General features: G+C 64.0%; 54 protein-coding genes and 1 pseudogene (2 of these 55 cut by a window edge). 24 read left to right on the forward strand and 31 right to left on the reverse strand.

All coding sequences use genetic code 11. The features are described 5' to 3' along the window. A protein-coding gene (ycaC, locus tag NTD82_RS18650; protein ID WP_175652878.1) for an isochorismate family cysteine hydrolase YcaC crosses the window boundary here: on the reverse strand, positions 1-37 show its 5' portion. Its footprint begins 593 nt before the window's first position; the window shows 37 of its 630 coding nt (coding positions 1-37); it begins with the start codon at positions 35-37; its stop codon lies beyond the left edge, outside the window. A 312-nt stretch (positions 38-349) separates the two neighbouring features. Here ycaC and ssuE point away from each other — a divergent pair, with 312 nt between their 5' ends. From ssuE to NTD82_RS18680, 6 genes are all read left to right on the forward strand, one after another. Beyond that, positions 350-943: an NADPH-dependent FMN reductase gene (gene ssuE, locus NTD82_RS18655; RefSeq protein ID WP_095159466.1), complete on the forward strand. Its 594-nt coding sequence runs from the start codon at positions 350-352 to the stop codon at positions 941-943. A 100-nt stretch (positions 944-1,043) separates the two neighbouring features. Next, complete coding sequence (locus tag NTD82_RS18660) at positions 1,044-2,009, forward strand: sulfonate ABC transporter substrate-binding protein (protein ID WP_095159467.1); 966 nt, start codon at positions 1,044-1,046, stop codon at positions 2,007-2,009. Between the two features lie 58 nt (positions 2,010-2,067). Beyond that, positions 2,068-3,216, forward strand: a complete 1,149-nt coding sequence (gene ssuD, locus NTD82_RS18665) for an FMNH2-dependent alkanesulfonate monooxygenase (protein WP_095159468.1) — start codon at positions 2,068-2,070, stop codon at positions 3,214-3,216. 10 nt (positions 3,217-3,226) lie between these two features. After that, positions 3,227-4,024 carry an aliphatic sulfonate ABC transporter permease SsuC gene (ssuC, locus tag NTD82_RS18670; RefSeq protein ID WP_095159469.1) on the forward strand — a complete coding sequence of 266 codons (798 nt, stop codon included), beginning with the start codon at positions 3,227-3,229 and terminating at the stop codon, positions 4,022-4,024. Continuing rightward, entirely contained in the window at positions 4,021-4,833 is an 813-nt protein-coding gene (gene ssuB / locus NTD82_RS18675; RefSeq protein WP_177454491.1) for an aliphatic sulfonates ABC transporter ATP-binding protein, read from the forward strand. The genes ssuC and ssuB overlap by 4 nt, the downstream gene beginning before the upstream one ends. Positions 4,834-4,861: 28 nt before the next feature. After that, positions 4,862-5,077 carry a molybdopterin-binding protein gene (locus NTD82_RS18680; RefSeq protein ID WP_009400132.1) on the forward strand — a complete coding sequence of 72 codons (216 nt, stop codon included), beginning with the start codon at positions 4,862-4,864 and terminating at the stop codon, positions 5,075-5,077. An 85-nt stretch (positions 5,078-5,162) separates the two neighbouring features. Here the strand turns inward: NTD82_RS18680 and NTD82_RS18685 are convergent, their stop codons facing one another. The 4 genes from NTD82_RS18685 to NTD82_RS18700 all read right to left on the reverse strand — a co-directional run bounded on the left by NTD82_RS18685 (position 5,163) and on the right by NTD82_RS18700 (position 10,273). Beyond that, entirely contained in the window at positions 5,163-5,789 is a 627-nt protein-coding gene (locus tag NTD82_RS18685; protein ID WP_095159470.1) for a TetR/AcrR family transcriptional regulator, read from the reverse strand. Between the two features lies 1 nt (position 5,790). Beyond that, a complete protein-coding gene (gshA, locus tag NTD82_RS18690) occupies positions 5,791-7,374 on the reverse strand; it encodes a glutamate--cysteine ligase (RefSeq protein WP_262129758.1) in 1,584 nt (527 codons plus the stop codon). A 197-nt stretch (positions 7,375-7,571) separates the two neighbouring features. Beyond that, positions 7,572-7,955: a PaaI family thioesterase gene (locus NTD82_RS18695; protein ID WP_262129759.1), complete on the reverse strand. Its 384-nt coding sequence runs from the start codon at positions 7,953-7,955 to the stop codon at positions 7,572-7,574. Beyond that, entirely contained in the window at positions 7,955-10,273 is a 2,319-nt protein-coding gene (locus NTD82_RS18700) for a Tex family protein (RefSeq protein ID WP_262129760.1), read from the reverse strand. Before NTD82_RS18700 ends, NTD82_RS18695 begins: the two co-directional genes overlap by 1 nt. 243 nt (positions 10,274-10,516) lie before the next feature. Between NTD82_RS18700 and ompR the strand changes: the two genes are divergently transcribed. Together ompR and NTD82_RS18710 are read left to right on the forward strand one after the other, a co-directional pair. Then, positions 10,517-11,257, forward strand: coding sequence for a two-component system response regulator OmpR (gene ompR / locus NTD82_RS18705; protein ID WP_095159473.1), 741 nt, complete (start codon positions 10,517-10,519; stop codon positions 11,255-11,257). Positions 11,258-11,383: 126 nt separating this feature from the next. Further along, positions 11,384-12,697 carry an ATP-binding protein gene (locus tag NTD82_RS18710; protein WP_095159474.1) on the forward strand — a complete coding sequence of 438 codons (1,314 nt, stop codon included), beginning with the start codon at positions 11,384-11,386 and terminating at the stop codon, positions 12,695-12,697. On the opposite strand, the gene rimK is transcribed toward NTD82_RS18710, so the two are convergent. Together rimK and NTD82_RS18720 are read right to left on the reverse strand one after the other, a co-directional pair. After that, positions 12,694-13,599: a 30S ribosomal protein S6--L-glutamate ligase gene (rimK, locus tag NTD82_RS18715; RefSeq protein WP_095159475.1), complete on the reverse strand. Its 906-nt coding sequence runs from the start codon at positions 13,597-13,599 to the stop codon at positions 12,694-12,696. The two genes, NTD82_RS18710 and rimK, sit on opposite strands and share 4 nt — an antisense overlap. Next, entirely contained in the window at positions 13,596-14,078 is a 483-nt protein-coding gene (locus NTD82_RS18720; protein ID WP_175652931.1) for an ATP-dependent zinc protease, read from the reverse strand. The genes rimK and NTD82_RS18720 overlap by 4 nt, the downstream gene beginning before the upstream one ends. A gap of 108 nt (positions 14,079-14,186) precedes the next feature. Here NTD82_RS18720 and NTD82_RS18725 point away from each other — a divergent pair, with 108 nt between their 5' ends. From NTD82_RS18725 to NTD82_RS18740, 4 genes are all read left to right on the forward strand, one after another. After that, positions 14,187-14,585 carry an RNA-binding S4 domain-containing protein gene (locus NTD82_RS18725; protein ID WP_095159476.1) on the forward strand — a complete coding sequence of 133 codons (399 nt, stop codon included), beginning with the start codon at positions 14,187-14,189 and terminating at the stop codon, positions 14,583-14,585. Positions 14,586-14,791: 206 nt separating this feature from the next. Then, positions 14,792-15,694: an Hsp33 family molecular chaperone HslO gene (gene hslO, locus NTD82_RS18730; RefSeq protein WP_095159477.1), complete on the forward strand. Its 903-nt coding sequence runs from the start codon at positions 14,792-14,794 to the stop codon at positions 15,692-15,694. Positions 15,695-15,873: 179 nt separating this feature from the next. After that, on the forward strand, positions 15,874-17,415 hold the full coding sequence (locus NTD82_RS18735) for a phosphoenolpyruvate carboxykinase (RefSeq protein ID WP_095159478.1): 1,542 nt from the start codon (positions 15,874-15,876) through the stop codon (positions 17,413-17,415). Positions 17,416-17,622: 207 nt separating this feature from the next. Further along, positions 17,623-18,048, forward strand: a complete 426-nt coding sequence (locus NTD82_RS18740; protein WP_095159479.1) for an acyl-CoA thioesterase — start codon at positions 17,623-17,625, stop codon at positions 18,046-18,048. Between the two features lie 12 nt (positions 18,049-18,060). Here NTD82_RS18740 and NTD82_RS18745 read toward each other — a convergent pair whose 3' ends face one another. From NTD82_RS18745 to NTD82_RS18805, 14 genes and pseudogenes are all read right to left on the reverse strand, one after another. Beyond that, entirely contained in the window at positions 18,061-18,717 is a 657-nt protein-coding gene (locus NTD82_RS18745) for a response regulator (RefSeq protein ID WP_095159480.1), read from the reverse strand. Between the two features lie 154 nt (positions 18,718-18,871). Next, positions 18,872-19,939: a chemotaxis response regulator protein-glutamate methylesterase gene (locus tag NTD82_RS18750; protein WP_095159481.1), complete on the reverse strand. Its 1,068-nt coding sequence runs from the start codon at positions 19,937-19,939 to the stop codon at positions 18,872-18,874. Beyond that, positions 19,936-20,748 carry a CheR family methyltransferase gene (locus NTD82_RS18755; RefSeq protein ID WP_095159482.1) on the reverse strand — a complete coding sequence of 271 codons (813 nt, stop codon included), beginning with the start codon at positions 20,746-20,748 and terminating at the stop codon, positions 19,936-19,938. The genes NTD82_RS18750 and NTD82_RS18755 overlap by 4 nt, the downstream gene beginning before the upstream one ends. 1 nt (position 20,749) lies before the next feature. Then, positions 20,750-21,253, reverse strand: coding sequence for a chemotaxis protein CheW (locus NTD82_RS18760; RefSeq protein ID WP_095159483.1), 504 nt, complete (start codon positions 21,251-21,253; stop codon positions 20,750-20,752). An 11-nt stretch (positions 21,254-21,264) separates the two neighbouring features. Then, entirely contained in the window at positions 21,265-22,335 is a 1,071-nt protein-coding gene (locus NTD82_RS18765; protein WP_410017069.1) for a methyl-accepting chemotaxis protein, read from the reverse strand. Positions 22,336-22,347: 12 nt separating this feature from the next. After that, positions 22,348-22,887, reverse strand: a pseudogene (locus NTD82_RS29415) (MCP four helix bundle domain-containing protein); the annotation flags it as partial. Then, the gene (locus NTD82_RS18770) at positions 22,878-24,923 is read right to left on the reverse strand and encodes a chemotaxis protein CheA (RefSeq protein ID WP_262129762.1); all 2,046 of its coding nucleotides are present in this window, start codon (positions 24,921-24,923) and stop codon (positions 22,878-22,880) included. The pseudogene NTD82_RS29415 and the gene NTD82_RS18770, both read right to left, overlap by 10 nt. A 3-nt stretch (positions 24,924-24,926) precedes the next feature. Continuing rightward, entirely contained in the window at positions 24,927-25,235 is a 309-nt protein-coding gene (locus NTD82_RS18775) for an STAS domain-containing protein (protein WP_262129763.1), read from the reverse strand. Further along, on the reverse strand, positions 25,235-25,600 hold the full coding sequence (locus NTD82_RS18780; RefSeq protein WP_095159487.1) for a response regulator: 366 nt from the start codon (positions 25,598-25,600) through the stop codon (positions 25,235-25,237). The genes NTD82_RS18775 and NTD82_RS18780 overlap by 1 nt, the downstream gene beginning before the upstream one ends. A 17-nt stretch (positions 25,601-25,617) precedes the next feature. Further along, positions 25,618-26,703, reverse strand: coding sequence for a methyl-accepting chemotaxis protein (locus NTD82_RS18785; RefSeq protein WP_095159488.1), 1,086 nt, complete (start codon positions 26,701-26,703; stop codon positions 25,618-25,620). A 335-nt stretch (positions 26,704-27,038) separates the two neighbouring features. Then, a complete protein-coding gene (locus NTD82_RS18790; protein WP_095159489.1) occupies positions 27,039-27,512 on the reverse strand; it encodes a YMGG-like glycine zipper-containing protein in 474 nt (157 codons plus the stop codon). A 227-nt stretch (positions 27,513-27,739) separates the two neighbouring features. After that, positions 27,740-30,076, reverse strand: a complete 2,337-nt coding sequence (locus NTD82_RS18795) for an FdhF/YdeP family oxidoreductase (protein WP_262129764.1) — start codon at positions 30,074-30,076, stop codon at positions 27,740-27,742. Continuing rightward, a complete protein-coding gene (gene fdhD, locus NTD82_RS18800) occupies positions 30,073-30,909 on the reverse strand; it encodes a formate dehydrogenase accessory sulfurtransferase FdhD (RefSeq protein WP_262129765.1) in 837 nt (278 codons plus the stop codon). Before fdhD ends, NTD82_RS18795 begins: the two co-directional genes overlap by 4 nt. Before the next feature lie 94 nt (positions 30,910-31,003). Continuing rightward, on the reverse strand, positions 31,004-31,891 hold the full coding sequence (locus NTD82_RS18805; RefSeq protein WP_262129766.1) for a LysR family transcriptional regulator: 888 nt from the start codon (positions 31,889-31,891) through the stop codon (positions 31,004-31,006). A gap of 80 nt (positions 31,892-31,971) precedes the next feature. Between NTD82_RS18805 and lysM the strand changes: the two genes are divergently transcribed. Then, positions 31,972-32,412: a peptidoglycan-binding protein LysM gene (gene lysM, locus NTD82_RS18810; RefSeq protein WP_095159493.1), complete on the forward strand. Its 441-nt coding sequence runs from the start codon at positions 31,972-31,974 to the stop codon at positions 32,410-32,412. A 10-nt stretch (positions 32,413-32,422) separates the two neighbouring features. On the opposite strand, the gene yrfG is transcribed toward lysM, so the two are convergent. Next, positions 32,423-33,085, reverse strand: a complete 663-nt coding sequence (gene yrfG / locus NTD82_RS18815) for a GMP/IMP nucleotidase (RefSeq protein ID WP_095159494.1) — start codon at positions 33,083-33,085, stop codon at positions 32,423-32,425. 73 nt (positions 33,086-33,158) lie between these two features. Between yrfG and nudE the strand changes: the two genes are divergently transcribed. Beyond that, a complete protein-coding gene (gene nudE / locus NTD82_RS18820; RefSeq protein ID WP_110972036.1) occupies positions 33,159-33,725 on the forward strand; it encodes an ADP compounds hydrolase NudE in 567 nt (188 codons plus the stop codon). Continuing rightward, on the forward strand, positions 33,722-34,549 hold the full coding sequence (gene cysQ / locus NTD82_RS18825; RefSeq protein WP_095159496.1) for a 3'(2'),5'-bisphosphate nucleotidase CysQ: 828 nt from the start codon (positions 33,722-33,724) through the stop codon (positions 34,547-34,549). Before nudE ends, cysQ begins: the two co-directional genes overlap by 4 nt. Here cysQ and NTD82_RS18830 read toward each other — a convergent pair. From NTD82_RS18830 to rfbB, 7 genes are read right to left on the reverse strand one after another with little or no spacing between them, the layout of a single operon-like run. Then, a complete protein-coding gene (locus tag NTD82_RS18830) occupies positions 34,538-34,993 on the reverse strand; it encodes a thioesterase domain-containing protein (protein WP_262129769.1) in 456 nt (151 codons plus the stop codon). The two genes, cysQ and NTD82_RS18830, sit on opposite strands and share 12 nt — an antisense overlap. After that, positions 34,993-36,405 carry a sigma-54-dependent transcriptional regulator gene (locus tag NTD82_RS18835; protein ID WP_095159498.1) on the reverse strand — a complete coding sequence of 471 codons (1,413 nt, stop codon included), beginning with the start codon at positions 36,403-36,405 and terminating at the stop codon, positions 34,993-34,995. The genes NTD82_RS18830 and NTD82_RS18835 overlap by 1 nt, the downstream gene beginning before the upstream one ends. Beyond that, positions 36,402-38,216 carry an ATP-binding protein gene (locus tag NTD82_RS18840; RefSeq protein ID WP_262129770.1) on the reverse strand — a complete coding sequence of 605 codons (1,815 nt, stop codon included), beginning with the start codon at positions 38,214-38,216 and terminating at the stop codon, positions 36,402-36,404. Before NTD82_RS18840 ends, NTD82_RS18835 begins: the two co-directional genes overlap by 4 nt. Before the next feature lie 37 nt (positions 38,217-38,253). Beyond that, positions 38,254-39,114 carry a dTDP-4-dehydrorhamnose reductase gene (rfbD, locus tag NTD82_RS18845; RefSeq protein ID WP_262129771.1) on the reverse strand — a complete coding sequence of 287 codons (861 nt, stop codon included), beginning with the start codon at positions 39,112-39,114 and terminating at the stop codon, positions 38,254-38,256. Next, a complete protein-coding gene (gene rfbC / locus NTD82_RS18850; protein ID WP_262129772.1) occupies positions 39,111-39,656 on the reverse strand; it encodes a dTDP-4-dehydrorhamnose 3,5-epimerase in 546 nt (181 codons plus the stop codon). The genes rfbD and rfbC overlap by 4 nt, the downstream gene beginning before the upstream one ends. Beyond that, positions 39,653-40,528: a glucose-1-phosphate thymidylyltransferase RfbA gene (gene rfbA, locus NTD82_RS18855; protein WP_262129773.1), complete on the reverse strand. Its 876-nt coding sequence runs from the start codon at positions 40,526-40,528 to the stop codon at positions 39,653-39,655. The genes rfbC and rfbA overlap by 4 nt, the downstream gene beginning before the upstream one ends. After that, positions 40,525-41,607, reverse strand: a complete 1,083-nt coding sequence (rfbB, locus tag NTD82_RS18860) for a dTDP-glucose 4,6-dehydratase (protein WP_262129774.1) — start codon at positions 41,605-41,607, stop codon at positions 40,525-40,527. The genes rfbA and rfbB overlap by 4 nt, the downstream gene beginning before the upstream one ends. 211 nt (positions 41,608-41,818) lie before the next feature. Here rfbB and NTD82_RS18865 point away from each other — a divergent pair, with 211 nt between their 5' ends. From NTD82_RS18865 to NTD82_RS18875, 3 genes are all read left to right on the forward strand, one after another. Next, positions 41,819-44,719, forward strand: coding sequence for an aminotransferase (locus NTD82_RS18865; protein WP_262129775.1), 2,901 nt, complete (start codon positions 41,819-41,821; stop codon positions 44,717-44,719). Positions 44,720-44,899: 180 nt separating this feature from the next. Further along, positions 44,900-46,009, forward strand: coding sequence for an agmatine deiminase (gene aguA / locus NTD82_RS18870; RefSeq protein ID WP_095159505.1), 1,110 nt, complete (start codon positions 44,900-44,902; stop codon positions 46,007-46,009). 192 nt (positions 46,010-46,201) lie between these two features. Beyond that, a complete protein-coding gene (locus tag NTD82_RS18875) occupies positions 46,202-46,402 on the forward strand; it encodes a hypothetical protein (RefSeq protein ID WP_095159506.1) in 201 nt (66 codons plus the stop codon). A 63-nt stretch (positions 46,403-46,465) separates the two neighbouring features. Here NTD82_RS18875 and NTD82_RS18880 read toward each other — a convergent pair whose 3' ends face one another. Next, a complete protein-coding gene (locus tag NTD82_RS18880) occupies positions 46,466-48,574 on the reverse strand; it encodes a TonB-dependent receptor (RefSeq protein ID WP_262129776.1) in 2,109 nt (702 codons plus the stop codon). Positions 48,575-49,041: 467 nt separating this feature from the next. On the opposite strand from NTD82_RS18880, the gene NTD82_RS18885 reads away from it, so the two are divergent. From NTD82_RS18885 to NTD82_RS18895, 3 genes are all read left to right on the forward strand, one after another. Next, a complete protein-coding gene (locus tag NTD82_RS18885) occupies positions 49,042-50,325 on the forward strand; it encodes an OprD family porin (RefSeq protein WP_262129777.1) in 1,284 nt (427 codons plus the stop codon). 178 nt (positions 50,326-50,503) lie between these two features. Further along, the gene (locus NTD82_RS18890) at positions 50,504-50,686 is read left to right on the forward strand and encodes a type II toxin-antitoxin system HicA family toxin (protein WP_262129778.1); all 183 of its coding nucleotides are present in this window, start codon (positions 50,504-50,506) and stop codon (positions 50,684-50,686) included. A 39-nt stretch (positions 50,687-50,725) separates the two neighbouring features. Then, the gene (locus tag NTD82_RS18895; RefSeq protein ID WP_110972061.1) at positions 50,726-51,130 is read left to right on the forward strand and encodes a type II toxin-antitoxin system HicB family antitoxin; all 405 of its coding nucleotides are present in this window, start codon (positions 50,726-50,728) and stop codon (positions 51,128-51,130) included. A gap of 37 nt (positions 51,131-51,167) precedes the next feature. On the opposite strand, the gene feaR is transcribed toward NTD82_RS18895, so the two are convergent. Beyond that, complete coding sequence (gene feaR / locus NTD82_RS18900) at positions 51,168-52,109, reverse strand: transcriptional regulator FeaR (RefSeq protein ID WP_262129779.1); 942 nt, start codon at positions 52,107-52,109, stop codon at positions 51,168-51,170. Positions 52,110-52,330: 221 nt separating this feature from the next. Between feaR and NTD82_RS18905 the strand changes: the two genes are divergently transcribed. The 3 genes from NTD82_RS18905 to NTD82_RS18915 all read left to right on the forward strand — a co-directional run. After that, complete coding sequence (locus tag NTD82_RS18905; protein WP_262129780.1) at positions 52,331-53,746, forward strand: APC family permease; 1,416 nt, start codon at positions 52,331-52,333, stop codon at positions 53,744-53,746. Between the two features lie 33 nt (positions 53,747-53,779). Next, entirely contained in the window at positions 53,780-55,081 is a 1,302-nt protein-coding gene (locus tag NTD82_RS18910) for an NAD(P)/FAD-dependent oxidoreductase (protein ID WP_262129781.1), read from the forward strand. Positions 55,082-55,144: 63 nt separating this feature from the next. Continuing rightward, positions 55,145-55,318, forward strand: the 5' end (the start) of a protein-coding gene (locus NTD82_RS18915; RefSeq protein ID WP_262129782.1) for a nuclear transport factor 2 family protein. The gene runs 216 nt beyond the window's last position; 174 of the gene's 390 nt are visible here — the first part of the coding sequence; the start codon lies at positions 55,145-55,147; the stop codon falls past the right edge of the window.

Here is a 55,318-nt window from a genome sequence, read left to right on the forward strand (position 1 = left end):
CGTCTTTGTTCAGGCGGTTGTATTTGAATGCGGTCATGGTCGTTGCTCCTAAAGGTTCTGATCTTCGTAAGGGGTGGTGTTTCGCGTTGATGGGAGAAGATTAAATTCAGAACCTTTGGCGCGGTAGCTAGTGAAAAATGGCTTTAGCGTTCCTTATTCAGAACGATAGAGTTTGTACAGGTACAGCAGTGACAATCCGCGGTCTGGCATAAAGCCCATATCTCTAAATCACATAAACAAATGAAAAAATATGATTTATAGATATATATACCCACCTGTTAAGGTCACTCCATTCCAGCGAGCACACTAACTCGCGGCCCTTCAGAACAGTTCTAAGGAAGCGCTTTCCATGTTGGTCGTTTCTATTGGTGGTAGCCCCAGCCTGCGGTCACGTTCCGGTGTGCTGCTCGATCGCTCCCGGGACTGGCTGCAAGGCCAGGGTGTGGAAGTGGTGACGTTCCAGGTACGGGACTTCCCGGCCGAGGACCTGCTTCACGCTCGCTTCGACAGTCCGCACGTGCAGCACTTCCAGCAGTTGGTGGAACAGGCTGACGGCCTGATCGTCGCTACCCCGGTGTACAAGGCGTCCTATTCCGGCGCGCTGAAAACCCTGCTCGACCTGCTGCCCGAGCGCGCACTGCACCACAAGGTTGTTCTGCCCATCGCCACCGGCGGCAGCATCGCCCACATGCTGGCGGTGGACTACGCACTCAAGCCGGTGCTCTCGGCCCTCAAGGCGCAGGAGACCCTGCAAGGGATCTTCGCCGACGACAGCCAGATCGCCTACGGCCAGGGCAACAGCCCGGCCCACCTGGCGCCTGCCCTGGAGCAGCGCCTGCACGAATCGCTCGACACGTTTCACAGCGCCCTGGCCCGCCGGCCACGGCCGGTGGCTCCTGGCGTCCTGAACGAACGCCTGCTCAGCGCCCGCTGGAGCATCTGAGCCGCGACACCCGTTTCATCGCGTCACCCTTCACCTTACTCGCCCGATAACGAGGCAAGCAGGTGCAGCCTGAACCCAACAGCAAAATAAGGAGAGCGCAATGCGCACTGTCATTTTGCGTCGTGGCCTGGTCGCTCTGTTTGCTGCGGCTGTGTCCTTCGGCGCCATTACTCAAGCTCAAGCCGAAACCCTGCGTATCGGTTATCAGAAATACGGCACCCTGGTGCTGCTCAAGGCCAAGGGCACGCTGGAAAAGCGTCTCGCCGCCCAGGGCGTGCAGGTGCAATGGACTGAATTCCCCGGCGGCCCGCAACTGCTGGAAGGCCTCAACGTCGGTTCGATCGACTTCGGCGTGACCGGCGAAACCCCGCCGGTGTTCGCCCAGGCCGCCGGCGCCGACCTGCTCTACGTCGCCTATGAGCCGCCAGCGCCGCACAGCGAAGCGATCCTTGTGCCGAAGGGTTCGGCCATCCAGTCGGTCAAAGACCTCAAGGGCAAGAAAGTCGCCCTGAACAAAGGCTCCAACGTGCATTACCTGCTGGTCCGCGCCCTGGAAGACGCCGGCCTGAAATACACCGATATCCAGCCGGTATTCCTGCCGCCCGCTGACGCCCGTGCCGCCTTCGAGCGTGGCAGTGTCGACGCCTGGGTCATCTGGGATCCGTACCAGGCTGCCGCCGAACAGCAACTGCAGGCCCGCACCCTGCGCGACGGCCAGGGCATCGTCGACAACCACCAGTTCTATCTGGCGACCAAGCCTTACGCACAACAGCATCCTGAAGTGATCAGCGCGCTGGTGGACGAGGTTCGTGCCGTTGGCGAGTGGTCCAAGGCCAACCCGCAGGAAGTGACCGATCAGGTTGCGCCGCTGCTCGGCCTGCCGGCCGACATCACCCTGACCTCGGTCAAGCGCCAGGGCTACGGCGCGCAGTTCCTGACCCCGGAAGTGGTCGCCGCGCAGCAGAAGATCGCCGACACCTTCAAGACCCTCAAGCTGATTCCAAAGCCGCTGAGCATCAAGGACGTGATCTGGACGCCACCGGCCAAGGTCGCCACGGCGCCTTGACGTTTTGCCCGAGCCGGGGCGCCGCCCCGGTCTGAGCCACCCTTAGGAGACAACTCCAATGAGCCTCAACGTTTTCTGGTTTCTACCGACCCATGGCGACGGCCATTACCTTGGCACCGCCGAAGGCGCTCGCGCCGTCGATCACGGTTATCTGCAGCAGGTCGCCCAGGCAGCGGATCGCCTGGGTTTCGGCGGCGTGCTGATCCCCACCGGGCGTTCCTGCGAGGACTCCTGGCTGGTGGCGGCATCGCTGATCCCGGTGACCCAGCGGCTGAAATTCCTCGTGGCCCTGCGCCCGGGGATCATTTCGCCGACCGTGGCGGCGCGTCAGGCGGCGACCCTCGACCGGCTGTCCGGCGGGCGTGCGCTGTTCAACCTGGTGACCGGTGGCGACCCTGAAGAACTGTCCGGCGACGGCCTGTTCCTCAGCCATGAAGAGCGTTATCAGGCCTCTGTGGAGTTCACCCGTATCTGGCGTCGGGTGCTGGAAGGCGAGACGGTCGATTACGACGGCAAGCACATCCAGGTCAAAGGCGCCAAGCTGCTCTATCCACCGATTCAACAACCGCGTCCGCCACTGTATTTCGGCGGCTCGTCGGAAGCTGCCCAGGACCTGGCCGCCGAGCAGGTCGAGCTGTACCTGACCTGGGGCGAACCGCCGGCCGCGGTCGCCGAGAAAATCGCGGAAGTCCGGGCCAAGGCCGCCAAGCTGGGCCGCACCGTCCGCTTCGGCATCCGCCTGCACGTGATCGTGCGGGAAACCAACGATGAGGCATGGAAAGCCGCCGAGCGCCTGATCTCGCACCTGGACGACGACACCATCACCCGCGCCCAGGCCTCCCTGGCGCGTTTCGACTCCGTAGGCCAGCAACGCATGGCTGCGCTGCATGGCGGCAACCGCGACAACCTCGAAGTCAGCCCGAACCTGTGGGCTGGCGTCGGCCTGGTGCGTGGCGGTGCCGGCACTGCACTGGTCGGCGACGGTCCGACCGTGGCGGCACGGGTCAAGGAATACGCTGACCTGGGCATCGACACTTTCATCTTCTCCGGCTACCCGCACCTGGAAGAGTCGTACCGCGTCGCCGAACTGCTGTTCCCGCACCTGGATATCGCGCGTCCGTCGCTGCCGCAAGAGCGGGGCTATGTCAGCCCGTTCGGCGAGATGGTCGCCAACGACATCCTGCCCAAAGCCGCGGCACAGGGTTGAGGAGCGCAGCATGAGTCGTTCTTCCTCAACCCCGTGGACGCAGCGCCTGGCCCCGTGGGCCCTGCCGATCGCGCTGCTGGCGATCTGGCAACTGGCGGTCAGCGCCGGTTGGCTGTCGACGCGCATCCTGCCGGCACCGAGCGCGGTAATCACCGCCGGTGTCGAACTGGTGCGCAGCGGCGAGATCTGGACCCACCTGGCGATCAGCGGCTGGCGTGCCGGCCTGGGCTTCGTCATCGGCGGCAGCATCGGCCTGGCGCTGGGCTTCATCACCGGCTTGTCCCGTTGGGGCGAGCGCCTGCTCGACAGCTCGGTGCAGATGATCCGCAACGTGCCGCACCTGGCGCTGATCCCGCTGGTGATCCTGTGGTTCGGCATCGATGAGTCGGCGAAGATTTTCCTGGTAGCCCTCGGCACGCTGTTCCCGATTTACCTGAACACTTATCACGGCATTCGCAACGTCGATCCGGCGCTGGTGGAAATGGCCCGCAGCTACGGCCTCAGCGGTTTCTCCCTGTTCCGTCAGGTGATCCTGCCGGGTGCGCTGCCGTCGATTCTGGTCGGTGTGCGCTTCGCCCTGGGCTTCATGTGGCTGACCCTGATCGTGGCCGAAACCATCTCGGCCAACGCCGGCATCGGCTACCTGGCGATGAATGCCCGTGAATTCCTGCAAACCGATGTGGTGGTCCTGGCCATCGTTCTCTACGCGGTGCTCGGCAAGCTCGCCGACCTCGCTGCCCGTGGCCTGGAGCGCGTCTGGTTGCGCTGGCACCCGGCCTATCAACCGAGCAAGGGAGACGGCGCATGACCATTCTCAAGGAGCAACCGCCACGGCTGCTGCGCGGTATTCCGCTGGCCGTGCGCAACGTCGAAAAGACTTTTGGTCAGCGCAAGGTGCTGCGTGACATCGACCTGCACATTCCGGCCGGACAATTCGTCGCCATCGTCGGTCGCAGCGGCTGCGGCAAAAGTACCTTGCTGCGCCTGCTCGCCGGCCTCGACCAGCCTTCCGCCGGGCAACTGCTGGCCGGCAGCGCGCCGCTCGCCGAGGCCCGCGAAGACACCCGCCTGATGTTCCAGGAAGCGCGCCTGCTGCCCTGGAAACGGGTGATCGACAACGTTGGCCTGGGCCTTCAAGGCAACTGGCAGGAACAGGCACGCAAGGCACTGGAGGCGGTCGGCCTGGCCGACCGTGCCAATGAATGGCCGGCGGCGTTGTCCGGTGGACAGAAACAACGTGTGGCCCTGGCCCGCGCCCTGATCCACCAGCCACGCCTGCTGCTGCTGGACGAACCGCTGGGGGCGCTGGATGCCCTGACCCGGATCGAAATGCAGCAACTGATCGAAGACCTCTGGCGCAAGCATGGCTTCACCGTGCTGCTGGTGACCCACGACGTCGCCGAAGCCGTCGCGGTCGCCGACCGGGTGATCCTGATCGAGGACGGTGAAATCGGCCTCGACCTGCACGTGGACCTGCCACGGCCGCGGGTGCGTGGATCGCACCGCCTGGCCGCGCTGGAAACCGAAGTATTGAACCGTGTTCTTTCGGTCCCGGGCATCCCGCCCGAGCCCGAACCCGTAGCACCCTTGCCTACGCAACTGCGCTGGGCTCATTGACCTCAGAACCTACAAAGGAAGCAAGCAGATGACTATCAAAGCGATCAACGTGCGTAACCAGTTCAAGGGCACCGTTAAAGAAATCCTGGAAGGTCCGGTCCTGTCGGAAATCGACGTACAGACCGCCTCGGGCATCGTCACTTCGGTGATCACCACCCGTTCGGTAAAAGAACTGGAACTGACCATCGGCAGCGAAGTGATTGCCTTTGTGAAATCCACCGAGGTTTCCATCGCCAAGCTGTGATTTGTGTGGCATATCGCGAGCAAGCTCGCTCCTACAGAGACTGGGAACACCGATCCCCTGTAGGAGCGAGCTTGCTCGCGATTGCCTAACGCTTTGGCAAAAACGGCGGCAGATAAAGCCCCAGGTACGCCTCGAACACCCGCATCCCTTCCTCCGCCATCCGCGGCGTGATTTGCCCGTGCAACTGCATCGACCGGGCATACACCCGATCCCCCAGTTCCATCGCCAGGGCGAACACGTCCACGTCACGCGGCAGCTCCGGTAAACGGAAATGCTGCTCGAACAGCTTGTGCATCAGATCGCCCAGCTCGATATCGTGCTGACGATCCGCCTGGGTCACTTCGCTCAAACCATGCTGGGCCAGGATCAACTGCCGCGCCGCGGCGTCCTCGTGGTAGATCTCCAGCATGCGCATTTCCACCAGCCGCGACAGGTCCCGCCAACTGTGCAGGGTCTGTGGGTCGATGGGCGCTTGCAGGCAGGCGCGGAAGGCGCTGTGCACGTCCGCGGTGAGGGCTTCGAGCAGCGCCGGGACGCTGGCGAAGAAGTGATACACGGACGAAGGCGGGATCTGCGCCCGCTCCGCCACGCTGTAGATCGACAGGCTGGCCACACCTTCGCTGGCCAGCAGGGTGCGGGCCGCGTCGAGGATCGAGTCGATCCGCGCCTGGCTGCGGGCGCGGGGTTTGCGAGGTGTGGTACCGCGACTCATATCAGTTGCTGATCGCCAGGATGCTGGCCTGGTAGGCGCCGACAAACAGGTCGAAGTCGCCGACTTCCTGTTTCTCCAGCTCGGCCTGTTCTTCCAGCGACTTGCGCGCCAGCGCTTCGAAACGCGCTTGCTCGTCCGCCGGCAGCGGCTCGCTACGCAAGAACTCGGCGTGGAGCTGGCTCTGGCGCAGGGAGAAGCGGGCGAAGCTTTCCTGATGCTCGGTCATGCTCGCCAGCACCTGCGCCGACGGCGTCAGCGACGGATCGTCGACCTTGGCGGCCTGTATTTGCAGGGCACGGGCGTGCTCGTCGCCGCCATGGGCACGATCAAGCAATTCGGCCAACGGCGCGATGCGTTCCAGCAACTCGCTGGCCCACGCCTTCAGCGTCACCGGCTGGCCGTCGCGTTGCAGTTCCAGGCCAGGGCGGCGGCCCTGCTTGACCACATTGAGGAAGTTGTCGGTGCACTGGCCGCACTCGCCATTGCCCAGCAGCGGGCTTTCTTCCAGCGCGCAGAACAGCAGGAATGCATCGAGGAAACGCGCCTGCGGCAGTTCGACGCCGGTCGGCAGGAACGGGTTGATGTCCAGGCAGCGCACTTCGATGTACTGGATGCCGCGGGACACCAATGCCTGGATCGGCCGCTCGCCGGTGTAGGTCACGCGCTTGGGGCGGATGTTGGAGTAGTACTCGTTTTCGATCTGCAGGATGTTGGTGTTGAGCTGCACCCACTCACCATCCTGGTGCGTGCCGATCTCGACATACGGCGGATACGGCGTGGCCACGGCACGGCGCAGGCTGTCGGTGTAGCTGCTCAGATCGTTGTAGCAAGGGGTGAGGCCGGCCTGGGCGTTGCTCTGGTAACCGAGGTCGCTCATGCGCAGGCTGGTGGCCCAGGGCAGGTACAGGGTGTCGGCGTCGAAGGCTTCCAGTTGATGCGGGCGACCGCGCAGGAAACCCGCGTCCAGCGCTGGCGACGCACCGAACAGGTACATCAGCAGCCAGCTATAGCGACGGAAATTGCGGATAAGGGCGATGTAGGCCGACGACTGGAACTCGCGGTCGTCGCCGTCGCGGCCTTCGGCTTCACGCAGCAGCGGCCAGAGTTTTTCCGGCAGCGAGAAGTTGTAATGGATACCGGCGATGCACTGCATGGTGCGGCCGTAGCGCAGGGCCAGGCCCTTGCGGTAGACGTACTTGAGCTGACCGATGTTGGAGGTGCCGTACCAGGCGATCGGGATGTCTTCCTCGGCCGGCAACGGGCACGGCATCGACGGACTCCACAGGTACTCGCTGCCGAGCTTGCTGTAGGCGAAGCGATGGATGTTTTCCAGGCTTTCGAGGGTCTTCGCGGGATCGGCCAGCGCTGGCGTGATGAACTCCAGCAGCGACTCGGAATAATCGGTGGTGATCTGTTCGTGGGTCAGGGCGGCACCCAGGGCCTCGGGGTGCGGCGTCTGGGCCAGACGACCGTCCTCTGTCACGCGCAGGCATTCACGCTCGATGCCGTGCAGGCACTGCTTGAGCAGAGAGAGGTTGTCGCCCTGGCCGAGCAGGCTCAGGCGGCGGTTGAGAAGTTCGCTCAAGATGGATTCCTTCACACGTCAGTCGCCGCAATATGGGGGTGGAGGTGACGGTCTACAAGGGTGGACAGAGGAACTGGCGTTGTCGCCTGGTTTTCGCAGGGAGTCGGCAGCGCCCGCGCACTGCCGAAAGTACCGCAAATTGGGAGTTTTCGGCTAGATCTGTAGGAAAAGCGCCCGCGTGATGGCGGGCAAAGTTTTTACAGCGCGGCGAAGGTTCCTTGTGCCTTCGCCACCAGTTTGTCGCCCTGGAAGACGTCGGCGTCGAGCACCAGCGTGCGCCGCCCGGCGTGCAACACCCGGGCGATGCACAGCACCTCGCCCTCGCTGACAGCCCGCACGTAGTTGATCTTGCATTCCAGCGTCACGCTGCGCCGATCAAAGCCATGGCTGCTGGAGCAGGCCAGCCCCATGGCGATGTCGACCAGGCTGAAGATCGCGCCGCCATGTAAGAAGCCGCCGCGATTGCGCAAATGCGGCTCCAGCGCGAGGGCCACCTGCGCAACGCCTTCTTCAAGGCGTTGCAGGCGGCAGCCCAGCAACTGGCTGAAGGCGCTCTGAACGATGTCTTCAGGCGCTTCCATTACTTCTTCTTCAACTGCTTGGCGTTGGCGAACAGCGAGGCCATGGCGTTATTGGCGGGCGGCGGGGTTTCCTTGACCCGTGCCGGCGCACCTTGCTGGCGCGGCGCGGAACCCGGACGGCTGCCACGGGCACCATCGACTTTCTCGCCCGGGGTGTCGCTCATGCGCATCGACAGGCCGACGCGTTTGCGCGGGATGTCCACTTCCATGACCTTGACCTTGACCACGTCGCCGGCCTTGACCGCTTCACGCGGGTCCTTGATGAACTTCTCGGACAGCGCCGAGATGTGTACCAGACCGTCCTGGTGCACGCCGATATCGACGAAGGCCCCGAAGTTGGTGACGTTGGTGACCACGCCTTCGAGGATCATCCCCGGTTCCAGGTCCTTGAGGTCTTCGACGCCTTCCTGGAACTCGGCGGTCTTGAACTCCGGACGCGGGTCGCGGCCCGGCTTGTCCAGTTCCTGGAGGATGTCGGTGACGGTGGGCAGACCGAAGGTTTCGTCGGTGTATTTCTTCGGGTCCAGGCGCTTGAGGAAACCGCTGTCGCCAACCAGCGAGCGGATATCACGGTCGGTCTCGGCGGCGATGCGCTGCACCAGTGGGTAGGCTTCCGGGTGAACTGCGGAGGCGTCCAGCGGGTTGTCGCCGTTCATCACGCGCAGGAAGCCGGCGGCCTGTTCGAAGGTCTTCTCGCCCAGGCGGCTGACTTTCTTCAGCGCCGCGCGGGTCTTGAAGGCGCCGTTGGCGTCACGGTGGCTGACGATGTTCTGCGCCAGCGTCGCGTTGAGGCCGGAGATGCGCGCCAGCAGCGCCACCGAGGCGGTGTTGACGTCGACGCCGACGGCGTTCACGCAGTCCTCGACTACCGCGTCCAGGCCACGGGCCAGTTTCAATTGCGAAACGTCGTGCTGGTACTGGCCGACACCGATGGACTTCGGATCGATCTTCACCAGCTCTGCCAGCGGATCCTGCAGACGGCGGGCGATGGACACCGCGCCACGGATCGTTACGTCCAGGTCGGGGAATTCACGGGCGGCCAGCTCGGACGCCGAGTACACCGAGGCGCCGGCCTCGGAAACCATGATCTTGGTGATCTTGAGGGCGGGGTACTTCTTGACCAGTTCGGCGATCAGCTTGTCGCTCTCACGGCTGGCGGTGCCGTTGCCGATGGCGATCAGTTCCACCGAGTGCTTGGCGCACAGCGCGGCAATCACGGCGATGGTGCGGTCCCAGTCGTTTTTCGGCGCGTGCGGGTACACCGTGGTGTAGTCCAGCAGCTTGCCGGTGGAGTCGACCACGGCCACCTTGCAGCCGGTACGCAGGCCCGGGTCGAAGCCCAGGGTCGCGCGCGGGCCGGCCGGCGCGGCGAGCAGCAGGTCGTGCAGGTTGCGGGCGAAGACGTTGATTGCCTCGCCCTCGGCGTTGTCGCGCAGTTCGCCGAACAGGTCGGTTTCCAGGTGGCTGTAGAGCTTGACCTTCCAGGTCCAGCGCACCACTTCGGCCAACCACTTGTCGGCTGGGCGGCCCTGGTTGTTGAGGCCGAAACGCTCGGCGATCATCAATTCGCACGGGTGCAGGGTGCCCGGCAGTTCTTCGCCGACCTTCAGCGCAGCGGACAGCACGCCTTCGTTGCGCCCGCGGAAAATCGCCAGGGCACGGTGCGACGGCACGCTCTTGAGCTGTTCGTCGTGTTCGAAATAGTCGCGGAACTTGGCGCCTTCCTCTTCCTTGCCGGCCACCAGGCGGGCACTGAGGGTGGCTTCCTGGGTGAGGAAGGTACGCAGTTTTTCCAGCAGGGTGGCGTCTTCGGCGAAGCGCTCCATGAGGATGTACTTGGCGCCTTCCAGCGCGGCCTTGACGTCGGCGACGCCCTTTTCGGCATCGACGAAGCGCGCGGCTTCGGTTTCCGGGGACAGTTGCGGGTCGTTCAGCAGACCGTCAGCCAGCTCGCCGAGGCCGGCTTCCAGGGCGATCTGGCCCTTGGTGCGGCGCTTCTGTTTGTACGGGAGATAAAGGTCTTCGAGGCGGGTCTTGGTGTCGGCCAGCTTGATTTCGCGGGCCAGTTCGGGCGTCAGCTTGCCCTGTTCCTCGATGCTGGCCAGGATGCTGGCGCGGCGATCGTCGAGTTCGCGCAGGTAGCGCAGGCGCTCTTCGAGGTTGCGCAGTTGGGTGTCATCCAGGCTGCCGGTCACTTCTTTGCGGTAACGGGCGATAAAAGGCACCGTGGAGCCTTCATCAAGTAGAGCCACGGCCGCCTCGACCTGTTGCGGGCGGACGCCGAGTTCTTCGGCGATGCGGCTGTTGATGCTGTCCATAAAACCACCTGACAAATTGTGAATGCTTGGGCCGCGGAGCCCGCGCCGCAGGGGCGCCGGAGCAAGGCAGCTCTCGGTGAAAAGCGGCGCATTATACCCAGCGCACGGAGCTTGCGGTGATAGCCGCTGGCCAGCTTGCAGGACCGTTCTACTGGCACATGGGGAAAAATCTGCTAACAATGCACACGGCACTGTCAAATGGCGGCTAAGCCATAATGCGCGCCGAGATTAAAGGAGCGACCCATGAGCAGCACTGCACAAACAGCCGAAGGCGAAAAAATCCTCATCGTCGACGATGACCCTGGCCTGAGCAGCCTGCTGGAGCGATTCTTCACCAGCAAAGGCTACCGCGCGAGGGCTGTACCGAACGTCGAGCAGATGGACCGCCTGCTGGCGCGTGAAGTCTTCAACCTGGTCGTCCTCGACCTGATGCTTCCCGGCGAAGATGGCCTTTCAGCCTGCCGCCGGCTGCGCGCGGCGAACAATCAGGTCCCGATCATCATGCTCACCGCCAAGGGCGACGAGCTGAGCCGGATCAAGGGCCTGGAGCTGGGCGCCGACGATTACCTGGCCAAGCCATTCAACCCCGACGAGCTGGTTGCGCGGGTCAAGGCGGTGTTGCGTCGGCAGACGCCTTCGGTACCGGGTGCTCCGGGCAGCGAGGATGAAACCGTCACGTTCGGCGACTACGAGCTGTCGCTGGCCACCCGCGAACTCAAGCGGGGTGAAGAAGTACATATGCTCACCACCGGCGAATTCGCGGTGCTCAAGGCGCTGGTCATGCACGCTCGCGAGCCGCTGACCCGCGATAAACTGATGAACCTGGCCCGTGGTCGTGAATGGGATGCGCTGGAGCGTTCCATCGACGTGCAGATCTCGCGCCTGCGCCGGATGATCGAGCCGGATCCTTCCAAGCCGCGTTACATCCAGACAGTCTGGGGCGTCGGTTATGTGTTCGTGCCGGACGGTAATGCCGGCAAGTGACCCCTCGTTTCAGGGAGTGAGTCATCAACAGCAGGGCCACCGCAGGGTTGCCCTGCTTTTGCATGAAGCGAAAGCCGTAAAGCCCGCGAGCCGCGCTCGTGCCTGCCTAGTGTGTAGCCGTTGTCCATGAAAACCCCGCTGTGGTTCCCGCAAAGCTTTTTCGCCCGCACCCTGTGGCTGGTGCTCATCGTCGTCCTGTTCTCCAAGGCGCTCACCCTGGTCTATCTGCTGATGAACGAGGATGTGCTGGTTGACCGCCAGTACAGCCACGGCGTCGCCCTGACCCTGCGTGCCTACTGGGCGGCGGACGAGTCGGACCGGGAAAAGGTCGCCGAGGCCGCCGGGCTGATCCGGGTGACCGGCAACGGCGTACCCGAGGGCGAGCAGCACTGGCCTTACAGCGAGATCTACCAGCGCCAGATGCAGGCCGAGCTGGGCGCCGATACCGAAGTCCGGTTGCGCGTGCATTCGCCGCCGGCGTTGTGGGTGAGGGCGCCGAGCCTGGGCGACGACTGGCTGAAAGTCCCGCTTTACCCACATCCGTTGCGCGGCCAGAAAATCTGGAACGTGCTTGGCTGGTTTCTCGCCATCGGCCTGCTTTCCACGGCCTCGGCCTGGATCTTCGTACGTCAGTTGAACCAGCCGCTCAAGCGCCTGGTGTTCGCCGCGCGGCAACTTGGCCAGGGCCGCAGTGTGCGTTTGCCGGTCAGCGATACGCCCAGCGAGATGACCGAGGTCTATCGCGCCTTCAACCAGATGGCCGAGGACGTCGAGCAGGCCGGGCGCGAGCGTGAACTGATGCTCGCCGGGGTTTCCCATGACTTGCGCACGCCGCTGACCCGGCTACGGCTGTCGCTGTCGCTGATGGCCAACGACAGCGACCTGACCGACGACATGGTCCGCGACATTGAAGACATGGATGCGATCCTCGACCAGTTCCTCGCCTTCATTCGCGACGGTCGGGACGAGCCGGTGGAGGAGGTGGACCTGAGCGATCTGGTCCGCGAGGTGGTCGCGCCATTCAACCAGCCTGAGGAGCAGGTGCGCCTGTGCCTTGAGCCGATCCCGCCGTTTCCGCTGCGCCGGGTATCGATGAAGCGTCTGTTGAACAACCTGATCGGCAACGCCCTGCACCATGCAGGGCAGGGCGTCGAAGTGGCGGCCTACGTTTCCGGCGACACCAGCGCGCCCTACGTCGTGCTGAGCGTGCTGGACCGCGGGGCCGGGATTGATCCCGGCGAACTGGAAGCCATCTTCAACCCTTTCATTCGCGGTGACCGCGCCCGTAGCGGCAAGGGCACCGGCCTGGGCCTGGCGATCGTCAAGCGGATCGCCGCCCAGCACGGCGGCAACGTCGAGTTGCGCAACCGCTCCGGCGGCGGCATCGAAGCCCGGGTGCGGTTGCCGTTGGGGCTTCTGCTGCCTCGGGACGCTGTTTAACCCTTTCCTTTGGTGCGGGTCAGATTTGGCCCGCCGTTCTTTTCCAGATGCTCGATGATCATCCCGGCAACGTCCTTGCCGGTGGTGACCTCGATGCCTTCCAGGCCCGGTGAGGAATTCACCTCCATCACCAGCGGGCCGTGATTGGAGCGCAGGATATCCACACCGGCGACGCTCAGGCCCATGACCTTGGCGGCGCGGATCGCGGTCATGCGCTCTTCGGGGGTGACCTTGATCAGGCTGGCGGTGCCGCCGCGGTGCAGGTTGGAGCGGAACTCGCCCGGCTTGGCCTGACGCTTCATCGAGGCGATGACCTTGTCGCCGACCACGAAGCAGCGGATATCGGCGCCGCCGGCTTCCTTGATGTATTCCTGGACCATGATGTTCTGCTTCAGGCCCATGAACGCTTCGATCACCGACTCGGCGGCCTTGGTGGTTTCGCACAGCACCACGCCGATGCCCTGGGTGCCTTCAAGCACCTTGATCACCAGCGGGGCGCCATTGACCATCTGGATCAGGTCGGGGATGTCGTCCGGGGAGTGGGCGAAGCCGGTGACCGGCAGGCCGATGCCGCGGCGCGACAGCAACTGCAGCGAGCGCAGTTTGTCCCGGGAGCGGGCGATGGCGACGGATTCGTTGAGCGGGAACACGCCCATCATTTCAAACTGACGCAGCACGGCGCAGCCATAGAACGTTACCGAGGCACCGATGCGCGGGATCACCGCGTCGAAGCCTTCCAGCGGCTTGCCGCGATAGTGGATCTGCGGCTTGTGGCTGGCGATGTTCATGTAGGCGCGCAGGGTATCGACCACAACCATTTCATGGCCCCGTTGCGTACCGGCCTCGACCAGGCGACGGGTGGAATACAGACGCGGGTTCCGCGACAGCACAGCGATCTTCATGCAACACCTGTGGAAGGGGTAATGGTGGCCGGGAACACCGGCTTGTCCTGAACGTATTTGACGCCTGGGTTGACCACCAACTGGCCATGCACCAGTGCCTTGGAGCCGAGCAACAGGCGGTAACGCATGGCCTTGCGACAGGCCAGGGTGAATTCGACTTCCCAGACCCGGTCACCGAGCGCCAGCGGCGTGCGGATCACGTAGCGGACCTGGGCCTGGCCGTTGGAACTCTTGATGGTCTTCATCGTGACCAGTGGCGCTTCACAGCGGCGGTGGCGCAACTGCACGACCGAACCCAGATGGGCGTTGAAACGCACCCATTGCTCGCCGTCACGCATGAACGGTTCGACCTCGGTGGCGTGCAGGCTGGAGGTGCTGGCGCCGGTGTCGATCTTGGCGCGCAGGCCGGCCAGGCCGAGGTCTGGCAGGGCCACCCACTCGCGCAAACCGATAACGCTCAAATGATCAAATGTCTTCACGATGCACAACCCGGAAAAAGTCGGTGAACTGTAAGCAGGCTGCGGACTTTTTGCATCCGCCAGTTACGGTAGTACAGTTCCATGACCGCTATGAATCGGAGCAGTGCAATGGCACAACAACCGGAAGACGACAAGGTTCGTCTGGACAAGTGGCTCTGGGCCGCTCGTTTCTACAAAACCCGCGCCCTGGCCAAGGCCGCGATCGAAGGCGGCAAGGTGCACTGTCGCGGCGAACGCTGCAAGCCTGGCAAGGAGCCACGTGTCGGTGAGGAATTCGTGCTGCGCACCGGCTTTGACGAGCGCACCATAGTGGTCAAGGCGCTCTCTGTGGTTCGCCGTGGGGCGCCCGAAGCACAGGCGCTGTATGCCGAGACCGAAGAAAGCATCGCCCGCCGCGAAAAGGCCGCCGATTTGCGCAAGGCCGGTGCCTTGGGTGTCACCACCGATGGGCGACCGACCAAGAAGCAGCGCCGGCAGATTCATCAATTCCACGATTCGGTGGGCTGAGCGGCCATTCGTCGCACGGGGACTGGTCAGCGGGTAGCCGATGGCACCAGAGTAATGGGCAGAACCCCCGGTCCTTGGATCGGGGAGCGAAATGGCCATAAACTAACGGTCTTTCGTGACAAAACCGATCACGCCTGCGCGGTGTGGCGGTACCGGCGCCCAACTGGCCCCTTGTCCTTTTCCCTCTTCAAAGAAAGCCTTTAGCCATGCCCGATATTGCGGATACCGATTTCACCCAACGCTTCCTCTTTGACGACCGCGACGTGCGCGGCGAACTGGTTTCGCTCGAGCACAGCTACGCCGAAGTGTTGGCCAAACACGCCTACCCTCAGCCGGTCGCGCAACTGCTCGGTGAACTGATGGCCGCTGCGGCGCTGCTGGTCGGCACGCTGAAATTCGACGGCCTGCTGATTCTCCAGGCGCGCTCCGAAGGCCCGGTCTCGCTGCTGATGGTCGAATGCTCCAGCGAGCGTGAGCTGCGCGGCATCGCCCACTACGACAGCGCCGCGATCAGCGACGATGCCGGCCTGCACGACCTGATGCCCAACGGCATGCTCGCGCTTACCGTCGACCCGCGTCGTGGCCAGCGTTACCAGGGCATTGTCGACCTGGACGGTGCCGATCTGTCGGAGTGCTTCACCAATTACTTCGTCAAGTCCGAGCAGCTCGGCACGCGCTTCTGGCTCAGCGCCGATGGTCACCGCGCGGGCGGCCTGCTGTTGCAGCAACTGCCGGTCGCGAGCCAGCCGGACGCCGATGACCGCGCCGAAAGCTGGGCGCACGTCACCATGATGGCGGGCACCTTGAGCCGCGAAGAGCAACTGGGCCTGGACAACGAGACCCTCTTGCATCGCCTCTACCACGAAGACGCCGTGCGCCTGTTCGATGTCCAGCCGCTGAGCTTCCGTTGCAGTTGCTCGCGTGAGCGCTCCGGCAGTGCACTGACCAGCCTCGGGCTGGAAGATGCGCGGGCGCTGGTGGTCGAGCACGGCGGTCACATCGAGATCGATTGCCAGTTTTGCAACGAGCGCTATCGCTTCGATGTTGCGGATGTTGAGCAATTGTTTGGTGGCGGTGGCGTGGACGCGCCGTCAGATACTCGTCACTGAAACGTTTCTGCTCAGGGAAATCTCCTGTCGAATCCGCCGAAGGCGCAGTTCTGACAGGAGGGCTCTACTTTTTTTGGGCGTTTCTGGCATAATCCGGCCACTTTTTTCGCTGTAGTAGCTTGTAAGAATCTACTACAAATCGTTTGGAGCACTCGGCCGCAGGCCGGATGGGGAATCTCATGACGCAAGCCAATAACGCCGTGTACACCGATCTGAGTGTCGACGAGCTGGTACAAGAAGCGCTGAAACGCGGTGAAGGCGAACTGGCCGATACTGGCGCGCTGGTCGTGAAAACCGGTCACCGCACTGGTCGTTCGCCAGTTGACCGTTTCATCGTCGAAGAGCCGAGCACCCAGGACGCAATCGCCTGGGGCCCGATCAACCGCAAGTTCCCCGCCGACAAGTTCGATGCCCTGTGGGCTCGCGTCGAGGCGTTCAACAACGCCCAGGAGCACTTCGTTTCCCACGTTCACGTAGGCGCTGCCGAGGATCACTACCTCGCCGTCAAGATGACCACCCAGACTGCCTGGCAGAACCTGTTCGGTCGTTGCCTGTTCATCAATCCTGCCCAGTACAACCCTGCTGGCCGGCAAGAGTGGCAGGTCCTGAACGTCGCCAACTTCGAATGCGTTCCAGAGCGTGACGGCACCAACTCCGATGGTTGCGTCATCCTCAACTTCGCTCAGAAAAAAGTCCTGATCGCTGGCATGCGCTATGCCGGTGAGATGAAGAAAGCCATGTTCTCGGTGCAGAACTTCCTGCTGCCGGCCGCTGACGTGCTGCCAATGCACTGCGCCGCCAACATCGGCGAAGAAGGCGACGTGACCCTGTTCTTCGGTCTGTCCGGCACTGGCAAGACCACCCTGTCGGCTGACGAAAGCCGTTACCTGATCGGTGACGACGAGCACGGTTGGGGCGAAGGCGTTGTCTTCAACATCGAAGGCGGCTGCTACGCCAAGTGCATCGATCTGTCCGAGAAGAACGAGCCGGTCATCTGGAAAGCCATCAAGCACGGCGCAGTCCTGGAGAACGTCGTCCTGGACGACGCCAAGCACGCTGACTACGCCGATGGCAGCCTGACCCAGAACAGCCGCGCCGCGTACCCGCTGGAACACGTCGAGAAGCGTTCCGAGCAGAACCTGGGCGGCGAGCCTAATGCGGTCATCTTCCTGACCTGCGACCTGACCGGCGTACTGCCACCTGTGTCGATCCTGAACAACGAGCAGGCGGCGTATCACTTCCTGTCCGGCTACACCGCGCTGGTCGGTTCCACCGAAATGGGTTCGGGCGGCGGCATCAAGTCGACCTTCTCCACCTGCTTCGGCGCACCGTTCTTCCCGCGTCCGGCGGGCGAATACGCCGAGCTGCTGATCAAGCGCATCAAGGGCTTCGGCTCCAAGGTCTACCTGGTCAACACCGGCTGGACCGGCGGTGGCTACGGCGTCGGCAAGCGTTTCAGCATCCCGACCACCCGTGCGGTGATCGCGGCCATCCAGAGCGGTGCTCTGATCGGCGCTGAAACCGAGCACCTGGGCATCATCAACCTGGACGTACCGAAGTCGGTTCCAGGCGTTGATACCGAGCTGCTGAACCCGCGTACCACCTGGGCTGACCAGGCTGCCTACGACGAAGCGGCGAAAGGCTTGGCCAATCTGTTCATCGAGAACTTCAAGAAATTCGAAGTTTCCGATGCCATCAAGGCTGCTGGTCCGCAACTGTAAGTTGCTGCCCACCGCAGGTTGAAAAAAGCCCCGGCTCGCGAGAGCCGGGTTTTTTTTGGCCTGAGTGGCGGGGCTGGAGCTCCCACAGGGGCCGATAAGCCCCCAGCACCCAAGCCCAAACCCAAGGTCCCCCGGACACAACCTTTTCTATTGGCCATCAGCGACACAATCCTTCAGCATCGGCACTTCACTCCATGGAGAGCACCCGTGTCCGATCCGTTGCAGATTGAACATTTCCCCCACGCTGAATTCATCTCCACCCGCTGGCAGGACGCGGACATCAATGGTCAGATCGCCAGCGCCGCGGTCTACAGCTTTTTCGACACCGTGATCCAGTCGTACCTCGTCACCCACGGTGAAATCGATCCGCAGGAAGGCGAGGTGGTGGCATTCGTGGTGAGTTCCTCCTGCGATTTCTACGCCTCGGCGGGCTTCACCGATCTGTTGCAGGTGGGCATCCGGGCCGAGCGTATCGCCGGCAGCACGGTGGAGTTCGAGGTGGCCCTGTTCGACTACGCCGGCAAGCAGCTCTATGCCCTTGGCCGGGTGGTGCAGGTGTTCATCGAGCGCGCCACAGGCACGCCTGCGACCTTTCCCGACACTCTGAAGATGGCGCTGCTCTCGCTGAACTAAAGGCCGTCGGGCTCAGTCGTTGAGCCGGATAATCCCTTCACGTACGGCAAACAACACCAGCCCCGGCACGTCGTGAATCTGCAGCCGGTGCATGATTTGCGAACGATGCGCTTCGACGGTCTTCACGCTCAGGCCCAGGCCGTCGGCGATGGAGCGGGTCGATTCGCCACGGGCGATCAGCCGCAGGATCTCCAGTTGCCGCGCGGTGAGCTGCATCGCCGTGCTGACCTGGGGGCGGCGGCGGTTCTGTTTCACCGCCTGACCGATCACCAGCGGTAGCACCGCCGAGGACAGGTACTGTCCGCCGCCACGCAGTGACTGCAGAGCCAGCTCCAGCTCCTGCACCGTCGCGCTTTTCAGCAGGAACCCGTGGGCGCCCTGTTGCAGGCAGTGCATGACGAATTCCAGTTCCGAACGCGACGACAACATCAGCACCGTGCAGGCCGGCACGCGCAGGTACAGCTCGCGCAGCAGCTCCTCGCCGGTCAGCGTGCCGAGGGCGATATCCAGCAGGATGATGTCGGGCTTGAGCTGTTCGGACAGCTCGAGGGTGGTAACCGCGTCGCCTGCTTCTCCGACCACAGCGTATTCTTGTTTTTGTTCGAGCAACGCTCGCAGGCCTGCGCGGAACAGGGGCGAGTCGTCGGCAATCAGTAAACGGCAAAGCATAGGTTTGAGCCCGTGTCGCGTAGGGTTGGACGTTGATGTGGAACGAATCGTCGCTGCGCTGTGTTGCTCCCTTGCGGTGAATGCCTGCGTGTCGTGCACCGCTCAGCGGCGGCGCGAAAAAGGCGGCTGTTGGGGTGGTCTGATCTGGAAATGCTCAGCCATTGCGAACGCTGGCGCTGAACTGGTTGATCAGCGTCGGCAGGCGATCCAGCGGCTCGATGGTCTGGGCCGCGCCGAGGCGAATGGCTTCCTTGGGCATGCCGAACACCACGCAACTGGCCTCGTCCTGGGCCACGGTGTGGGCACCCTGTTCGCGCATGGCCAGCAGGCCACGGGCTCCGTCGTCACCCATGCCGGTCATGATGATGCCCAGGGCATTGCTGCCGGCATGGCGAGCGGCGGAACGGAACAGGACATCGACCGAGGGCTTGTGCCGGTTGACGGCGGGGCCGTCGAGCACTTCGACCAGGTAGTGCGCACCGCTGCGCTTGAGCTGCATATGCAGGCCTCCGGGTGCCAGCAATGCCAGCCCGGAATGAACGCGATCCAGGTGCCTGGCCTCGCGCACTTCGATCTGGCACAGCCCGTTGAGGCGGCGCGCGAAATCGGCGGTGAACTTCTCCGGCATGTGTTGAACGATCACCAGGCCCGGACAATCGCGCGGCAATTGCCGCAAGAGGAATTCCAGCGCCTGGGTGCCGCCGGTCGAGCAGCCAAGTGTAACGATTCGATCAGTGGTTTGGCGCAGCGCGGGGCTGGGTGGCAGGTCTTTTTTTTCCAGCGGCGGCAGCGTGTGCCGGGCGACCGGCCGGGTCTTCGCCGCGTCCTCGATACAGCGCACCAGGGTGCCGGCAAGATTCTCCAGGCTCTGGCGCAAACCCAGCTTCGCCTTGGTGAACACGCCCACCGCACCCGCCGCCAGCGCCTCCAGGTTGAGGTCGGTGCCGGCTTCGGTGAGGGTCGAGCAAATGATGGTGGGCGTCGGTCGCTCGGCCATGATCTGGCGCAGGAAGGTCAGGCCGTCCATGCGCGGCATTTCCACGTCCAGCACCAGCACGTCGGGCCAGTCGCGGCGCATCTTGTTGATCGCGTAGATCGGGTCGGCGGCCATGCCGATCACCTGGATGCCGGGATGATTGCCGAGGAACTGGCTGAGCACCTGGCGGACCAGCGCCGAGTCATCGACGATGAATACACGAATCGGTCTATCACGCTCGATCATAGGCGTTCGAACACCGAAGGCCTGACCGGACGCAGCGGCAGGTCGAAGCCGTGGATGCTTTCGGCGTGGCCAATGAACAGCAGGCCACCCGGGCGCAGTTTGTCGCTGAGGCTGCGAACGATGCGCTGCTTCTGCGCGGTGTCGAAATAGATCAGCAGGTTGCGCAGGAAGATCACGTCGAACTGGCCGATCGATTCCGGCAGCGGCTGCACCACGTTGATCTCGCGCAGTTGCACCTTGGCCCGCAGCCACCCTTGCACGCGCATGCGGCCCTCCATGTCCTCCACGCCGCAGAGGCAGTGGCGGTGCAGCCAGCCGTCAGGAAAGTAGCGCGCCTGGGCCATGTCGTAGATGCCCTGTTCGGCGAGGCCGAGCATGCTCAGGCTGAGGTCGCTGGCGAGGATCGACCACTCGTTGCCGCGGGTATGTTCGGCGGCGGTCATGGCCAGGCTGTAAGGCTCCTCGCCCGACGAGCAAGCGGCGCTCCACAGGCGCAGCGGACCACCGCGCCCCTTGAGCCACTGGCCGAGGAATTCGAAGTGGGCGAACTCGCGGAAGAAGTAGGTCTCGTTGGTGGTCAGCAGATCGACCACCAGGCGCCGCTCTCTGGCGTATTGCGGGTGCGTCAGGCGGTTCAGGTAGTCGTCGTAGCTGTCGAGGTCGAAGTGGCGCAGGCGCTTCAACAGGCGCCCGGCCACCAGTGAGCGTTTGTTGCTGGACAGGTGGATGCCCGATGCGTCCTGCATCAATTGCTGCAACTGGCGGAAGTTCTGCTCGCCGAGTACCGGCAGCGAAGGCATGGCGGACATGTCAGTGGACCTTCGATGCCTGGCTGAGGTGACGGATGTCATCCAGCGACAGCACTTGCAGCATGTTCAGGATGATCAGGAACTCCTGGGCGTGCTGCGCCATGCCGGCGATGAAGTCCGAGCGGATCGCGGTGCCGAAGGCCGGTGGCGGCATGATCTGCCGCGGGTCGATCTCCAGCACTTCGTCCACCTCGTCGACCACCAGGCCGATGCGTTGCAGGCCGGCGTCCAGCGCCAGTTCGATGATCACGATGCAGGTGCGGTTGCCGGGCTCGGTCAGGCTCAGGCCGAAACGCGCAGCCAGGTCCAGCACCGGCACCACGTTGCCGCGCAGGTTGATCACGCCGTGGATGTAGCTCGGCATCATCGGTACGCGGGTCACTTCGGCGTACTCGATGATTTCCCGCACCAGATCGATGGGCAGCGCGTAGCCGGCCTCGCGCACGCGAAAGCTCAGGTGCTGGATGGCGTCGGCTTGCGCTTCGATTCGTTGTGGCTGGTTCATGGGCACCTCGCTCAAGTGAAGCTGACGAACTGGCCTTCATCGATCAGGGCCTTGGGGCCGGAGCGCACCGGTGCTGGCAGGCTGTCGCCGGCCCGCGTGGCGCGCAGCGGTGCACTGCCTTGTTCGAAGCGGAAATAACCGATCAGTTCCTGCAACTGGCTGGCCTGGGCGTTCATTTCCTCGGCGGTGGCTGCCAGTTCCTCGGAGGCCGAGGCGTTCTGCTGGGTGATCTGGTTCATCTGGCCCATAGCGATGTTGATCTGCCCGGCGGCGCTGCTCTGCTCCTGCGACGCGGCAGTGATTTCCTGGACCAGGTCGGAGGTGCGCTGGATATTCGGCACGATTTCGCCCAGCAGTTGCCCGGCCTGTTCGGCCAGTCGCACGCTGCTGGAGGCCACTTGTCCGATTTCCTGCGCGGCCACCTGGCTGCGCTCGGCGAGCTTGCGCACCTCGGCGGCGACCACCGCGAAGCCCTTGCCGTGATCGCCGGCGCGGGCGGCTTCGATGGCGGCGTTGAGGGCGAGCAGGTTGGTCTGGTAGGCGATGTCGTCGATGATGCCGATCTTGTCCGCGATCTGTTTCATCGCCAGCACGGTGTCGCCCACCGCGCCGCCGCCTTGCACGGCGTCATTGGCGGCCTTGCCGGCAATGCCGTCGGTGATCTTGGCGCTTTCGGTGTTCTGCGCGATGGAGGCGGACATTTCTTCCACCGAGGCGCTGGTCTGTTCGACGCTGGCGGCCTGTTCGTTGGCCGCCTGGCTGAGGGACTGGGACGTCGAACTGACCTGCTCGGAGGCCGACGACAGCGCGTCGGCGGAGCTGCGCACATCGCCGAGGATGCTGCGCAGGCGCTCGGTCATGTTCTGCATCGCGCCGAGCAGGCGGCCGGTTTCATCCTTGCGGTCGATCTGCAGGTCCTGGCTGAGGTCGCCGGCCGCCATGCGGTCGGCAGCCTGTACCGCGCCGAGCAGCGGACGGGTGATGCTGCGGGTGACCAGCACGCCGACCAGCATGCCGAGCAGGGTGGCGACCGCCACCAGGATGATCATCTGGGTGCGCGAGTTTTCGGCGATCTCGCTGATCGCCGCATTGGCTTCGCCGGCGCGCGCCTGCTTGGCGGTGCTGGCGTCGCCGAGCAGGCGATCGACTTCGTTGGCCGCTTCGGTGTTGCCCGGCATCAGCGCCAGTGTCTCGGTCATCGGCTGCAGGGCGCCGGATTGTTGGTGGACCGTCAGCACCTGATTGGCGGCCGCGATGTATTTCTGCAGTGGGGCTTCGATGGCCTCGACCTGGATCTGGCCTTCGCGGGTCAGGAAGTACTGCCGCGAACGGGTCAGCAGGTCGCGGGTCTTGTCCATCGCTTCACGGGCGACGCGGGCCGCCTCGTCACGCTCTTCGACCGTGGCCGACATCAGGCTGCGGCGCACCGCGCGGTTGGCCATGAGCAACTGGATATTGGCCTCCTGCAAGGTCGTCAGGCCCACCACATCGACGTCGTACATGCGGTCGGACAGGTCGTTGACCTGGCTCAGGTTGCGGATGCCGATGAAGCCGATGATCGCCGTCAGCGCGACCACCAGCAGAAAGCCCAGGGTCAGGCGCACACCTATTTTCATGTTGCTGATCATTTGCATGGTGACTCTCCAAAGGGGCTGAGCATGCTCGGTGACGTGGCGAGGCGCGGTTCGCTCTCGGCGCGTTGCTGCAAGTGGCGGAACAGGCTGGGAATATCGAGGATCAGCGCGACCTGGCCGGAGCCGAGGATGGTCGAGCCGCTGATGCCGGACAGGTGCTGGAACATCTGCCCCAGGGGTTTGATCACGGTCTGCAATTCGCCCAGCAACTGCTCGACGATCAGCCCGGCCTGCTGCCGGCCCTGGCTGACCACGACGATGTTGCGGCGCACGCGCGGATCACCGCGCAAGCCGAAGTGCCGGCCAAGATCGACGCTGGGCAGTGGCTTGCCCCGCAGGTTGAGGTGGCCGCTGGCATCGAGGGCGTCGGTACGCTCCTCCATGCACTCGGTGACCATGTCCAGCGGGATGACGAAGTGGTCGCCACCGACGCTGACCAGAAAGCCGTCGATGATCGCCAGGGTCAGCGGCAGGCGGATACGGAAGGTGCAGCCCTGGCCGGGCTGCGACTCGATCTCGATGATCCCGCGCAGTTCGTCTATGGCGCTGCGCACCACGTCCATGCCGACCCCGCGACCGGACAGGTTGGACACCGCATCGGCCGTGGAAAAGCCCGGCTCGAAGATCAGCAGGTGAATGTCCTGATCGCTCAGTTGCGCGTCGGCGTCGAGCATGCCGCGGGCGATGGCTTTCTCGCGGATGCGCTCGGTGTTCAGGCCGCGACCGTCATCGCTGACTTCCAGCACGATCATTCCCGAGTCGTGAAAGGCGTTCAGGCGCAGGCTGCCCTGTTCCTGCTTGCCGGCGGCGCGGCGTTCGCTGGAGGGCTCGATGCCGTGGTCGATGGCGTTGCGCACCAAGTGCACCAGCGGGTCGGCGATGCGGTCGATGAGGGTCTTGTCCAGTTCGGTTTCGCTGCCGGACAGGGTGAGCTGGATCTTCTTGTTCAGCGCCTGGCTGACGTCGCGCACCACGCGGTGGAAGCGGTTGAAGGTCTCGCCGATTTCCACCATGCGCAGTTTCAGCGCCAGCTCGCGAATCTGCTCGACGTGCTGTTGCACCGCCTGGACGCTCTCGATACAGGCGGTGGAGCCGCTGCGCAGCGATTGCATCTGCGCCCCGGCGGTGCTGATCACCAGTTCGCCGACCAGGTTGATCAACTCGTCGAGCTTGTGCGCGGCGACCTTGACCAGGCTGCTGCCGTTGCGCGGCTCGCTGCTGGCGGCCGGCGCAACCGTCGGTTCCGGCGCTTGCGGGGCGGGCGCTAACGTTTGCGTCGGGGTGACAACAGGGTCCGCTGCGGGGCTGTCGGCGTCCTCCTGGACTTGCAGGCGCAAGGTGCAGAAGTCTGCGGCCAGGGCAAAGACATCTTCCAGTTCATCGCGGCTGGCAGCGCTGATCAGGGTCACCTCGAAGCCGAGGTAGCAGGCTTCGGCGTCCAGCGCGTGGAGGTCCGGCACGGCCCAAGCGAGGGTTTGCAGTGAGGTGACCTTGCCCAGCCGGTCCAGGTAACGCAGGAAGCTGCTTGGCTCGAAACCGTTGCGCAGCAGCTCGTTGTCGAAGCGGATCGACAGGAACCACTCGTTGATCTCGCCCGCAGCCTCGGCCGTGTGGCTAGCGATCGCTTCGCCGGTTTCCGACGCGACACCGCCGAGCGCCAGCAACAGTTGCGCCTGGCGCGGCGTGTGCGGGGCGAGGGTGGCGCTGTGCGGGTCGATGCTTTCGACCATGCCGTTGAGCTCGTCCATGCACTCGAGCATCAGCGAGACCAGCGCCGGGTTGAGGCTGCGCTGGCCGTCGCGCACGCCCATCAGCTGGTTTTCCAGTTGGTGGGCCAGCGACACCAGCGGATCAAGTGAAAAAATCCCCGCCGAGCCCTTGAGGGTGTGCACGGCGCGGAACAGCGCGTTGATCGCCTCGGCGTCATCGCTGGTCTGTTCCAGACGCAGCAGGTTGTCCTCGGCTTCCTTGAGCAGGTCGCGGGCTTCTTCGAGAAAGCCTTCGAGCAGTTGGCTCCATTGATCGCTATCGAACATCGCTCACTCCTTGCTCGCCGGGTACAGGGCTTCGAGGCGCAGCAACTCCACCAGCGCGAGGGCCTTGTCGGACAGCGCGGTGACCTGCGCGCCCTGGTTCAGGGTCTTTTGCAAGGCCAGCAGCACTTGGATGCCGGCGCTGTCGAGGTCGTCCAGGCCGCTCAGGTCGAGGGTCCAGGGGCCGGGGTCGTCGGGCAGCAGGGCGAGCAGTGCCTGTTGCGTCTCGCTCGCTTCGTAGATCGTCAGGTCACCCTGCATGCTCAGCCGTGCGGGTTCCCGGTCGCTGGCCGGATGCAGCGTGAGGGCAGCCATCAGCCGATCAGCTTTTCGACGGCCGCCAGCAGTTGCTGCGGCTGGAACGGCTTGACGATCCAGGCCTTGGCGCCTGCGGCCTGGCCCTCGGCTTTCTTGGCCTGCTCGCTTTCGGTGGTGAGCATCATGATCGGCGTGAAGCGGTATTCAGGCTTGGCCTTGACCGCCTTGACCAGCCCGATGCCATCGAGGTTGGGCATGTTCACGTCGCTGATGATCAGGTTGATCTTTTGCCCGTTCAGCTTGCTCAGGGCGTCGCGCCCGTCGCTTGCTTCGATGATCTGGTGACCGGTGCCGTTGAGGCTGATCTTTACCAGTTGGCGCATTGAGGCGGAGTCATCGACGATCAGGATGGTCTTGGCCATGTCAGGGCCCTCGGCAGTTAGAAAAAGGTGACGTCGCTGGTAGTGGCCGCCTGGCTGTGGCCGGCGCGTTCTTCACTGGTGGTGAAGCGCTCGCGCAGGCGGGCGAGCCACGCCTGGGCATCGTGCAGGCGCTGGTCGCGGCGCTCGACGGCGTCGAGCAGTTGCAGCAAATCGGTCTGGAGGTGGTCGAGCATCTGGTCGGCGCGGTCCTGGAACTGTAGGGCGACCATCACGGCGTGGATGTCGTCCTGGGTCGAACGGGCGTTGCCTTGCAGGTTGCGCGAGGCGGCATCGAGGGCGTCGAGGTTGTCGCCCAGGCCGTTGATGACTTCGCTCAGCACCTGTTCAAGGCGGGCCAGGTTTTGCTGTTCTTCGGTACTGAGTTCGTTGGCAGCTTCGATGCTGGACTGGATCGCCTGGTTGATCTCGCCGACCTTGCTGTCCATCGAACGGCCGGTCTCAGCGGACAGCCGGGACAGCTTGCGCACCTCGTCGGCAACCACCGCGAAGCCGCGACCGAACTCGCCGGCGCGGGCAGCCTCGATGGCGGCGTTGAGCGCCAGCAGGTTGGTCTGGCTGGCGATTTCCTGGACGTGGCGGGCCATCTGCTGCAATTCGCCGGTGTAGCTGCCGAGGTGGCCGATGGTGGCGAGGAATTCCTGCTGGCGGCGGCTGCCGGCGGCGAAGGCTTCGGTCACCCCTTGCAGGCGCTGGTTGGCGTCGCGCAGGTTCTCGCCGAGGCCGCCGCTGGTCAGCACGTCTTCGCTCTGGTCGAGGCTGGCCTGCAGGCGCTGGCTGATGTCGGTGAAGCGTCCGAGCAGCCCGCCGATGTTGTCCGAAAGGAGGCGGCGGCTCTGTTGCAGGCTGTCGGTCCAGGACGGCATCACCACCGGCAGCAGTTGCTCCAGCGGATGCGGTGGTTGTTCGAGGGGGAGGTGGTGTTCAAGGTGGGACGGGGTTGGCGAGACGATCTTGCGCGGTCCCCAGAGCGTGGCGGCCAGGGCGATCAGCAGTAGCCCGGCGATGTTCGCCCAGGGCTGGCCGAAGAACATGCCACCGGCGCAGAGGGCGATTCCTATCCCGATTCCCAAGTACATCCGCATCCCTTACGCCTACTGTCCTTTTGAAGGCTTCGCATGGTAGCGGTAGTCATTTGACGTCAAAATCGGGACGCCCCTTAATCCGACTGGTCAGTCACGAGCGTGCCTTGGAAAAACAGGTGGGGTACGCGCTGACCGCGTGGACAGGATTTTTGGCTGAAACGCTTTAGGGCCCGCGCAGCGGCAGATTCCGGCGTGGCTTAGGAGAGGGTAGGAAACGTAGGTGTATGGCGTAAGCCAAAAGTGTGATGGCGTTTGGCTTGATAAGCCAATGGTGCAAGGACTGTGGGGGCTTTCCGTATCCCGCCCCCGGGGGAGGCGGAATACGCAGGCATCAATCAATGGCGCCAGTTGCGCTTGTGCTTGCGATGGCCGTAGTGATGACCGCGGTCATGCACATAGCGGCGATCGTAGCCACGGCCGCGGTCGTTGTAGCGACGGTCGTCTTCATCGGCCTTGTTACCCATGTAGTTGCCCAGCGCACCGCCTGCGCCACCGCCTGCTGCGGCGCCGATCAGGCTGCCGGTGTTGCCGCCCATGCTGCGGCCCACCACGTTGCCGCCTGCTGCGCCCAGGGCACCACCGATGGCGGCTTCGCCACGGCTGCGCTTGTCGGCGCCGACGGCACTACCGGCCGCGCCACCGAGGCCTGCGCCGATCGCCGAGCCGGTGCTGCCACCGAGCGACTGACCGACCACCGAGCCCAATACCCCACCCAATGCGCCGCCAATACCGGCTTCGGTGGTGCCGCCTGCACTGGCAACGCCACTGAGCAGGCTGAGGGACAACACGAGAATCGAGGAGTACTTCATACGAGAGCCTCAAAGGGATGACGCGGCGATCCTGCGTTCCTTGAGGTGTGGCTGACAACGTAAATCCGACGAGTAACACGACTGCAACACATATTTCTAAGTTGTTGTTTTCTGGGTGAAACTTATCGTGTTTTGGTGGGTCATACGCTACTTGAACGGGGCCCTGACAGTGATGTCAGGGCCTTTTTTTGTCGGCGCAGGAAAGCGCCCGGAAGGAATGTACGTGCTTATAGGATCCGCGCCTCAGGCGTCGCCCGCTGCAACTGAATCGCCACAAACTTCGACGTCGGCGTATGGCTCCCATCCCCTACGCTTTCCAGCGGCACCAGCGGGTTCACTTCCGGGTAGTACGCCGCTGCCTGACCCGCCGGGATGTCGAACGCCAGCAGGGTGAAACGCTTGACCCGACGCTCCAGCCCATCGCCCCACAGCGAGACGATATCGGCCTTGTCGCCCGGGTTGAAGCCCAGGCGAATGATGTCGGCTTCGTTGGCGAACAGCACGTCACGCTGGCCCCTGACCCCACGGTAGCGGTCATCGAGGCCGTAGATAGTGGTGTTGTACTGATCGTGGGAGCGCATCGATTGCATGATCAGGTCCGGCACCTGGCCAGTGGCGCGCACGCCTTCGTGCAGCAGGTCGTCGGGCAGGCGATTGGCCTTGAAGTTGGCCTTGCCGGTGGCGGTCTTCCAGATGCGCTGCCCGGCGCTGTTGCCCAGGTAGAAACCACCGGGGTTGAGCAGGCGTTCGTTGAACTGGTCGAAACCGGGAATGGTCTGGGCGATCAGGTCGCGGATGCGCCCGTAGTCGGCGATCAGCCAGTTCCAGTCCACCGGATGGCTGCCCAGGGTCGCTGCGGCGATCCCGGCGACCACCGCCGGCTCCGAGCGCATCTGCCGCGACAGCGGCTGCAACTGGCCGTTGGAGGCGTGGACCATGCTGAACGAGTCTTCCACGGTCACCGCCTGCGGGCCTTCGCCCTGCTGGTCGATGTCGGTACGGCCGAGGCACGGCAGGATCAGCGCTTCCTTGCCGTGAATCAGGTGGCTGCGGTTGAGCTTGGTGCTGATCTGCACGGTCAGGTCGCAGTTGCGCAGGGCCTGGGCGGTGCGCTCGGTGTCCGGTGTGGCCTGGGCGAAGTTGCCGCCCAGACCGATGAAGACCCTGGCCTTGCCTTCGAGCATGGCGTGGATGGCTTCGACGGTGTTGTGGCCGTTGTGGCGCGGCACCTTGAAGCCGAAATGACGCTCCAGCGAGTCCAGCAAAGTCACCGGCGGGCGCTCGTTGATGCCCATGGTGCGGTCGCCCTGCACGTTGCTGTGACCGCGCACCGGGCACAGGCCGGCGCCCGGCTGGCCGAGGTTGCCGCGCAGCAGCATGAGGTTGGCGATTTCCTGGATGGTCGCCACCGAATGGCGGTGCTGGGTGATGCCCATGGCCCAGCACATGATGACCTTTTTGGCCCGTGCGTACATGCGCGCGGCTTGTTCGATATCGGCCAGGGGCAGCCCTGACTGCGACACGATCTGTTCCCACGAGGTGGCGTCCACCGCCGCCAGGTAGTCGTCCACGGTGGCGGTGTGCTCGGCAATGAACGCGTGGTCGAACACCGGCTCGGCGCCGTTGGCCTGGGCTTCGCGTTCCCACTGCAGAAGGAACTTGGCCATGCCGCGCATCATCGCCATGTCGCCGCCCAGCGCCGGGCGGAAGTAGGCGGTGTTGGTCGGGCGGTCGCCATTGGTGAGCATTTCGATCGGGTGCTGCGGGTGCTGGAAGCGTTCCAGGCCGCGCTCTTTGAGTGGGTTGACGCAGACCACCTGGGCGCCGCGTTTCACCGCTTCGCGCAGCGGTTCGAGCATCCGTGGGTGGTTGGTGCCGGGGTTCTGGCCCCAGACGAACAGCGCGTCGGCGTGTTCGAAGTCGTCGAAGGTCACGGTGCCCTTGCCGACGCCGACGCTCTGGCCCAGGGCCACGCCGCTGGCTTCGTGGCACATGTTCGAGCAGTCCGGGAAGTTGTTGGTGCCAAAGGCACGGACAAACAACTGGTACAGGTAGGCCGCTTCGTTGCTGGCCCGGCCCGAGGTGTAGAACTCGGCCTGGTCGGGGCTTTCCAGCGCGTTGAGGTGACGGGCGATGACGGCGAAGGCCTCATCCCAGGAAATCGGTTTGTAGCGGTCGCTGGCCGGGTCATAGGCCATCGGCTCGGTCAGTCGGCCCTGGTATTCGAGCCAGTAGTCGCTCTGGCTCAGCAGCGAGCTGATGCTGTGGCGGGCGAAGAACGACTTGTCGACGCGGCGCTTGGTCGCCTCCCAGTTCACCGCCTTGGCGCCGTTCTCGCAGAACTTGACCATGCCGCTTTCCGGCGAGTCGCCCCAGGCGCAGCCGGGGCAGTCAAAGCCGCCGTTCTGGTTGGTCTTGAGCAGGGCGCGGATGTTCTTCAGCGCGTTGTCGCTGCCGATCCAGGCCTGCGCCACACTGCGCAGCGCACCCCAGCCACCGGCGGCGCCGTTGTAGGGTTTGTAGCGCGGGACGGGTTTCTGGTCGGCTTGATGATGCAGGCTCACGATCGATTCTCCCGTGCAGGGCTGTAGACCCTCGGCGCACTGTGTTGTGGCAGGTGGATGAGGTTCAGGTTGTGCCGGCGGGCCCATTGCAGCGCCAGGCCGGTGGGCGAGGACAGGCTGACCAGGGTCTGGATGCCGGCGCGCAGGACTTTCTGGATCAGTTCCAGGCTGCAGCGGCTGGTGACCACGGCGAGGCCGCCGGTGGTGTCGATGCGCTGGCGCAGCAGGGCGCCGATCAGCTTGTCGAGGGCGTTGTGTCGGCCGATGTCTTCGCGGCCCATCAGTAATTCACCGTGGGCATCCATGAACAGCGCGGCATGTACCGCGCCGCAGTGCTGGCCCAGCGGCTGGAACGTGTTGATGCGCTGGCGCAGCCCGCCCAGCCACTCGGCGGGCGGCAATGGCGCGCCGGGCAAGGCCTTGAGGTCGGGCAGCGCCTGTTCCACGGCTTCCACGCCGCACAGGCCGCAGCCGCTGGTGCCGGCCATCTGTCGGCGTTGGGTCTTGAGGTTCCAGAAGGCGCGGCTGGCGATTTCCACCTGCGCGTGCAGGGCTGAGCCGCTGCCGGCGAGTTTCACGTCATAGATATCGTCGATGTGCTCGACGATACCGCTGCCGATGCTGAAGCCGACGACGAAGTCTTCCAGATCGGTAGGGCTTACCAGCATGACCGCCTGGCTGATGCCGTTGAAGGCGATGGCCAGGGCTACCTCTTCGGCGAGGTCGGCGCTGGCGGGAAGGTGGTCTTCGAGCTCGCTGTAGTCGTAACGCACGCTGGCGGCTGGGGCGTCCAGAAGCGTGGAAGCCGCACAGGCCGGGGGTTTGCTGCTCATTATTAGATACCCGCAGGCTAATCAGTCTTAAGCCTAGGCCCACGCTCGGGTATCGTCTAATCGCTTCTGCTGATGCCTCCATAGAGGCCGTCGATCATGGCTCTTCGAGCAATTTACGGTATTCGGCCATGCAGGCTTCGGCCAGTGCCGAGCGCGGCGCCGTGCGGCGCATGATCAGGCCCAGCGGGGCCAGGGTGCAGGCCGCTTCGATGGGGTGCAGGCGCAGTTTGCCGGTGACCGCTTCCAGTCCGGTGCCCAACGGCATCACCGCGCAACACAGGCCTCCGTGCACGGCCTGGATCAACTGATGGACGGCATCGGTCTGCAACAGTAGACGCGGGTTCAGGCCGCGGCTGTGGAAGTTGTGGTCCACCGACTGGCGAAAGTGCATGCCCGCAGTGAGCAGGCCCAGCGGCAGCTCGGCCAACGCTTCCCAGTGCAGCGGCTGATCGTCGAAACGGAAGTGCGCCGGGTCGTACAGCAGGCCCATGCGCGACTCACCCAGTGGCAGCGCTTCGAAGCGGTCGTGGTCGAGTTTTTCCAGGTAGGACAGACCCAGGTCGAGGCGATTGCTGGTGAGCTGTTCGAGGATCTGTTCGGAACTGAGGGCACTGAGTTCGAAACTCAGGTCCGGGTGTTGGCGGTGCAGGCGCTGCAACAGCGGCAGTGGGTCGAAGCTCGACAGCGGCACCATCCCCAGCCGCAGCGTGCCGGCGAGATGCCCGCGACAGGCGGCGGCCTCGGCCTGCAGCCCGTCGTAGGCGGCGAGAACCGAGCGTGCCCACGCCAGGATCCGCTCGCCCTGGGCGGTGAAGCCTTCGAAGCGCTGGCCGCGATTGACCAGCTCCAGCCCCAGCTCGCGCTCGAGGTTGCGCAGGCGCATCGAGAGGGTCGGCTGGGTCACGTGGCAAAGCGCGGCGGCCTGGCCGAAATGACGGGTTTCATCCAGGGCGATGAGGAACTTGAGCTGTTTGATGTCCATCGTCGTCTCGGGGTTGGCGGGCGAAGCATTCTAACCTGACCTAGACTCCCTGCTCCGAGATTCATCACTAGGAGAGTGGCATGAGCATTTTCAGTTTCGTGAAAGAGGCGGGCGAGAAACTTATCGACCTGCTGACCCCGGGTAACGCCAATGCCAGCGAGCAACTCAAGGATCACGTGGCCAAGGTCGGGCTGGGCAACCCGAACATCGAGACCACGGTGGACGGTGACAAGGTCACGGTGAAGGGCGAGGTGAGCAGTCAGGAAGAGAAGGAGAAGATTCTGCTGGCGCTGGGCAATATTGCCGGCGTGGCCTCCGTCGATGATCAACTCACGGTGACCGGGCAGGTTGTCGCTGCTTCCCGCTTCGTGGTGGTGAAGAAGGGCGACACCCTCAGCGCCATCTCCCTGACCGTCTACGGCAACGCCAACTTGTACAACAAGATCTTCGAAGCCAACAAGCCGCTGTTGAGCCATCCGGACAAGATCTATCCGGGGCAAACGCTGCGTATTCCAGAGTAAGCCCGCAGATTCACAGTCCTTCCAACAGAACCCGGTAATCCTCCTGCGCCGCGAACTCTTCGGTATCGCGCGCAGGTTTGCGGCTGTCTGGCTGGCGCACGGCGAGCAGGTGGGCGACGCCGAAGGTGCGGGCGCTGCGCAGGATCGCCAGGGTGTCGTCGATGAACAGGCTGCGTGCCGGGTCGAAGCCGGTGTCGGCTTGCAAGGCGGTCCAGAACTGCTGGTTTTCCTTGGGGAAGCCGTAGTCGTGGGAACTGATCATGCGCTCGAAGTAGGGCGCCAGGGCTACCCGCTCCAGTTTCAGCGACAGTGAGTCGCGGTGCGCGTTGGTGATCAGGATCACCCGTTTGCCGGCGTCGCGCAGGGCGGCGAGGAAGGTGTCGGCGTCCGGGCGCAGGGCGATCAGGTTGGCGGTTTCCTGCTTCAGTTCGCGGATCGGCAGCTTGAGTTCGGCGGTCCAGAAGTCCAGGCAATACCAGTTCAGCGACCCGGCGTTGCGCTCGAACAGCGGCTGGATTTCCAGCTCGGCCATGGCCCGGCTGATGCCGTGGTGCTCGGCATAGCGCTGGGGCAGCAGCTCCATCCAGAAGTGATTGTCGTAGTGGAGGTCCAGCAAGGTGCCGTCCATGTCCAACAGGACCGTGTCGATGTCGCGCCAGGCGAGGGCAGGCATGTGAAATATTCTCGTTCGGTCAGGCTATCGTGGGCGGTATAGTAACCCGTTACCGCCAAGGAGCCGCCCCCTCATGCGCCAGAAACCCACCGTCCTTTCCCGCGAGATCGTCGCCAGCAGCCGCCTGTTCCGTGTCGAAGCCGTGCAATTGCGCTTCTCCAACGGCACCGAGCGCACCTACGAACGGCTGGTCGGGCGCGGCAATGGCTACGGCGCGGTGATGATCGTGGCGATGCTCGACAGCGAGCACGCCGTGCTGGTGGAGGAATACTGCGGCGGCACCGACGAATACGAGCTGTCCCTGCCCAAGGGCCTGATCGAGCCGGGCGAGGACGTGCTGGCGGCTGCCAACCGCGAGTTGAAGGAAGAAGCCGGCTTCGGCGCCCGTCAGCTTGAACACCTCACCGAGCTGTCGCTGTCCCCTGGCTACATGAGCCAGAAGATCCAGGTGGTCCTGGCCACCGACCTCTATGAAGAACACCTCCCAGGCGATGAGCCGGAGCCGATGCGTGTCGATCGCGTCAGCCTGCGCGAGCTGTCGGCGCTGGCCCAGCATCCACAGTTTTCCGAAGGCCGGGCGCTGGCGGCGCTCTATCTGGTGCGCGACCTGCTGACCCAGCGTGGAGTGTTCCAGCCATGAACGACCTTGAGCTGATGCCCCACGTGGTGGCGCTGGCGCGCCGCGCCGGCACCGCGATCCTGCCGTTCTGGCGCGTGAACGTGGCGGTAACGGCCAAGGCCGACGAATCGCCGGTCACCGCCGCCGACCTCGCCGCGCACGACGTCATCGCCGAGGGCTTGCAGGCACTGGCGCCGGATATTCCGGTGCTGTCCGAGGAAGACTGCGACATCGCCCTCGAAGAGCGCCAGCGCTGGCAGCGCTGGTGGCTGGTGGACCCGTTGGACGGCACCAAGGAGTTCATCGCCGGGACTGAAGAGTTCACCGTGAATATCGCCCTGGTCGAGCAAGGCCGTGTGGTCTTCGGCGTGGTGGTGATGCCGGTCACTGGCCGTTGCTACTACGGTGGCCGGGGCCTCGGCGCTTGGCGCGCGGAAGCCGATGGCAAGGTGCAGCCGATCAAGGTTCGCCTGGCGCCGCCGGTGGGTGAGTCGTTCACCGTGGTCGCCAGTCGCCGTCATTCCAGCCCGCAGCAGGAGCGTTTGCTGGCCGGCCTCGGCGAAGCGCTGGGGGCGCTGGAGCTGGCCAATATCGGCAGTTCGCTGAAGTTCTGCCTGCTGGCCGAAGGCGCCGCCGATTGCTACCCGCGATTGGCGCCGACTTCGCAGTGGGACACTGCGGCCGCGCAAGGGGTGCTGGAAGGGGCGGGCGGTGAAGTGCTTGGTCTGGACGGCGAGGCCTTTGTTTATCCGCCGCGCGAATCGCTGCTCAACCCGTTCTTCCTTGGCCTGCCCGCCGCCGCGCCGTGGCGCGGCAAGCTGCTGGCACTGGCGTCAGCGATGTAGGACGTACTGCCCGTCGAACGCCACGGCGGGCGCTTCACTGTTCTCGTTGAACACCTGGGTGTGCAGGCTCAGGCGCGCCCGGCCATAGCGCTGATAGGTGCTGACGAAACGCTGCCAGACCTTCTCCTCCGGCGCCTCGCACACCGCGATGGCCGCGCCGGTCACCGGCAGTGGATAACTGATCCGGCCTTCCTGGATGACGATATGCCCGTCATCGATCCCCGCCTCGCGCAAGCGCAGGTGCAGCCAGCCCCAGCCCGCCAGCACCGCGCCGCAATACAGGCTGCCGCCGAACATGGTGCTCTTGTGGTTGACGTTGGCGTCCAGCGGCAGTTGCAGGCGCAGGCGTTGCTGTTGCCAGTCGAGGACCTTGAGGCCCATGTCGCGGGTCAGCGGGATGTCCTGGTGCAGGACGCTTTCCAGGTAGTGGCTGTCGCTGCTCATCAGCGGGTTTCCTCCAGGTCGTCAGCGGCGCTGGCGTTGCTGTCGGCGAAGCTCAGGCCGTGTTTGCGCAGCTTGTCGTGCAGGGTCTTGCGCGGGATGCCGAGGGCTTCGGCGAGGCTGCGCATGGAGTTGTGCGTGCGCGCCAGTTCCGCGGCGATCAGCGAGCGTTCGAAATGCTCGACCTGTTCACTGAGGTTGCCGTTGGCCGGTGGCAGGTCCAGTGGCGCGGCGGCGCTTTCGGCCTGGCCGTCCAGCGCCAGCTCAAGGCCCAGGGCGAAGCGTTCGGCGGCGTTCTGCAACTCGCGCACATTGCCCGGCCAGCCGTGGCGCAGCAGCATCGCCCGTTGCGCCGGCTGCAACGCGTGCGGCGGCAGGCCGTGGCGCTCGCTGGCGGCATCGGCGAAGTGCTGGAACAGCACCAGCACGTCGTCGCCACGCTCGCGCAGCGGCGGAATGCGCAGCGGCGCGACGTTGAGCCGGTAGTAGAGGTCGGCGCGGAAGCGGCCCTGGTCGGCGGCCTGGCGCAGGTCTTCCTTGGTCGCGGCGATGACGCGGATATCCAGCGGAATCTGCTGGTTGCCGCCGAGGCGTTCCAGCACGCGCTCCTGCAGCATGCGCAGCAATTTGACTTGGACATCCAGGCTCATGCTTTCGATTTCGTCGAGGAACAGCGTGCCGCCGTTGGCGAATTCGAACTTGCCGATGCGGCGTTTCTGCGCGCCGGTGAAGGCGCCGGGCTCGTGGCCGAACAGTTCGCTTTCCACCACCGACTCGGCCAGGGCGCCGGCGTTGATCGCCACGAAAGGACCGTCGCGGCGGCTGGACAGGTCGTGCAGGGCGCGGGCCACGACTTCCTTGCCTGCGCCGGTTTCACCGAGGATCAGCACGTCGGCGCGGGTCGCGGCGAGGGCGCCGATCTGCTCGCGCAGGCGCAGGATCGGTGCCGACTGGCCGACCAGTCGGGCACTGAGTTCGTGGCGGTCGCTGAGGGCCAGGCGCAGGCTGCGGTTGTCCAGCACCAGGCGGCGCAGGGCCAGGGCGCGGCGCACGCTGTCGAGCAGGGCATCGCTGGCGAAGGGTTTTTCCAGGAAGTCATAGGCGCCGGCGCGCATCGCCTGCACCGCCAGCGGCACATCGCCGTGGCCGGTGATCAACAGCACCGGCAGTTCCGGGTCCTGGCCGTGCAGTTGTTCCAGCAATTGCAGGCCGTCGATGCCGGGCATGCGGATATCGCTGACCACCACGCCCGGCCAGTCGGCTTCGATGCGTTGGGCCAGGCCCTGGGCGTCGCTCAGCGGCAGCACGCGCAGGCCGGCGAGGTCGAGGGTCTGGCTCAGGGCCTGGCGCAGGTGCGGGTCGTCGTCGACCAGGATTACCTGGATGCGGCTGTCGATCAGCGTCTCGGTGGTCATGCCGAGTGGTCCTCCGAAGTCTTAAGATTGGCGCCGGGCTTGGCCACGCGCAGTTGCAGGGTCAGCAACGCGCCGCCCTCGGGGTGGTTGGCCAGCAGCAACTCACCGCCCAGCGCGCGCATCAGCGTGTCGCAGATCGCCAGGCCCAGGCCAAGGCCCTGGGTGCGGGTCTTGGTGGTGAAAAACGGTTCGCGGGCACGGGCCATGGCCTGGCTGGTGAAGCCCGGGCCGTTGTCGCGAATGGTCAGGTAGACGTAGTCTTCACGCCGCTCGGCACTTATCCACAGTTTGCGGGGATTGGCTTTTTCGGTGAGGGCGTCGAGGGCGTTGGCCAGCAGGTTGCCGAGCACCTGGCGCAGGCGGGTTTCACCGGCCTGCACCCAGAACGTGGCTTCGGGCAGGTCGCGGATCAGCTCGACGGCCATTGCCCGGCGGCGCTTGGCCAACAGCGCCAGTGCGTCGTCCAGCGCCGGTTGCAGGGCCACGCTTTCCGGCGCGTGGCGGTCGCGGCGGGCGAAGGCGCGCAGGTGGGCGATGATCGAGGCCATGCGTCCGGTCAGTTCGTTGATCAGCTTGAGGTTGCCGCGGGCGTCGTCGATGCGCTGGTGGTCGAGCAGCACTTCGGCGTTCTCTGCGTAGCTGCGAATGGCCGCCAGCGGCTGGTTGAGTTCGTGGCTGATGCTCGCCGACATGGTACCGAGCACCGACAACTTGCCGGCCTGGACCAGTTCGTCCTGGGCGCGGGCGGCTTCTTGCTGGGCTTGCTCACGCTCCAGTACTTCGCTTTTCAGGCGGCTGTTGAGGCCTTCGAGATCGGCGGTACGCTCGGCCACGCGCTTTTCCGAGTCGTGACGGGCGCGGGCTTCGAAGTCGATACGGTCCATGTAATGCCGGCGCCGCTGCATGACCAGCCCGACCAGCAGCATCACCGCCAGCAGGGTGGCGCCACCGACCGCCAGTACCGTGCTCACCGAGCGGTCCACCAGCGCCCGCGGGGCGAGGATGTTCACTTCCCAGCCGGTCTCCGGGATAGGCCGGGTTTGTACGAGCCAGGCCTGGCGGTTGAGGTTCAGCGGCTTGGGCTCCTGGGTCGGATAGGGCTGGATCGCGGTGATCGCCTGGCGTTCTTCATCGGTCAGCGGCCGGGTGGCACGGAAGCGCCAGTCGGGACGCGAGGTCAGTACCACCACGCCGTTGCTGTCGGTCAGCAGCAATTGTTCGGGGGTTTTGCCCCAGAGGGTTTCGGTGTGGTCCAGGTCGACCTTGACCACCAGCACGCCGATGACCTCCTCGCCTTGCCACACGGGCGCGCCGAAGAAGTAGCCGCGCTTGGCCGAGGTGGTGCCCTGGCCGAAGAAGCGCCCCAGGCGCCCGGCGGTGGCTTCGCTGAAGTACGGGCGGAAGGCGAAATTGCGGCCGATGAAGCTGTCTTTCTTGTCCCAGTTGGAGGCGGCCAGGGTGTTGCCCTTGGCGTCCATCAGGTAGATCACTTCGGCGCCGGTCTGGCTGCTGATTTCCTTGAGCCGGCGGTTGGCGTTGGTCAGGTATTCCAGGCGAAACGGATCGGCCAGGACGGCGCGCAGGGTCGGCAGGTCGCCGAGAATCTGCGGCAGGGCTTCGTAGCGGTGCAGGATGCCCAGCAGGTTGGCGACGTAGAGGTCGAGGGTCTGGCGGTTCTGGCTGGCCAGCTCTTCCTGGTAATAGTGCTCGGCCAGATGCTTGAGCGGCCAGAGCAGCGGCGCGAGGCACAAGGCCAACAGGGCCAGGCTGCGCCAGCGGGGACGGCGGGGAGTGCTGGGGGTCATGGTCATCGCAACAAAGCGCCAGAAAGATCTGGCGCATTATGCGCTACTTCAGGCAGTCGATCAGCGCCTGATGCCAGTCGGGCTGACTGACGTTCCACTCGCGTTGCAGGCGGCTGCAGTCGAGGCGCGAGTTCAACGGCCGGCGTGCCGGCGTCGGGTATTCGCTGGACGGGATCGGCAGCAGATTGGCGCAGAGTTTGCCGTGGGCCTTGAGCTGCTCGCCGATCGCCTGGGCAAAACCGAACCACGAGGTTTCACCCTGCGCGGTCAGGTGGTAGACGCCCCAGGCGCCGGCCTGGCCGGCTTGCCAGCGCTCGATCAACTGACGGGTGCTGTCGGCGATGGTCCCGGCCCAGGTCGGCGCGCCGATCTGGTCGGCGACGATGCGCAGTTCCGGCTTCTCTTGCAGCAGACGCTGCATGGTCAGCAGGAAGTTGCGGCCGTGGGTCGAGTAGACCCAACTGGTGCGCAGGATCAGGTGCTGCCCACCCACCGCGGCGATGGCCTGTTCGCCGGCCAGCTTGCTGTGCCCGTAGACGCCCAGCGGGTTTGGCGTGTCTTCTTCGGTGTAAGGCCCGGCCTTGCTGCCGTCGAAGACGTAGTCGGTGGAATAGTGGATCAGCGGCACGCCGAGGCGCGCGGCTTCTTCAGCGAAGATGCCAGGCGCCGTGGCGTTGATCGCGAAGGCCAGTTCCGGCTCGTTCTCGGCCTGGTCCACCGCCGTGTGCGCGGCGGCGTTGATGATCAGGTCGGGGGCGATGGCGCGAACCTGTTCGGCAATGCGCTCCGGGTGGGCGAGGTCGAGCTGGTCGCTGCCGAGGACGTGCAACGGGCCCAGCTTGCCCAGCGCGTGCTGGAGGGCCTGGGCGACCTGACCATTACGGCCAATGACGAGGATGTTCACGGGAACAGATCCGCGTCGCGCAGCAGTTTGCCGTTCTGGTCCTTGGCCGAGAGTTTTGGCTCGCCGTCCAGTTCCCAGTCGATGGCCAGGGTCGGGTCGTTCCAGAGGACGCAGCGTTCAGCGGCTGGGTTGTAGTAATCGGTGGTCTTGTACAGGAACTCGGCGTGGTCGCTCAGCACGTAGAAACCGTGGGCGAAGCCTGGCGGAATCCACAACTGACGGTTGTTTTGCGCCGACAGATGAATACTGGTCCAGCGTCCGAAGTTGACCGAGCTACGGCGCAAGTCGACGGCCACATCGAGCACCTCGCCCGCGGTGACCCGCACCACTTTTCCCTGGGCATTTTCAATCTGGTAGTGCAGGCCACGCAGCACGCCTTTTTGCGAGCGTGAATGATTGTCCTGAACAAAATGAGCGGCTACGCCGGTTTTTTCGGCAAACACGCGTTCGTTGAAGCTCTCGTAGAAAAACCCCCGGGCATCTCCGAAAACCGTGGGCTCCAGAATCAGAACTTCCGGCAGGGTACTGGCAGTTACCTTCATTGTGTTTTGCTCATCAGTCCAAGCAGGTATTGGCCATAGCCGGTTTTGCTCAGGGCTTCGGCCCGAGCGGTCAGCTCTGCCTCGTTGATCCAGCCCTGCTGGAAAGCGATCTCTTCGAGGCAGGCGACTTTCAGACCCTGACGATGCTCGATGGTCTGCACATACTGAGACGCCTCAAGCAGGCTGTCGTGGGTGCCGGTGTCCAGCCAGGCGAAGCCACGGCCGAATCGCTCCACGCGCAGGTCGCCGCGCTTCAGGTAGGCGTTGTTGACGTCAGTGATCTCCAGCTCGCCGCGTGCCGAGGGTTTGACGGAGCGGGCGATGCTCACCACATCGTTGTCGTAGAAATACAAGCCGGTCACTGCGTAGTTGGACTTCGGTACCGCCGGCTTCTCCTCAATGGAAAGCACGCGACCGTCAGCGTCGTATTCGACCACGCCGAAGCGCTCGGGCCCCTTGACCCAGTAGCCGAATACCGTCGCACCGTGACCATGACTGGCCGCTTTGAGCAACTGCGCGGTAAAGCCCTGGCCATGGAAGATGTTGTCGCCCAGCACCAGGCACACGGAATCGTCTCCGATAAACTTTTCACCAATCAGAAAAGCCTGGGCCAGGCCGTCCGGGGTGGGTTGCTCGGCGTAGCTGATATCGATGCCAAACTGGCTGCCATCGCCGAGTAACTGGCGATATTGCGGCAGATCGCGTGGAGTGGAAATCACCAGGATTTCGCGGATCCCGGCAAGCATCAGTACCGAAATCGGGTAGTAGATCATCGGTTTGTCGTAGATCGGCAGCAGCTGCTTGGACACACCGAGAGTGATGGGGTGCAGGCGGGTGCCGGAGCCGCCCGCCAGGACAATACCTTTGGTCATGCAATCAGGTCCTTGAAATCGGAGTTGCCCAGGCGTTGTCCCTGGTAGCTGCCGTCTTGTACATGGCGGCACCATTCGAGATTGTCCAGATACCACTGGACGGTCTTGCGCAGGCCGCTCTCGAAGGTTTCTTCGGGAACCCAGCCGAGTTCTCGTTCGATCTTGCCGGCGTCGATGGCGTAGCGCTGATCGTGGCCAGGACGGTCCTGGACGAAGGTGATCAGGTCGGCATAGTTGGCAACGCCTTGCGGACGTTGCGGCGCCAGTTCTTCGAGCAGGGCGCAGATGCCGCGCACGACATCGATATTCTTCTGTTCGTTGTGACCGCCAATGTTGTAGGTCTCGCCCACCACACCTTCGCTCACGACCTTGAGCAGGGCGCGGGCGTGGTCTTCGACGAACAGCCAGTCGCGGATTTGCAGGCCATTGCCATAAACCGGCAGCGGCTTGCCCGCCAGGGCGTTGAGGATCACCAGCGGAATGAGTTTTTCCGGGAAGTGGAACGGACCATAGTTGTTCGAACAGTTGGTCAGCAGCACCGGCAGGCCGTAGGTACGGTGCCAGGCGCGGACCAGATGGTCGGATGCAGCCTTGCTGGCCGAGTACGGCGAGCTTGGCGCGTAAGGCGTGGTCTCGGTGAACAGGTCATCGACACCGTGCAGGTCGCCGTACACTTCGTCGGTGGAGATATGGTGGAAGCGGAACGCTTCACGCTTGCTGGCGGGCAGTTTCGACCAGTAGAAGCGTGCGGCTTCCAGCAGGCTGTAAGTACCGACGATGTTGGTCTGGATGAAGTCCGACGGACCGTCGATGGAACGGTCGACATGGGATTCAGCGGCCAGGTGCATGATCGCGTGCGGCTGGAAGCGCTCGAGGATCGCGCTGACGGTTGCCTGGTCGACGATGTCGGCCTGGACGAACTCATAGCGGGTATTCGTCGCGACGCTGTGCAACGACTCCAGGTTGCCGGCGTAGGTCAACTTGTCCAGGTTGAGCACTTCGTGGTCGGTGTTGTCGATCAGGTGGCGCACCAGCGCCGAGCCGATGAATCCAGCTCCACCGGTGATGAGAATTCGCATGTCGGGGCCGCCTTTATTCCGTAACTTGCATTGAGCAACGGCTACATACTTGTGTGCCGTCGCAGACGGTGCAAGCGGATTGTGCCGGATACGTTGTTTGTCATGCTTTATGCAACGAACTTTAGGCCAACTGTGCAGAATTTTTATCGATGCACTTGCGTTAGCGCCGGACAGATGGCGATATAACCTCAAAAAAACCGAGGTCCCCGCGATGCCCCTCAGTACCCTTATCCACCGCGCAAGCCAACCGTGCCCCACCCTCAGCGAGCAACAGGCTCGTGTCCTGCTCGATCAGCACTACGGGCTGGCGGGCACCTTGCAGGCGCTGGGCAGCCAGCAGGACCTGAACTTTCGCCTCGACACCGGCCAGGGCCGTTATGTGCTGAAAGTCTGCCACGGCAGTTACTCGGCGCAGGAACTGGAGGCCCAGCACGCGGCCCTCGGCTATCTGCGCGAGCGCGGTGTGCCGGTGCCGGCGGTGCGGGTGGCGGCCTCGGGCGAGCAGTTGTTGTCGCTGGATATCGAGGGTCAGGCCGTACGTGCGCGGCTGCTGGACTACATCGACGGGCAGACGCTGACTCGCCTCAAGCACATGGAACCGCGGTTGATGGCCGAACTGGGCGCCCTGTGTGCGCGGGTCGACCAGGCCCTGGCCGATTTCAGCCATCCGGGCCTGACGCGCACCCTGCAATGGGACCCGCAACACGCCCAGGCGCTGATCGCGCACCTGCTGCCGGTGCTCGCCGAGGGGCCGCGCAAGGCGCGCGTGCAGTCCGCCGCGGCCCAGGCGCAGCAGGCGCTGGCTGAAATCCAGGCGGACCTGCCGATGCAGGCCGTGCACCTCGACATCACCGACGACAACGCCGTCTGGCAGCGCGATGCCGACCGGCAGTGGCAACTGCAAGGCGTGATCGATTTCGGCGATCTGCTGCACACCTGGCGAATCGCCGACCTGTCGGTGACTTGCGCGGCCTTGCTGCACCATGCCGAGGGTGATCCGCTGCGTATCCTCCCCGCAGTCGCGGCCTATCATGCGGTCAACCCGCTGACCGAGGCCGAGCTCAAGGCGCTTTGGCCGCTGATCGTCGCCCGCGCCGCAGTGCTGGTGCTCAGTGGCGAGCAACAGGTGAGTATCGATCCGGACAATCAATACAGCCGTGCAAATCTCGCGCACGAGTGGGAGATCTTCGAGGTCGCCGACAGCGTGCCGTTCGCCCTGATGGAGGCGGCGATTCTGCAGGTGGCGGGGATCACGCCGACGGCGCCGGACCTGAGCGCTTGCGCAAACCTGCTGCCGGCCTTGCGCGAGCAGGCGGTGGCGCGGGTCGATCTGGGTGTGCTCAGCGAGCATTTCAGCGCCGGCAACTGGGAGGCGCCGGGTATCGATCAGCAACTGTTGCGTCAGCACCCGGCCCCGGCGGCGTCGCTGTATGGCGAGTATCGGCTGTCGCAAACCCATATCGATAACCCGCAAGAGCCGCAGACCTTCGCCTTGCAGGTCGAACTGCACCTGACGCCCGGCAGCGAACTGCGTGCGCCGTTTGCCGGCACCTGGCGTGAGGACGCGGCGGGCAGCGGCAGTCTGGAAGGCGGGCAAGTCACGCTCTGGCTGTCCGGGATCGACGCGGGTCCGGCCGATGGCCAGGTGATCGAGCAAGGCCAGTTACTGGCGCAAAGTGCCGAGATCGTCACGGTGCAGGTGTGCCGGGTGCCAGGGCTGCGTCCACCGGCCTTTGTCGTGCCGTCCCGCGCGCAGGCCTGGCGGGTGCTGTGCCCGTCGCCGGCGGCGCTGCTCGGTTTTGACTGCGACGCCGCGCCGCTGAGCGATGCCCAAGCCCTGCTGGAGCGCCGCGAGGCCAGCTTCGCCCGTTCGCAGAAGCACTATTACCAGCAACCGCCGCAGATCGAACGCGGCTGGCGCAACTACCTGATCGACCTGCAAGGCCGCTCCTACCTGGACATGCTCAACAACGTCGCGGTGCTCGGCCACGGTCACCCGCGCATGGTCAGCGAGGCGGCGCGGCAATGGTCGTTGCTCAACACCAACTCGCGTTTTCACTATGCGGCCATCGCCGAGTTTTCCGAACGTCTGCTGGCGCTGGCGCCCAAAGGCATGGACCGGGTGTTCCTGGTCAACAGCGGCACCGAGGCCAACGACCTGGCCATCCGTCTAGCCTGGGCCTACAGCGGCGGGCGCGACATGCTCAGCGTGCTCGAGGCGTATCACGGCTGGTCGGTGGCCGCCGACGCGGTGTCCACCTCTATCGCCGATAACCCGCAAGCGCTGAGCACGCGGCCGGAATGGGTGCACCCGGTGACGGCGCCGAACACCTATCGCGGCAAGTACCGCGGCGCCGACAGCACGGTTGATTATGTGAACGATGTGGACAGCGTTCTGGAACAGGTCGACGCTACCGGCCGCCAGCTCGCCGGTTTCATCTGCGAACCGGTCTACGGCAATGCGGGTGGCATTCCACTGCCCGCCGGTTATCTGGAGCAGGTTTACAGCCGTGTCCGCGAGCGCGGTGGGGTGTGCATCGCCGATGAAGTGCAGGTTGGTTATGGACGCATGGGTGAATGGTTCTGGGGTTTCGAAGAGCAGGGCGTAGTGCCGGACATCATCACCATGGCCAAAGGCATGGGCAACGGCCAGCCATTGGGCGCGGTGATCACCCGCCGGGAAATCGCCGAGGCGCTGGAAGCCGAGGGCTATTTCTTCTCATCCGCGGGCGGCAGCCCGGTCAGTTGCCGGATCGGCATGGCGGTACTCGACGTGATGGCCGAAGAAGGGCTGTGGGAAAAGGCCCGGGAAGTCGGCGGCTACTTCAAGGCGCGTCTGCAGGCGTTGATCGATGAATATCCGCTGGCGGGCGCGGTGCACGGGTCCGGGTTCTACCTCGGCCTGGAACTGGTGCGCGATCCGCAAACCCTGGAACCGGCCACCGAAGAAACCGCCGCCCTGTGCAATCGCCTGCGTGACCTGGGCATTTTCATGCAGCCGACCGGCGACTACCTGAACATCCTGAAGATCAAGCCGCCGATGTGCACGACCCGCGAAAGCGTGGACTTCTTCGTCGACAGCGTGGCCAAGGTGCTGTCGGAAGACCTGTAAGCGTTGAAACGCAAAAAGCCGGTCAATTCGATTGTTATCGAATTAACCGGCTTTTTATTGGTCGGAGTATTTTATTTGTCACTTCTAATGCAGATATTTATCGGCTATAAAGGCAATCACTGATTACCCACCCTTTCTGTACAACCACCGGCCCGCCCCGGGCACAACCCAGGTTCGACCATGAAGACTTTGACCTCTACCCCCCGTGCCGATGGCTTCCACATGCCCGCCGAATGGGCGCCACAAACCCAGGTCTGGATGATCTGGCCGGAGCGTCCGGACAACTGGCGCCTGGGCGGCAAGCCGGCGCAGGCCGCGCACGTTGCCGTGGCCAAGGCGATCGCCCGCTTCGAGCCGGTGACCGTCGGCGTTTCCGCCGGCCAGTACGAGAACGCCCTCGCGCGCCTGGCCGATGAGCCGAACATCCGCGTGGTGGAAATCAGCAACGACGACGCCTGGGTCCGCGACACCGGGCCGACCTTCGTCATCAACGACAACGGCGATGTGCGCGGCGTGGATTGGGGCTTCAACGCCTGGGGCGGTTTCCTTGGCGGTCTGTACGCACCCTGGAACCGTGACGAGCAAGTGGCCGGCAAGATCCTCGGTATCGAGCGCAACGCGCGCTATGTCACCGAAGGCTTCGTGCTCGAAGGCGGCTCGATCCACGTCGATGGCGAAGGCACCCTGATCACCACCGAGGAATGCCTGCTCAACGCCAACCGCAACCCGCACCTGAACCGCGAGCAGATCGAAGAAATCCTGCGCGAGAACCTCGCCGTGGACACCATCGTCTGGCTGCCGGACGGCCTGTACAACGACGAGACCGACGGCCACGTCGACAACTTCTGCTGTTACGTCAGCCCGGGCGAAGTGTTACTGGCCTGGACCGATGATTCCAATGACCCCAACTACGCGCGTTGCCGCGCGGCCATGGCGGTGCTGGAAAGCCAGCGCGATGCCAAGGGGCGCACGTTCGTGGTGCACAAAATGCCGATTCCGGGCCCGATGTTCGCCACCGAGGAAGAGTGCGATGGCGTCGATCCGGTCGCCGGCAGCCAGGAGCGCAGCCCGTCCTCGCGCCTGGCCGGTTCCTATGTGAACTTCCTCATCGTCAATGGCGGCATCATTGCGCCGAGCTTCAACGACCCGGCGGATGCTGAAGCTAGAGCGATCCTGGCGCGCCTGTTCCCGGACCACAAAGTGGTCATGGTGCCCGGACGTGAGCTACTGCTCGGCGGCGGCAATATTCACTGCCTGACCCAGCAGCAGCCTGCACCCGCAAGTCGTTGATCTGACGTCAAAAAAAAGCCCGTCCTGTGACGGGCTTTTTTATTGGCTGGACGACAGTCGGCACCCCTGGATGGCACAGCTCTTGTATTTGATTCACTTGTTACCAAGTGGACGGACGGTCGTGCACCGCACGGATCTGTCATAAAGCTTGAGTAAGGTAGCCGCTCACGCCTCTGGGGGAGTACGTGTGAAATGAATGCAGCACGTGAGTTGGCTTCGCACCCGACAGTGATGAACCACGAAGCGCTCCAGGTATTGGCGCGGTGGTTGAAACACAATGGACCAACCCGGGTCAGGAAGACCGATCCACGGCGCATGCTGGTAGAACGCTATCCGGCAGGCCTGATTACCGACGCGGAGCTCGATGCTCTGGTGGGTATCTGGCAGGGCTGATGGGGCGACGGCTGAAAGAGAAAAAGGGCGGCACCGGTTAACGGTGCCGCCCTTTTTCATTGATCAGAAGCTGTAAGTCCCGGTCACCACCAGGCTGCGCGGATCGCCAAACTGGATCTGCGATGCGCTGGTCCCCGACGCGTAGTAGGTCTTGTCGGCGATATTGCTCAGCGCCGCACGCAGGTCCCAGTCCCTGGTGCGGTAGCCGGCCAGGGCATCCCAGGTGCCATAGCCCGGCAGGGCGATGGTGTTGCGGGTATCGGCATAACGCTGGCCGACCAGGGTCAGGCCGGTCTCGGCGTACCAGCCCATTTCCGGTTTCCAGGTCAGGAACACGCTGGCGTTGCGCTTGGCCACATCGGCAATGCGGTTGCCGGCGTTGCCTTCACTGTCGTCGACGATGGTGGCGTCCTGCACACCAATACCGCCACGCACATACCAGTTGCCACCCAGCTTGCCGCTGGCGGTCAGTTCGATACCGCGCGAGCGTTGCAGGCCGGTGAGGATCACCCGGTTGCGGTCCAGCGGATCGAGGTTGCGGCGGTTGAACAGTTCCAGCTCATACACCGCGAGCGTGGTGCTCAGGCGCTCGTCCAGCCAGTCGCTCTTGACCCCGATTTCCTTCTGTCTGGTGTGCTCCGGGCCCACCTCGTTGGTGTTGCCCGCAGCGCCCGGGGTGATGCCGATCAGGCCGCCGCCCACTGGCGAGAACGTCTTGCTCCAGGAGGCGTAGAACGAGTGTTCTTTCCACGGTGTGTAGACCACGCCCAGACGCGGGCTGGTGCTGTTGCTGTCCTGCTTTTCGTTCCTGCCGGTGACCTTGCTGGTGGTCTCGACTTCGAAGCGGTCGAAACGCAGGCCGGCCAGTACTTGCCACTGATCGTTCAGGCGAATCTGGTCCTGCAGGTACAGGCCGCGGCTACTGACGTCGGTGTGGTTGTTGCTCGAAACCACCATCCGGCCGGTGTGCTGCAGGTCGCGGTTGGGGTTGTAGACGTTGAGTGACGGCACGGCCTGGCCACCCGCGCTGACCGCCTGCGCGGTGTGCAGCAGCGAATTGCGCCGCTGCTCGCCCAGCTCCAGACCGGTGAGGAGCGTGTGTTCGATGCCGAACGTATCGAAGCGACCTTCGGCTTCCAGGTTGTTGAACAGGTTGCGGGTGTTCAGGTCCTGCTGCCAGCGCTGGCGGGTGACCAGGCCGGTGGCCGGGGTGTAGCCGGACAGGTAGGTGTTGTCGAAATCGCTGTCCAGGGTGATCAGGCCGAGGGTGTGGCGCAGTTGCCAGTTCTCGTTCAACTGATAGTTCAGGCGCGAGCGCAGCGACTCGGTCTTGTCGTCGATGTAGTCGCGATGGGTGTCGCCGTAGGTGGTGTCGCGGCTGACATCCACCGGGCGGCCGGTCAGCGGGTTGCCGGGGATGCCGCGATCCGGCGTGCGGTTGTAGCGGTTGTACTCGTACTGCACCAGCCAGTTCAGGTCCGGGGTCAGTTGCCAGCTCATCGACGGGGCGAACAACTGGCGGTTGCCATCGATACCGTCGCGGAAGCTGTTGTTGTCGCTGTTACCCATGTTCAGCCGCAGGCTGATGGTGTCCGACGGATCAGCGCTGAGGTCGGCATACAGGCTGCGCATGTCTCCGCTGCCGCCCTGGGCTTCGATGCTGGAGCGGCGACCGGCTTCCGGGGCCTTGCTCACCCGGTTGATGATGCCGCCCTGGCTGCCACGGCCATACAGCACGGCCGCCGGGCCCTTGAGCACCTCTATGCGCTCGATGTTGTGCAGGTCGCGAACGTACTGGCTGTCGTCGCGGATACCGTCCAGATAGAAGTCGTTGCTCGCGTCGAAGCCGCGAATCCGCACGCTGTCGAAGCGGGTGTCGGCGCCACTGCTGACGTTGGGAATGCCGCTCAGCGCCTTGCCGAGGTCGTTGGTCCCGTAATCCAGCACGTTGCTGGTCTTCAGCGAGTCGATGGCCTGCGGCACGTAGCGCACCGGGGTCGAGGTGCGGGTGGCCGTGGTGACCTCCTTGACCCGCGGATCATCGCGCTCGCGCTCGCTGTCGGCGGTGACCGACAGTTCCGGCAACGTGGTGCTGGCAGCCACGGCCAGGCTGGAGCTGAATAACAGGGAAAGGCCTAGGGACAAAGGAGACAGGCGGCAAGGGGCAGGCATGTGAGGAAAGTATCCGGATGGTTTTTAGAGGTTGAGAAACGCGCGAATGATAATGCTTGGCATTTGCAAACGTTAACTCTTTAGTCTTTGCCATTCCGGTTATTTGTTTCTGAATGTATCCGAGGTGAAACTTTTCAGCACATCGGTAAACCCTGTCCAAATGGGCAGTTTCAGCCATTTTCAACAGCACAATCCGCTGCTCAATGGGAGGAATTCGCAGCTAAAACGGCGAGAAACATGAAATTTGACATCATTCCTTCACGAATTTTTGACATGCCGTTCCGGGCGCGGCTAGGATTCGGCCCAACGCCTGTAGGCCCACTGGCCAAGACTCAAAAATAAAAGGCCCGCTGCGATCGATCGCACGCGGGCTTTTTATTTCCAGTCCGTGAGCGTCAACCCACGCAGGGGGCGTGGTTCTGGCGTTTGGCTGCAGCGCGTATCCATCACGTAATAAGGAAAACAAGATGTTGAAAACCAGGATCAGTCTGCTCGCACTGGGTCTTATGGCCGCCACTCAGGCAATGGCCAACGACCAAGCCGCTTCCAAAGGCTTCGTCGAAGACAGCAGCGCCTCGCTGCTGCTGCGCAACGCTTACATCAAGCGTGACAAGAAACACGACACCAACGACCAGATGCAGTGGGGCCAAGGCTTCATCGGTAAGTTCAGCTCGGGCTTCACCCAGGGCACCGTCGGCGTCGGCGTTGATGCCTTCGGCCTGTACGGCGTACGTCTGGACGGTGGCAGCGGCCACAACAACGCTCCAGGCATCGACTTCTTCCAGCGTGGCGAAACCAGCAAGAACTCCCCGCACGACATCTCCCGTGGTGGTGCAGCGGTCAAGTTCCGCGTTTCCAACACCGTGCTGAAGTACGGCGACCAGATGCCTTCGCTGCCAGTGCTGCAATACGACGACGCGCGTCTGCTGCCTGAAAGCTTCACTGGCACCTCGATCAACTCCAAGGAAATCGAAGGCCTGGAGCTGAACGCCGGTCGCTACACCCGCGAAGCTCGCAAGAGCGGCGAAGACCGTGATACCGCTCTGAAGTCGATCAACGTCTTCGGCGGTACCTACAAGTTCGCGCCGAACCTGACCGCCTCGCTGTACACCTCCGATGTCGAAGACGTGCTGAAGAAGCACTACCTGGGCGTCAACTACGTCCACGCCATTGCCAAGGATCAGTCCCTGACCCTGGACTTCAACGGCTACAAGTCTGACATCGACAAGAAGTACGTTCAGAAGGCCGACCTGACTGGCGACAGCAACACCATCTGGAGCCTGGCGGCTACCTACGCTTTCGGCCCGCACTCGGTGACCATCGCTCACCAGCGCAGCACCGGCAGCACCGGCTACCAGTACGGCTGGTACCAGGACAAAGGCGGCGTGGGTGACGGTGGTTCGACCATCTACCTGGCCAACTCCTACTGGTCCGACTTCAACGCTGAAGACGAGCGTTCCTGGCAGATCGGCTACGGCCTGGACTTCGGCGCCTTCGGCGTACCGGGTCTGACCTACAGCGTCGCCTATGTTCGCGGTGACAACATCAACACCCACGGTTTCGGTGAAGGCACCGAGCGTGAAATCTTCAACCAGTTCAAGTACGTCGTACAGGAAGGCCCTGCCAAGGACCTGAGCCTGAAAGTTCGCAGCTCGTTCCTGCGTACTTCGGATAGCGTGCGTGAAAACGGCTACAACGACGACGGCAACGAACTGCGCATCTTCGTTGAGTACCCAATCAGCATCTTCTGATTCTGATTGCGTAACGAAAAGGCTCACCTGACGGTGGGCCTTTTTTGTTTTTACCTTCGGAAGGGTTGCACGGTGGGTTACGCGGCGGCTGACTTCATCGTGTGTGCCATGCCTATAAAATCTTTGCCTCCAGTGCATTGATGTGTACGGTACACACTTAGCGGAGGCGCTTGATAACATGCGCAGCAGGGAAGTCATTACCCTGCTTGAGGCGGATGGGTGGCTGTTAATAGGCGTTCGTGGGAGCCACCACCATTTCAAGCATCCAGTGAAGCCGGGAAGGGTCACCGTCCCACACCCTAAAATCCAGATAGCCACCGGAACGCTGCACAGCATACTCAGGGCCGCTGGCCTCAAATGAGCTGGAGTAGTCCCCAGCATGCTTCCTCAGGAGGACCCCGTGAAGATCCCGATAGTCATTCACAAAGACCCCGACTCCGACTACGGCGTAACCGTTCCCGATGTACCTGGTTGCTTCAGCGCAGGGGAAACGGTCGAGGACGCTCTGGACAATGTGCAGGAGGCGCTGGCGCTGCACTTCGACGCGCTGGTGGCTGACGGTGAGACGTTGCCTCAAGGCCGACCGATTGATGCTCACTTGAGTAACCCGGACTATGCGGGCGGTGTATGGGCTGTAGTCGACTTCGATATCACGCCTTACCTGGGAAAGTCCGTCCGTTTCAACGCAACGTTGCCTGAGCACTTGTTGCAGCGCATCGATGACTACGTGAAAACGCATCCGGAACAGAAGAGCCGTTCCGGCTTTCTGGCATCTGCCGCGTTGCGGGTATTGTCGGGTGCCTGAGTGTGATGTTCCGGTGCTCTCTTCACACGACTGAACCCTACCCCCGCCGCTCCCGGTACTCCCGCGGCGACACCCCGAACTCGCTCTTGAATGCCCTGGAAAAATGGCTCAGGTCCTTGAACCCCCAGCTCAGGGCGATGGGGGTGATTTTCACGTCGCTTTGCAGGATCGCCTCGGCGCAGCGGTGCAGGCGGCGTTCGAGGATGTAGCGACCCACGCTGGTTTCATACCGCGCGAACAGGCGATGCAGGTTGCGCACCGAGGTGCCGGCCGCGCAGGCGATGCGTTCCGGGCACAGGCTTTCATCCGTCAGGTAGCGCTCGATCACGGCCTTGGCCTTGGTCATCACCGCCGGCGGCGAGGCCTCGGATGGATCGCCCGGTTCCGCCGTCAAGGCCGGGCGCAGCAGGGCGAGGAGGGCATCGAGTACCGCGAGGGACTCATCGGTGGTGAGGCGGGTGTCGTTGAGCAACTGGCCCACCAGCATGGCGCTCATCGTGCCTATGGCAGATGCCGCGTCGATCCGCTGGTTGATCCGCAAGCGCTGCTCGCGAAAGCGTCGCAGCACGTCCTGGCGCGGCAGGATCAGCGAGACCTGATCACTCAGCCCGCGAAAGTGAAAGTCGCTCGGCCGGGCCACATCCAGCAGCACCAGGTCGCCACTGGCAAGACGGGTCTGGGCGTCGGACTGGCAACTCAGCGCTTCTCCGCTCAGTTGCAGCACCAGATAGAAGAAGTCCTTGTCGTCGCCGCGAATGTCGCGCTGCGAGCGGTGCACGTGGGAGCAATTGCTGGTGATGCGCGCACCTTCGACCTGGCAGCGCTGGCGGTCCAGCGCGGTGACCGCGCCCTGGAAGCTGGTGATGTGGCTATCGATCGGCGGTTCGACATGGAAGGTGCCGCAACTGGAAGCGAGGTCGCCATGCCAGACTTCGAAGCCTTCGCGCCCTTGAAACAGATTCGCGTGCTGCAGGTTCATCGCTTACCTCGGGCCGGCTGAAGCCGGTGTTGTTCTTGTGGGGGCGCGCGGTGGAACGGGAGTTCGTGACAATCTACTAACATGTTAATTGTTTTTACAAGTTCGCCGACGCCGTCGCGACGCATGGCACGGCAAGGCAAGCGGCTGGCGCTGTGAGCCGTGTTCAGCACAGGCGGCGAGGGTCTTTAATCATGGCTCGTCCCACTACCGCGTATCCGGCCATGAATAACAACAATAGCCAGCATCTACAGCCCACCTTGCGCTGGACCGACGCCTTCGCCCTGTCGATGGCGGTGTCCGGTTCCATCTTCGCGTCCTTCGGTTTCGCCCTCGGCGTGCTCGGCCCGGTCGGCGCCCTGGCGCTCTGGGTCGGCTCGGCCGCCGTCGGTGCGTGCCAGAACTGGATCTTCCTTGAAGTCTCGGCGATGTTCCCGGACAAGCCCGGCGGCATCGCCATGATCGCCACCGAGGGCTGGCGCCGGCGTTGCACGCTGGTCGGTCCGCTGGCCTCGTTCGGCTACTGGCTGGGCTGGTCGGCGGTGCTGTCCATCGTCAGTGTCAGCGCCGGCGCGCTGGCACAGGCCCAGTGGTTCTCCAGCCAGACCTGGAGCTACAGCTTCGGCCCGCTGAGTGTCGGTCTGCCGCAATTGATCGGGGCCGGCCTGCTGTTGCTGTTCTGGCAGTTCAATCGTTTGGGCGTGCATATGGCCGCGTCGGTGTCGAAATACATGGGCGCGTTGTTGCTGGTGCCGATCCTGGTGCTGGCGGTGTCGCCGGTGTTCGGCGATGGCTGGAGCGTCGAGCGTTTCCGCCACGCCCTCAGCGAGCCGGTGGCGCTGGACTGGAGTTTCTGGCGCACCGCCCTGGTGTGGTTATTCCTGGTCAGTTGGAGCGCCTACGGCACCGAGATGTGCGCCGCTTTCGGCCCGGAGTACCGCAGCCAGCGCGATATGCGCCTGGCCCTGCTGACCTCCGGCGGCTACACGGTGCTGGTGTTCGCTGCCGTCGCCTTCGGCCTTGGCGGGCTGGTGGACCGCGAAGCCGCGCTGGCCAACCCGAGCGGCTTCTACATCGACGCCTTCAACGCGGTGGTGGGCAGCGGCTACAGTGACTTTTTCATCGTTGCCCTGCTGGTCGGCCTGTTCATGGGCCTCAATGCCGCCCTGGCCGACGGCTCCCGCGCGCTTTACGGCATGGCCCTGGAAGGCCTGACCATCCGCCAGTTGGGCACCCTCAACAAGCACCAGGTGCCGGGGCGTTGCATGAGCGTGGCGGTGGTACTCAACCTGGCCATGATCTTCCTGCTGTCCTCGCCGCTGGCGATGCTGGTGACGGCCAATATCGGCTACCTGGTGGCGATTTTCTTCGCCTTGTCCGGCTTCCTCCTGCTGCGCCACGACGCGCCGGACCTGCCGCGTCCGGTGCGGCTGGGCCGAGGCTGGATTCCGGTCGCCTGGGTCCTGAGCCTGTTCACCGCCGTCGTGGTGGTGGTCGGCACGGCGTCGGCGGAACTGGCTGGCTACGGCGGCCTGAAAGAAGTCGCCACCGGCCTGGGCATTCTCCTGCTGTCGCTGGTGCTCTACGGCATCCGCCGGCTGCAGGACCGTCACCCCACGCCGGGCGCGCTTTCCCGTTAACCGGTTCGATCACGACACGTACAAGGTGAACCCATGCTGTCCGTAGAAACCCCCACCACCTACTACACCGCCACGCGCAAATACGACCTCAGGTTCCCCGACCTGGAGCAGGACCTGGAAGCCGAGGTCGTGGTCATCGGCGGCGGCTTTTCCGGCGTCAACACGGCACTGGAACTGGCCGAGCGCGGTGTCACCGATATCGTCCTGCTGGAGGCTCGCTACCTGGGCTTCGGCGGTTCGGGTCGCAACGGTGGGCACATCATGGCCGGCATCGGCCACGACCTGGAGAAGATCCGCAAGAGCGTTGGCAACGATGGCCTGCAGGCCGTCTTCGAGATCAGCGACCTGGGCGCGTCGATCATCCAGTCGCGCATCGCCAAATACGACATCGACGCCGACTTCCGCCACGGCTACGGCTACCTCGGATTCAACAAGCGCCAGGGCAAGCTGCTGCAGGCGTGGGAAAAGGAATTCAAGCAACTCAGCCCGAACCATGAGATCGCCTATCTGGAAGGCAGCGAAGTCCGTGGCATCGTCGGCTCGGATGTCTACACCTGCGCGCTCAAGCACATGGGCAACGGTCATCTGCATTCGCTGAACATGCTGCTGGGCTCCGCCAAGGCACTGATGGAGCAGGGCGGACGGATCTTCGAAAACACTCCGGTGCTCGAGGTGACCTACGGCGACACCATTCACATCCGCACCGCCAAAGGCTCGGTGCGGGCGAAGAAGATCCTGTGGTCGTGCGGCGCCTTCCTCGACCGCCTGGAACCCGACCTGCACAAGAGCATCGTCAATACCTACGCCTTCCAGTTGGTGACCGAGCCGATGCCGGACGCGCTGATCCAGCAGATCAGCCCCATCCGTGGCGCCTTCAGCGACATCCGCCCGGTGATCGAGTACTACCGCGTCACCAACGAAAACCGCCTGTTGTTCGGCTCGGCCACGCGGATGCTTGAGTACATCCCCAACGACCTCAAAGAGTGGAACCGCAAGCTGATGCTCAAGGTGTTCCCCTACCTGGAACCCGTACGCATCGACCTCGCCTGGGGCGGACCGATGGAGTGCAGCGCCAACCTGTTCCCGCAGATCGGCACCTTGCCGGGCCGGCCCAACGCTTATTTCGTCCAGGGCTACTCCGGCTTCGGCGTGACCCCGAGCCACGTCATCAGCCAGGTGGTGGCCGACGGCATGACCCGCGGCTCGCGCCACTGGGACGTGATGAGCGCGATCCCCCGCACCCGCATTCCCGGCAAGGACAACCTGCGCAACCTGATCTGCACCCTGGGCAAGGTCAGTCACCAACTCGCCGGCTATCGTAACGGCCGCCGCTGAACCCCAACCCGATCTGAAACGCCCCTGACGGGGCACCCACCCTTCGACCGAGAGGATTCGAACATGCCTTCTGCTGCCCTGAAAACGTCCCTGCAAGCCCGGCTCGACCTGCTGCAAACGTTGTGGGCTCGCCGCGATGCCGACGCCATCGTCCGCGAGCTGTACACCGACGCCACCGAAATCACCGGCGCCGGCAGCGACGCGCTGTACCACGGCACCGCGCAACTGCGCGAACTG

Origin of the sequence: Pseudomonas sp. 5P_5.1_Bac1, assembly GCF_025466015.1 — a bacterium.
In the GTDB taxonomy this organism is placed as follows: Bacteria; Pseudomonadota; Gammaproteobacteria; order Pseudomonadales; family Pseudomonadaceae; genus Aquipseudomonas.

Bases quoted from the DNA above. Each gene is read 5' to 3' on its own strand.
- NTD82_RS18725 (WP_095159476.1), top strand. From the start codon at position 14,187: ATGGCACAACAACCGGAAGACGACAAGGTTCGTCTGGACAAGTGGCTC.
- nudE (WP_110972036.1), top strand. From the start codon at position 33,159: ATGCGCCAGAAACCCACCGTCCTTTCCCGCGAGATCGTCGCCAGCAGC.
- NTD82_RS18680 (WP_009400132.1), top strand. From the start codon at position 4,862: ATGACTATCAAAGCGATCAACGTGCGTAACCAGTTCAAGGGCACCGTT.
- NTD82_RS18830 (WP_262129769.1), bottom strand. From the start codon at position 34,993: ATGAGCAGCGACAGCCACTACCTGGAAAGCGTCCTGCACCAGGACATC.
- NTD82_RS18775 (WP_262129763.1), bottom strand. From the start codon at position 25,235: ATGGCTGCCCTCACGCTGCATCCGGCCAGCGACCGGGAACCCGCACGG.
- NTD82_RS18735 (WP_095159478.1), top strand. From the start codon at position 15,874: ATGACGCAAGCCAATAACGCCGTGTACACCGATCTGAGTGTCGACGAG.
- NTD82_RS18835 (WP_095159498.1), bottom strand. From the start codon at position 36,405: ATGACCACCGAGACGCTGATCGACAGCCGCATCCAGGTAATCCTGGTC.
- yrfG (WP_095159494.1), bottom strand. From the start codon at position 33,085: ATGCCTGCCCTCGCCTGGCGCGACATCGACACGGTCCTGTTGGACATG.
- ssuB (WP_177454491.1), top strand. From the start codon at position 4,021: ATGACCATTCTCAAGGAGCAACCGCCACGGCTGCTGCGCGGTATTCCG.
- NTD82_RS18890 (WP_262129778.1), top strand. From the start codon at position 50,504: ATGCGCAGCAGGGAAGTCATTACCCTGCTTGAGGCGGATGGGTGGCTG.
- fdhD (WP_262129765.1), bottom strand. From the start codon at position 30,909: ATGAGCAGCAAACCCCCGGCCTGTGCGGCTTCCACGCTTCTGGACGCC.
- rfbA (WP_262129773.1), bottom strand. From the start codon at position 40,528: ATGACCAAAGGTATTGTCCTGGCGGGCGGCTCCGGCACCCGCCTGCAC.
- NTD82_RS18760 (WP_095159483.1), bottom strand. From the start codon at position 21,253: ATGAACCAGCCACAACGAATCGAAGCGCAAGCCGACGCCATCCAGCAC.
- NTD82_RS18905 (WP_262129780.1), top strand. From the start codon at position 52,331: ATGAATAACAACAATAGCCAGCATCTACAGCCCACCTTGCGCTGGACC.
- ompR (WP_095159473.1), top strand. From the start codon at position 10,517: ATGAGCAGCACTGCACAAACAGCCGAAGGCGAAAAAATCCTCATCGTC.
- hslO (WP_095159477.1), top strand. From the start codon at position 14,792: ATGCCCGATATTGCGGATACCGATTTCACCCAACGCTTCCTCTTTGAC.
- lysM (WP_095159493.1), top strand. From the start codon at position 31,972: ATGAGCATTTTCAGTTTCGTGAAAGAGGCGGGCGAGAAACTTATCGAC.
- NTD82_RS18770 (WP_262129762.1), bottom strand. From the start codon at position 24,923: ATGTTCGATAGCGATCAATGGAGCCAACTGCTCGAAGGCTTTCTCGAA.
- NTD82_RS18780 (WP_095159487.1), bottom strand. From the start codon at position 25,600: ATGGCCAAGACCATCCTGATCGTCGATGACTCCGCCTCAATGCGCCAA.
- rfbB (WP_262129774.1), bottom strand. From the start codon at position 41,607: ATGCGAATTCTCATCACCGGTGGAGCTGGATTCATCGGCTCGGCGCTG.
- rfbC (WP_262129772.1), bottom strand. From the start codon at position 39,656: ATGAAGGTAACTGCCAGTACCCTGCCGGAAGTTCTGATTCTGGAGCCC.
- ssuE (WP_095159466.1), top strand. From the start codon at position 350: ATGTTGGTCGTTTCTATTGGTGGTAGCCCCAGCCTGCGGTCACGTTCC.
- NTD82_RS18700 (WP_262129760.1), bottom strand. From the start codon at position 10,273: ATGGACAGCATCAACAGCCGCATCGCCGAAGAACTCGGCGTCCGCCCG.
- NTD82_RS18660 (WP_095159467.1), top strand. From the start codon at position 1,044: ATGCGCACTGTCATTTTGCGTCGTGGCCTGGTCGCTCTGTTTGCTGCG.
- NTD82_RS18685 (WP_095159470.1), bottom strand. From the start codon at position 5,789: ATGAGTCGCGGTACCACACCTCGCAAACCCCGCGCCCGCAGCCAGGCG.
- cysQ (WP_095159496.1), top strand. From the start codon at position 33,722: ATGAACGACCTTGAGCTGATGCCCCACGTGGTGGCGCTGGCGCGCCGC.
- NTD82_RS18745 (WP_095159480.1), bottom strand. From the start codon at position 18,717: ATGCTTTGCCGTTTACTGATTGCCGACGACTCGCCCCTGTTCCGCGCA.
- ssuD (WP_095159468.1), top strand. From the start codon at position 2,068: ATGAGCCTCAACGTTTTCTGGTTTCTACCGACCCATGGCGACGGCCAT.
- NTD82_RS18880 (WP_262129776.1), bottom strand. From the start codon at position 48,574: ATGCCTGCCCCTTGCCGCCTGTCTCCTTTGTCCCTAGGCCTTTCCCTG.
- NTD82_RS18840 (WP_262129770.1), bottom strand. From the start codon at position 38,216: ATGACCATGACCCCCAGCACTCCCCGCCGTCCCCGCTGGCGCAGCCTG.
- NTD82_RS18910 (WP_262129781.1), top strand. From the start codon at position 53,780: ATGCTGTCCGTAGAAACCCCCACCACCTACTACACCGCCACGCGCAAA.
- NTD82_RS18885 (WP_262129777.1), top strand. From the start codon at position 49,042: ATGTTGAAAACCAGGATCAGTCTGCTCGCACTGGGTCTTATGGCCGCC.
- NTD82_RS18785 (WP_095159488.1), bottom strand. From the start codon at position 26,703: ATGCGGATGTACTTGGGAATCGGGATAGGAATCGCCCTCTGCGCCGGT.
- NTD82_RS18875 (WP_095159506.1), top strand. From the start codon at position 46,202: ATGAATGCAGCACGTGAGTTGGCTTCGCACCCGACAGTGATGAACCAC.
- feaR (WP_262129779.1), bottom strand. From the start codon at position 52,109: ATGAACCTGCAGCACGCGAATCTGTTTCAAGGGCGCGAAGGCTTCGAA.
- NTD82_RS18805 (WP_262129766.1), bottom strand. From the start codon at position 31,891: ATGGACATCAAACAGCTCAAGTTCCTCATCGCCCTGGATGAAACCCGT.
- NTD82_RS18710 (WP_095159474.1), top strand. From the start codon at position 11,384: ATGAAAACCCCGCTGTGGTTCCCGCAAAGCTTTTTCGCCCGCACCCTG.
- NTD82_RS18865 (WP_262129775.1), top strand. From the start codon at position 41,819: ATGCCCCTCAGTACCCTTATCCACCGCGCAAGCCAACCGTGCCCCACC.
- rimK (WP_095159475.1), bottom strand. From the start codon at position 13,599: ATGAAGATCGCTGTGCTGTCGCGGAACCCGCGTCTGTATTCCACCCGT.
- ssuC (WP_095159469.1), top strand. From the start codon at position 3,227: ATGAGTCGTTCTTCCTCAACCCCGTGGACGCAGCGCCTGGCCCCGTGG.
- NTD82_RS18755 (WP_095159482.1), bottom strand. From the start codon at position 20,748: ATGTCCGCCATGCCTTCGCTGCCGGTACTCGGCGAGCAGAACTTCCGC.
- NTD82_RS18695 (WP_262129759.1), bottom strand. From the start codon at position 7,955: ATGGAAGCGCCTGAAGACATCGTTCAGAGCGCCTTCAGCCAGTTGCTG.
- NTD82_RS18790 (WP_095159489.1), bottom strand. From the start codon at position 27,512: ATGAAGTACTCCTCGATTCTCGTGTTGTCCCTCAGCCTGCTCAGTGGC.
- NTD82_RS18750 (WP_095159481.1), bottom strand. From the start codon at position 19,939: ATGATCGAGCGTGATAGACCGATTCGTGTATTCATCGTCGATGACTCG.
- aguA (WP_095159505.1), top strand. From the start codon at position 44,900: ATGAAGACTTTGACCTCTACCCCCCGTGCCGATGGCTTCCACATGCCC.